The following is a 54464-nucleotide window of genomic DNA, read 5'->3' on the forward strand; positions in this document are numbered from 1 at the left end:
TATAGTTTGTCTCTATTTTTTTTAAAGTCCGAATGACATGAAGTAGGCAACTACTACTGCCAAGGGACCTGTAATCACACGTGAAAACAGAATCGCCGGTACCCCAGTTGAAATTGTTTCAGGGTCCGCCTCTCCTAAGGTCATCCCAACTGGAGCAAAATCACAGCCTACCTGAGAATTAATGGCAAATAATGCAGGCAGCGCATAATGTGCTGGGATGGTTCCGTTTGCAATTTCTGTTCCGATCAATAGACCGATAACCGAAGCAATAACCGCTCCCGGCGCTAATAATGGAGACAAGAAAGGCAAACTAGTGATCAAGCCTAACACAACCAGTCCAATCAGACTGCCCGCCAACGGAGACAAGACCTTCGCGATCAAATCGCCGATTCCGGTATAATTTATTATTCCGATCAATGTAGCAACAAATGCCATAAACGGGAGAATGTTCGTCATCACTGTTTCAATCGTTTCTCTTCCCGCTTGGTACATAATATTAATGAAGTTACCGGCTGCCCGACCAATTTTATCGATAAAGCCGATGAAGCCTCGTTTTCCATTTGGTGCAGGATCTGGTTTGGTGCTCTCGGTTGGTTTTTCTTCTACTATTGAAGCCTTAGGTTCTGGTTGGATTTCCTCTGCCGCGATCTCATCGGCAGCCTTGCCTGTGACCAATTCAAGATCGTTGATCGTTGTTCCTGAAACAAAGATGTCCTCTGTCATAAATTTGGATAACGGTCCAGAAGGTGCCTGAAGCTTTACATTGACCGTCGGAATATTCATTCGCGGATAGGTGCCGCAGCGAGCGGTCCCGCCGCAATCGATTACAGCAGCCAGTGTTTCTTCCTTTTCAACCGGATTTTTGAACGCATCCACAGCTTTCGTTCCCGTTAATTCAGCAATTTTCTCAGCCACCGGATGAATGCCGCCGCCGGTCACACTGATGACATATTGCTTTTTATGATCTGGAACAAGTGTTAATGGGCCGCCCCATCCGCCTTTTCCTTTATGAACAATCACTTTTTTACTCATTTTTTTCCCTCCGCCTTCACTCTAAGCATTCACTGCTTTTTTCTTGTCTCGACTGGATAAAACAGCTGCAATTCGTTCGGTGATAACTCCGCGAATAAGAATCACGACAAAACCGGCCATTAGATATCTCAGCGCCAGCTCGCTTTGGTTCCCGACCTTAGCAAAGCCTTGGGCAACACCTAAATAAACAAAAAGTTCTGCAGCATTCGCATGAGGAAACAGACCAACAATTGGGTGAACCATCGATACGGTTGCATCGTAATAAGCAGCTTTATGCTCCTCCTTTAAAAATCGGCCGAATGTGTAACACATTGGGTTTGTTAGGAAAAAACAAGCTAAAAACGGAATCAGTGTATAGCGTAAAACGAAAAACTTCGTGCACATTTGCATGAACCCAAACACTCTTTCCTCGCCAATGATTTTAATCAAAGCGTTTACAAAAAGAATCAATGTGATCAGCAATGGAATGATCCCTGTTAGAAAGCCGACAAAGGTCTCAGCCCCTGCTTGAAACATCCCAATAAAACCGTCTGATAATTTAACTAAAAAATCCATAACCTTCCTCCTCTTGTAGAATTTGCTACGCGCGCGCGATTCCATACCATATGACACAACTCGTGTCACTTGGTATGTTCGAGTTCATAATAGCAGGTGACACAATTTATGTCAATTGGGATTTTTAACTTTTTTTTTTAGGGTTTTTAGTATAAGATGAAGAAGAGTCTTTTACAGCATTCTTCAATAGGAGGTTTTGACATGAATAAATCTGAAGAGAGAAACCTGATCAAGGTGGCTACTCTCTATTACAAAGAAGGATTGACCCAAGTACAAATATCCAAAAAACTCGGGGTTTCCAGATCCCTGATCTCGAAATGGCTGGTTGCCGCGAGAAACCAAGGCTTCATTGAATTTTTCTTTAATAGTGAAGAGGTCTACTCAGTTGAGCTAGAGAACAAGCTTGAGGAAAAATTTGGTCTTAAATCAGCGACAGTCATTGATACGAATAATCTCTCCACCTCAGAAATTGAGAAGGTCTTGGGGCAAACTGCCGCTTTGGCAATCAAAGGAAAAATTGAAAATGTCCAATCAATCGGACTCTCTTGGGGGAAATCGATCAAAGCATTGGTCACCCAGTTTCCGTTTGAATCGTATTCTGACAAGGTCTTTATTCCTCTTATTGGCGGGATGGGAATAAATAATTTTGATATTCACTCCAATCAGCTTTGCTACGAGTTCGCAAGAAAGACGAGAAGCTCATCAAAATATTTATATACCCCTGCACTAGTCAGCAACCCTACCATACGTGCTGAGTTTGAAAACAATGAATACATTCGTGAGATTCTTGAGGAGGCAAAGCAGGTGGATCTGGCAATTGTCAGTATCTCCTCCCCTTATCACATTAATACCATGCAGGAAATTGGGTACCTTTCAGAGTCTGACATCAAGGAATTGCATGATCTGCAGGTCGTTGGCGATATGAACTCCCGATTTTTCGATAAAAACGGCGTCGAGGTCGATCATGTCACAAATACGAATGTTATCGGCATCGGAATTGAAGACCTTAAGAAAATTCCGCAGGTCGTGGCTTTGGCGTATCACGAGGATAAGTGGTCAGGTGTCTATTATTCCTGCAAAAATCAGCTGATCACTGACCTGATCACCACGGATGTCATTGCGAAACAAATCCTAAAAGCCGAATTATAAGTCAGCTGCAAAAAAAATGGACCGATCACGTTCTTTTGTGATCGGTCCATTTCTCTTTTTTAAAAAGTTTTCAATCATTTAAAAGTTTTTTAGGTGTCTTTAACATTCTAAGGGCATTTAAAATCACTACGATCGTGCTGCCTTCATGGAGAATGACACCGATGGTAATATCCATCTTCCCTAAAAAGTTCAAGGTAACCAAGAATAGGACGACAAACATGGAGAATGCGATGTTCTGCCACGTCACCTTATCCATCTTTTTGCTGAGCTTGTGGGCATAGACTAATTTGGACAAATCATTTTTCATCAATACCAAATCAGCCACATCCATCGCCACGTCTGTTCCATCTCCCATCGCTATACCGACATCAGCGGTAACCAGCGCAGGTGCATCATTGATTCCGTCTCCCAGCATCCCTGTTGATCCGTATTTCCTTTGCTGTTCTTGAACGATCGCGGCCTTGTCCTCCGGCATCACGTTTGCTGCAACCTCATCGACACCAATCTGTTTCCCTACTGCCTCGCCAGTAAGCTTCCCATCTCCGGTGATCATCGTCGTATGAAGCCCGGCTTCTTTGAAATAGCGGATGGCATCTTTTGCGTAGCAATTGGGCACATCCATTAAAGCAATCAAGCCGATAACCGTTTCATTTTTCCCAATAAATACAACGGTCTTTCCTTCCGAAGAAAGCTGTCTTTCCTTTTCTTTATAAACAAACGAGACCTTTTCAAACGAGGTCGGTTTGCCAATGCGATAATGCTCGCCCTGATAGATCGTTGACAAACCGCGGCCGACTTCATTTTCCACCTCCAACTCGAGTTCGTTTTTAACGGTGAATTTATTGATGATCGCCGCAGCTAATGGATGATTCGTTTGCTTCTCCATCGCCACAATCAGATCAATCAACGCGTCTTGATCCAGCGCCTGCTCGAAAGAATAATCTGTGACTTGCGGTTTGCCGTTTGTCAATGTACCCGTTTTATCAAAGGAGATTGCCTTTAAGCCCTGTAATGTTGATAAATAGGCGCCGCCCTTCACCAATACTCCCTTTTTAGACAAATTAGAGATCGTCGCCAATGTCGTCGGTACCGCACTGGCCGCTAACGCACAGGGCGAAACAGAAATTAAGTACACCATACTGCGATACAGACTCAATTCCCAGCTCCAGCCGAAAATATAAGGACCTGCCAAAAGAACAAAGGGAAACAGCACCAAGACAACCGTGACATATTTAGGTTCTACTCGTTGAATCAACGTCGCTGTCTTCGTCAAGCTCTTCTGCGACTGATTGACCAGCTGCAGGATTTTGGAAAAGACCGTCTCTGAGCTGTCCTTTGTGACCTCCATCGTGAAGGTTCCCGCACCATTGATTGTGCTGCCGTAAACTTCATCACCGACCGTTTTTTCTTTCGGAATACTCTCTCCATTGATAGAAGATTCATCGATCGCAGTCGTTCCTGTTCGGACAATCCCATCTGTGGGTACTTGATCGCCATTCAAAACCTGCAGAATATCGCCGATCTTTACCTTTTCAACAGGAACAACCTCTGTGCTGCCATCAGAAGAAAGCACTCTGGCTTCCGTTGGGTTCATGTTTAGCAAATTCGTTATTTCTCGTTTGCTCTTGCCATCAACATAGGCCTCCAAAAAATGAGCCGCTGCAAAAATGACAATCAGCATCGCCGCCTCTTCATAATTCCCAATCGCGATCGCGCCAGCCGCCGCCAACGCCATCAAAAAGTGGACATTCGGTTGAAATTTTCTGGCACTGATGGAATCCTTGAAGGTATCCCCTAAGCCCTCAAGAATGATATGATAGCCCGCGGTAACAACCGCGATAATAAAGGCCGCATTTGAATAAAGCTCATTGCTCCCTTCTAAAATATAGCCGCCAATAAAAGCCGCAATACCAACAAAAAACATAAAAATCGTAAAACCTCCGCCATGACTGTGATCATGATCGTGACTATGATGATCGTGGTCGTGGTTGTGCCCTGTCTCGTGATCGTGGATGTTCACGTTCGCTTTTTCCATAGTTAACTCCTCTTTTCGCATGACAATATTTACATATGTGCATGTGATCATATGTTTTATTTAATTATATATGAATGGTCGTTCATTTGTCAAGAGGATAATTCACTTTTTCGCTCGGGGAGTCTAGCAGGAAAAATCAAATCAAAAAAACCAAGATCTCGCAGATAGCAGACCTTGGTTTCAATTAACACTTATCTCTCTATATATTGAAGAGTATTTTTTAATCCATTTCGACTTTCACACAGAGGATTTCCTATTTTCTTTTGAAAATGATTTATTGGGTGAAAAGCCGTAACCATAATTAAAGACCAGCATCGTCAAAACGTATAACACAAAAGGAATCACAAAAGTTGCCACGATGATCCCGGTTGACGCACTCCCCACCTGCTCCTGATTCGCTACATAGCCAGTGTAGGATAGAATAAAGCCAGGGATCGCACCTCCTACTGCCATTGCAAATTTCATAATGAGAGAGTTTAGTGATGCGATTAATGCGGCTGGTTCAAAGCCCAATTTTTTTCGTATGATATCGACATTATCTGCTGAAATACTGTATTGCAGCGTGTTCGTAAAGCCTAATCCAGACTGTACCAGCACATAGCCGATCAAAAAGACCAGTCGCGAACTCTTAAAGCCGATCAAAAGCAGCATTGCCCCGCTGATTAGTACCAGTGCAGCCGTGTATAGCTTTATCTTGCCAATTTTTTTAGACAAACTTGGTACGATCACACCCGCTCCTAATGCGCCGAATAATCCCAAAAAGCTAGCCAAGCTGAGCAATCGAGTATCCTTAATAATGTAGCTTAAATAATACAGCAGCGAACCATTAAAAATATTGGTAGCCGCAGTGATAAACAGCATACTGATAAAAAGTGTCGCTACTTCTCTGACCTTCAGAATCTTTACCGCGTCTTTAATTGAGTAATTCTTCTTCTCTTTAGTGTGATCGATCTCCTCGATCACACGCTCCTTAAGCGTCAAAGTCCCAATGATCGTAAAAAAAGCGACTACAATCACTGTTCCGATAATCAGCAGCAGATAGCCAGAGACTTGATTACTGTAGCTGGCAAGAATCAAAGGCGCAGCGATGTTTAATAACGTTGGCCCAACAGTGTAGGAAACCCCTTTTATCGAAGACAAAACATTTCGCTCAGATTCGCGACCCGTTAATACAGGGATTAAGCTGTTCAACGGAATGTCCATCAGATCAAAGGTGATTCCCAAAAGAATGTATGAGACACTGATCGCCAGAATCTTCTGGCCTGAAAACATCAGTGGCGAAAACCAAACTAGCAGATAATTGATACAGCAGATGATCGTCCCTAAAACTAAGATCGGCTTGTATTTTCCAAATCTTGTTTTGGGAAAACGGTCGATCAAGAAGCCCAGCAACGGATCGCTTACTCCATCTAACAGCCGAGAAATTAAAAACAACGTACCAACTACTGCGGGACTAATTCCAACAACATCTGTATAAAAGATCAACAGATAGGTATTCAATAACGTCATGATCGGAATGTTTCCAAGATTCGTTAAAGCAAAACCAATTTTTTCAATCAACCTAATCTTTGTATTTTCCAATGCTCCGCCCTCCTTATGCCGCTTTTCAGGCTAGCTTAAATTTTCTGCCAGCTCATTTGCTAATTCAAAAGTGTATTCTTGGTTTGCTGCTAACTCGAACGCTTCCCCATTCAGTTTAAGGGTACCGCCCTCTTTTGTTGAACGAACAATCAGCTGATCCTTATTCTTTTTGAGTGTGACAGAACCATTTTTAACCGGGAAGGTGCTTTCCAGTTCGGAGAAGCACGCCAATTGCGGTTCAATTAGAAACGTGGCATAGCCAGGAGAAGTTGGGCTGATACCGGCGAAATATCTTCCAATCAAATAAATCGGACTAGCACCCCAAGCATGACATAGGCTTTTGCCAAAAGGATCGCCATACATCTCATACACATCATTGCCGGTCTCTTCAGGAATGTATTCCTCCCAGAAAGTCACCGCGTTTTGTTCGACCATGCCGCCCCAGTAATCACAAATGATTTGATAAACGGTCTGGGTCTGTCCTAATTTACACAATGCATCTTGCTCATAATATTTGAAGTATGGTGTTGTGATTTGAGTAATCTCATCATTCAATAGTACATTCTTCAGAATTTTGTCTGCTTTCGTTTCGTCGACAAAATCGAACAGCACAGCAAAAATGTTGGCGTGTCTGGTTACATGTCTGTTGCCTGATTGATAAGAATCAATGAAGGCGCCCTTTTCCTCATCCCAGAAATAAGTCATCAGATTTTTTTCCAGTACAGTATATTTTTGGCTATATTCAGCAGTATTTTCCCCTACGATCGATCCGCAAACGATCATCGCGTTATAAGCCTTAAGTAATAAGACCTGCTCAGCCGCTAAGGTACCATCTTTGTCCATTTCAGACCAGTCAATAAAGATCCAGTCCTTTTCTCTTCCATAAATAAAGCCAAGCTCATCTGTTTGAGCCATCAAATAATCCATCAAGCTCTTCATTTTCGGATAGATTTGTTTCAAAAATTCAACATTGCCAGACATCATATAATGATTTTCTACTGCGATGATCCATAAGATAGAGTAATCAACGATCGTATTCATGTGCTGCTTGATCTCATTTTGACCTCGAAGTGCCAACATAGTTCTCGTATTGATATCCTCATCAAAGAACAAATACTGATTGATGAAATAGCTTTGATACGCATCTCCTGACCAAATCCAGCGATCTCGCTTGATTCCATCAAGGAAGAACAGCCCGCTGCACAAGGTGAAGGTCTCAACAGAGATATCCCAAATTTTGTTCATCAGCGCATTATCCGAATGGAATGAGGCTTGATTCTCCAATGGGATAAACTCATGGATCGCATCGATTTCCACCTGCTCTGGTGTGAGTTCAGGAATGAATAAATAGCGAAACGCACGTTTTCTAGGAACTGTATCCGCCACCGCATTTTCCTCTTTGTAATAGCACATTTCAATGTCCAGCGCTTCCGCATCCGATTCCCCGTAGCAAATCGTCACAGGCTTAGCCGTATTCAATTTCTTGATGGCGATCGTTCCAAAAATCGCGCGCCCATAATCAATCAATACGCCACCCTGACATTCCGCTACTGACACAGCCTGAACCGTCTCGGTCGCGAAGTAAACCTTGTTAGGATCACGATCCTGCGTTAAATATAAAGCACTCCAACCTGCTGGCAGCTCCTCGATAAAATTACTTGCTGCCCAGCCGATATCACTTTTAATGACTTCGCCTTCAATATACATTGCCGGCAGTCCCTCTGTGTTACCGACGAATACGCGAACCTTATTTTTACCTGACGCACAATGAATTTTCTCGCCAAAGGGATATTTTTTTCCATTTACTTCAGCGTATCCAATACCAACTGCGTGAACAACAAAGCTGGTCTCATCCGCCAGATCATAATACCGTTTGAATTTAACATTTTTATGACAGTCATCCATGTTCCAATAAGCCGGCCAATCATAGCTGCGTTCTTCTCTTGAAAAATTCTGCAGCAAGCCCTGTCTTATCTCAAAATCGCCTGGATACCAAAGCCATCTTGTTTGATCTTCTTTTATCATCGATTTCCCCACCTATACATTATCCGTATTGAGCTCGTTGTCATCGACTGGCTCATACTGTGTTGTTTTATTTTTCTTTTGCAGCCGCATCATGATGATTCCGGCAAAGGTCGCACACAAAACAATTCCGGCAAACCCGTACATAGAAGTTTGAATTTTTCCGGGAGCCACTAAAAAGGGTGTAACAAAGGCGAACAATCCGCAGCATACCCGAGAAAAGCCGTTGATGAATCCTTGAATGGATGCTCGCACTTCCGCTGGGAACGATTCCTGCGTCCAAACCTTATAGATCGCTTCTCCCGCCATCGGATTCCCAAAATTGTAAAAGCCAATCGTGATCGCCAGCATAATAAATCCTGTTCCGCCACCAATGATGGCCATGCCCAGCATTGCCATAAATTGAACAAAGGCACCGACAAAGAACGCTTTGTTTCGATATTTTCCACCTGAAACTGACGCAAATAAAATCGTTGTTACTAGTGAAACAATATTCAGCACGATTCCCAAACCAGTCGCTTGAGACTGAGACGCCCCTGCATTTGTAAGGGCATAGGTTTGAAATTGCCCCCATGTATTGGCCAGCAGGTTCCAGCAAACATAGAAAATGAGAATCGCTAGGAAATAGCCTAAGAATTTGTTTTTATTTTCTCCAAACAGTACGGACTTAATGGAGACCTCTTGTTTTCCAACCGTTTCTGCCTTGATTTGCTGCTGACGCTTGACGCCTTCTTCATGAAAATGCTTGAATTTTTTAGAAAGAGTGCGCCAAATCCAAGTAAACAAAGAGAATGTAAGCAAAATGGCAAATACGATCCGCGCACCTAAGACGCCGCTGACTCCAGATAGCAAAAAGGAACAAATATACGAAATGAAAATCCCTACCTGCCAAAAAATCTGAGTTGACGATACCAGCTCCGCTGATGTTTTTTCATCGGGTGCGTCGTGGGAGACAACCGTCAGGCTGATCGGCAAATCCGCTCCAGAAGCAACGCCCATCACTAATACTCCGGCCAATAACATCCCAAAGCTTCCTGAAAAGACACAAATAGCAGAACCAATGGCATAAAATAAATTAATCCAGTTAAATGATTTGAATAAGCCGAACAAGCTGGTGATTTTCCCAGCAAATAATGAACCAAAGGCAATAGCGAATGTTAAGCCCCCTGAAATAAAACCAACCTGCGCCGTTGTCAGGTCCAATCCTCTTTGCCACACCGGAATTGTCGCGGAAAGTCCAACGATACATCCTGATCCCAGCATTGATCCAATCCCGGCAGCCGTTGCCAATGGGCTATATTCCTTGACCAAAGACTTCTTTTTAGTATTACTCTCCATTTTTTTAAAACTCCTTTCTTCTTGCAACCATATATTAACCGCTTTCATATCCTTGCTTCAATTTCAAATACTAAGAAGGTTTATAGCCAATTTACAGGTCATATGCTATTTTAGTAATAAAGAAATCACGGTCGATATAAAATGAGCGGAAAAGGAGGAGAGAAAAAAATGAAGGAATTGCTAAAGCAGCTGCATGCAGTCACTGCCCTTGAGGATTTACAAAAGAAGACCGGAAAAAATATTAATACGATGAATCTGAATTACAACAGCTCGATTGTTCCTGAGATTCCTAAGGTCGATTTTTTTAAGTATGGAAATATCTCTCTGAACAAGCATTCAAGATTTTCGTATACTCCCGCCCATACTCACAGTTTTATCGAAATAAACTATGTGCTAAACGGCAGCTGTACCCAGCGGTTAAACGGTGAAAAGTTTCAATTGGAAAAGGAGCAATTGGTTATTTTGGATCAGAAAGTGATTCAACAAATCGATTACGTGGATTCAGAGGACATCATTATCAATATCCTGTTAGAGAATGAGTCGATTCAAAATCGTATATTGCCCAACCTTTCTCCTTCCAGCAATTTAATAACAGATTTTTTCTTTCAAGCCGCGAATGGACAGCACGAGCATGGCAACTATATTATTTTAGACACAGCAGGAAATCCGCTCGCTAATAAAATGATAGAATCGTTACTATTAGCCGCTTTCAATCGCAGAAATTCAGAAAAGGAACTGCTCATAAATCTACTGTATTGTGCGTTAATGGTAGAAATCTCTCATTTACCCGTAATAAGCACAAACAAAAAAATAACTACGAATGACCCGCTTATTCAAATCCTTAAATATATTAACGACAACTACACAGACGTTTCACTAAAATCACTAGGACAGACATTCGGCTACAATAAAAACTACCTAAGCAATCTGCTCAAGGACAAAACCGGCAGCAGCTTTCAAGAATTGATCGATCAAAAGCGGTTATCCGAAGCGAAACGACTCATGAGTGAGACCGACGAAAGCTTGAGTACGATTGCGATGAAAATCGGCTATAAAAGTGTCCCCTCCATATTCAAGCTTTTCCAAAAGGAAACCGGTCAAACACCGAATTTCTTCAGACATAATAAAACGGAATGATTCGAAAGTTTTTTGGAAAAATACTTTACAAAATGAAAGTCAAACGCCCCTATTACCTTCCATTATGAAAGTAATAAGAGCGTTTGCCTTTTTTATTTCTATTCACCTGTTCAATCCTGTATTATCCTAATGAAGAAATTGCCTGCTTCGCCCAATCGGAATCCTTCAGTATCGCACGCCCCACTCCGATCATATCCGCCTTTTCCTCCCGTAAAAGCCGTTCCGCGACAACGCCATCCACAATCCCGCCAGTTAATAAAACCGGAATTCTGACATTATGTTTAATTGACTCCGTTAAATCACTGAAATATCCCTGTTCCTTGGTATAGGGATTCGTATAGAAGCTAAAGCCGCCAGAAATATCCAGCAAACAAACACCGGCTTCTTCGAATTTCTTCGCTGCTGCCACACTGTCCTCAATCGTCGTTCCACCCGCCAAATGATCGCTCGCTCCTAAGCGTATAGCAACCGGATAATCCTCTCCTACAATTTCGCGAATCGCTTGCAGGATATCTAAATGCAGCCGGATTCTTCCATCGATCGAATGTCCATGATAGCGATCTTCCCGCCTATTGGTTAGCGGAGAATAAAACTGGTTCAGTAAATAACCGTGAGCGGAGTGAAGCTCCACGCCATCAAATCCAGCCCTCTTTGCTCTCAAGGCTGCCGCCGCAAAATCAGCGATGAGCTTCTGGATATCCTCTTCTGTCATCTCAGTAGGGATCGTTTTACTTCTGGCGGTTTCAGGCAGCTCGACTGCGCTGGCACTTAGCGGCTCATAACCAGTGATTTCCTTTTTTGCTAAGCCTCCTGCATGAGCAAGCTGGGCAAAAGTCTTTGAGCCATTTTGATGAATCGTCTCAACCAATTTCTCCAAGCCGGCAATATCGCTGTCCTTAGCAATTGATACTTGCCCTTTACTAGCCTTGCCTGCGGGGCTGACATAACTATGCTCGGTAATAATCAGACCAATGTGACCGCCCCGCGATTTTTCAGCATAATACTCACAAAGCTCACGTGTAACCTCGCCATTTTCTTGGGACTTCGCCGTAGCCATCGGCGGCATAACTAATCGATTCACAATCTCTAAACGTCCAATCTGGATCGGCGAATTCAATAAGCTCATGGCAAACCCTCCTTCGTTTTCTTTATGCTCTCAGTTTATCAGGTTGGCAATGATTTGATAAGGCGGTTCATTTGCTTTGATTGCTAATGATGAAATAAAAAAATGGGCATATATTTCTTTTGCGATATTTTTATTTTATATGTACATGGACAAAGACCCCCTAATTCCACCACTTTTGATGGAGCTAGGGGCTTAGGCAGCTAATCCTTTGTCAGCTCTCTCATAAAAAATACAGTATCGACGTCCATTAAATGATAGTCCTTCGGCATTTCAGTCTTAGCAATCAATTCAAAGCCGTTCTTTTTATAGAATTTTTGTGCTGCTTTTAACACATCCACCGTTCCTAGATAGATTCGCTCATAGCCTTGATCCTCACAATACGAGATCAACGTGTTCAGCAGTTTCTTTCCCACCTGCTTTTCACCGCGGAACTCTTTTGCTGCGAACATTTTTTTGATGGCGCCGCAATGATTTTCCAGCTTCACTAACGCGATACTTCCAACCACGTGGCCATTGGAAAGCGCGACCCAGAAATTCCCGCCGGTATCGATATACTCCTCTTTGATTCTCAAAAGATCCGGCTGATCCTCAATGCTGATATCAATGTTAAATTCCTCTCTTTGGATGGGGAGGATCAAATCAACGACCTCTTGGGTATATTTTTCTTCAAATGGGACAATCGTTACTTCTGCCAATTTTATCGACTCCTTTAACTAGTTTTTCTGTTCCTCTGGAGCAACCTTACCTAATATTCGTTCAATCGTCTTCATAGCAGTGACCAACTCCTGATAATTCTGGGTATCCAAGGGTTCCAGCAATTCCAAAACCTTTTTATCTGATTCGGCCTCGACGTATTTGTTCAATTCCAGCCCTTTTTCCGTCAGAAAAAGCTGCAAACTCCGGCTGTCCTCGGGATTTTTCTCCTTAAAAATATAGTCATTTCGCTCCAGCTTGCTTAATATCCGGCTCAGGTAGCTCTTTTTAATATTTAAACGTTTTGTCAATTCGTTTGCCGTAATACTCGGATGGCGACCAATCTCACCCAATATCCGCATCTCGCTCATGGAATAATCCAAATCAAAAACCGTTTGATCAAAAACTCCTAGAATTCTTGTGTAATATCGGTTAAAGCTTCTAATATCACGGGTATCCACCAGCTATCACATCCTTTCGCTAAATAGTTTACTTTATCAACTAAGTTGAGTATAAAATATTTAGTTTACTTTATCAACTATTTTGATCGATGAAAATACGCTTTTTCTTAAAAATTACAGGGATAAAAGAAAAAAGACTTGTAGAAAGTACGAGAATGATTTATCCTATCCAAGAATCATGCAACATTAGGAGGAGATCATGGTGATATATTCATCTTGTATCGTACGCTCAAAGAACAATCCAGTTACCTATTAAACGATTAGTTCTTTGACGGAAATAAATTTTCCTCAAAGAAAAGAAACGAGGAAAATAATGAATACAGACAAATTTGTTTTACAACCCTATGAATATTGGTATTGCAAACAGCAGATCAGTGAACTTGTGAGTGCGTACCATTCCGTAAATGACAAGCAGGTCATCTTGACTTTGCAAACATTGATCCAAGGAAAGACCGAAGAATTATTCAAGCGCGACCCTTCCTTGGCAGCTTATTGGGATCAGTTTCTCGATACCGGGCTGACTAGAGATAAATTTGAAAAGCTGTTTGAGGAAATGAAACGCTTCACCATTCCAATGGATTCCCCTTCAACAAAACAAATCGAAAAAAGCTTTCGAAAAGTTAAGAAGATGCAATTTCCTGAGCTTGCGACATTGGACTTTCACGAGCTGAGCTACTTAGGCTGGAACGACAGCGGAACGAACCGTAAGTACCTGATTCGAAAAATCGACGGACGTTTCACGGGTGTTTATGGAAGCTTCAGCACGGATGTGCAAAAGGGCCACTGTGCCATCTGCAATCAAATCAGCACTGTCGCCTTCTTTTTAGCAACCACCAAATCAGCTGGAGACGGAACCTATACAAAAAAAGGGAATTACATTTGTACAGACAGCAACCAATGCAACCGTCAGCTGACCCAACTGGATACGTTGGAACGATTTTGGGAAACTGTGACAAAATAGTCAGGCAGGCAAACCCTTCATCGTATAAAACGGCATAATAAAAAAGAGGATCAAGCAATCATCACCTGCTTGATCCTCTTCTGTGTTTTTATTATTACATGATTGTTCCCATTGCAACATGTTGATCTTCATCTGTCGTCACTGCTGCTGCCACGGCCGCCTCTAAACCTTTGGCGATCGTTTCGACGGATAAGCTTGGTGTCCCTACCGGCAAGTCCAAAACTTGTTCCGGCAAATATGGCACATGGATAAATCCGCCTTTGATGTTTTTCTTTTGCTTATCTGCTAAATAGAGCAAGCGGTACATGATATCGTTGCAGACAAAAGTCCCTGCTGTATAAGAAACACTTGACGGAATCCCAGCTTTTTTCACGTTGCTTACCATCGCTTTGACAGGAATCGTCGCAAAGTAAGCTGTTTCGCCGTCCTCATGAATCACTTGGTTTAATGGCTGCTGCTGTTCATTATCTGGAATACGCGCCTCCATCAAATTGATCGCAACCTTTTCGATCGAGATATCTGATCGGCCGCCTGCTTGTCCCACACATATAACGATATCCGGCTGCTGCTCTTCTATCGCCTTTGCTAGAACCTCTTCGTCCTTTTTAAAAACCGTTGGGATTTCTAATTTATGAATTTCTGCGCCTTCAATCGTATCTGGCAAACGTTTCACTGCTTCATAAGCAGGATTGATCGCTGCTCCGCCAAAGGGGTCAAAACCGGTAATCAATACTTTCATACTCGTCACCTTTCCTTTACTATACTTACTTTACTCGTTTATTTAAATAAAATCATGTAACAGATTTGGAAAACTAAAAAGATTACTGCCAGTACGGCCTGATTCTTGATTACGCCAAAGCGATCCTTCATCTCTAACATGGCAACTGGCACGATATTGAAGTTTGCCGCCATCGGTGTACACAAGGTTCCGCAATAGCCGCACGTTAACGCCACCATACCGATTAATACCGGATCAGCCCCGTATGCTAATACGAAAGGCGCACCGATCCCAACCGTCATTACCGTGATCGCCGCAAAGGCATTTCCCATAATCATAGTAAACAGCATCATACCGATGGCAAAAACAATGATTCCTAAATTCACATTGCCCTTCGGAATAACCTTCGCCACAAGCTCAGAGATAACTTCGCCGACTCCAGCCGCTGTAAAGATCGCTCCCAAGCTGGCCAACAGCATTGGCAGCATGCTTAGCGGGCCTACTGTTGACAGCATCCGTTCAGCATCATCCAAGAATACCTTCGGCTTGTTTGAATTTGAATAAACCATCAAAATAACGATCGCCACTAACACACCAACTCCGACACCAACCAAGGCACCTAGCTGTGTGAACACGGCAAAGATAATCGCAAAAATTCCCATTGATAAGGCCGGAATAAAAATCTTCATACCGATCTTATCCGCCATTTTCTTAGTAACTGTTTCTGTCGGCGCACTTTCCTTGCCTTTGCTGACCTTTTTAAAGATTGGCGGCAAGGTCATAAGGATAACTATTCCACCATTGACCATTGGCGGAATCCATCGGCCAAACATCATTACGACCCCTAAGGCACACCAAAAGATCGCTGTTCCGATCGGTGTCGCATTGGCTTTATCGCGAGCGTTTTTGATCCCGGTATAAATAGCTACCGCGCCCATAATAATATAAATGATTTCAAGTAATTTCTCAGATAATAATACGTCCTGACTTAGAAAAAATGACATGTGCTTCCCTCCCTATTTATTGTTGCCGTAGTATTTTTTGTATAATTTTCGGTCTTTTAAGAAGTAATAAACAATCGCAACGATGACCGCAAATAATGCCACCGGAATTTCAACCTTGGATAATTCAAGCAAGCTTGTTTCATACCCTAGATCCTTCAATGTCGCTTGAACAAGCAATGCGCCCGGCCCCCCAACAAATAATACTTGGAAGAAGAACCATGCAATGTTTTCCATCCCTGAAGACATTCCCTTTAATTCTTCAACATACTCCTCTTCTGGCTCCTTGCCCTTGGCTTCGATTGAACCGATCACCATTGGCATGATAATTGGACGAACAAAGCCCGCTACACCGCCAAAACTAATGTTGAAGGCCGCAAAGATAGAACGCATCACTCCATACGCCCCAATTACCGCGCCTGCCGAGGCATTTTTGATCTTTCCAATCAGCTTCGCCGCCGATTCCTTCAAGCCGTTTCGCTCCAAAGTACCAGTCACCAGCATGATCAAAATAAAAATCGCCATCGAACGGTTAGAAACAAAGCTCGTTCCTAAGGTCGTCAACAATCCTTCCACTCCTAATCCACCCGTGATCGCCGTAACGACCGCAGCCACTAAAATGATTAGAATCGAATCTAACTTCAAGGCAAAGCCAATAATAACAATCAAAATACCAATTAATTTAGCTAATTCCATATAAATTTTTCCTCCTTATTGTGATGCAATAATCGGTCGAAGCCGAGTATAGCCGATAGTTATTTCTTCTTCTGTGAACACAGCTGAAGTCTGATAAAGTGCGGTTGCCGCTAATAGCAAATCAATAGTAGCCAAATCATGAACCACATGCGCTTCAGCACACAATCGCAAATAATCCCCCTGCGCCGTCTCATCAGCAACCTCACTTGTGTAGGCTACAGATGTCAGCCAAGGAAAACGAATTGATGGATACCGGTGCTGCGGGTCTGCCGCAAAACCGATCCAATAGTTGATCATTTCTTTATAGTATTCTGCCGGAAACAGCTTCGGCAGCCATTGATGCGCATAGACCTCAAATTGTGCCGCCCATTCCTCATTCCAGCGCTTCATTTCTGGAACGGCGCCGATCGCATCCGCGATCACGTCTTCAATCCGTTTATTCAACGCGATATTGGAGCGATAGTTCTCATCCGTCGGTACCCAAAAATACCCATACAGTAAGGAACGCGGCAGCCAGAAGCCTTTGTAGGATGGAGAGGTGTAGCCGGAAAACGGCTGCTCCCATTCATGTGTTGGCACACCATGGTTATCGACCATCACATCAGGAACACATCGTTCGTATAAGCGAGTCATTCCCAAAGCCTCGGTATGCTGCGTTTCGAGATTGAAATACTCATGGTAGAACTCTTTTCCTACACCATTAAAGCGAGCCACATGCAGCTTCCACTCAGGGGTCGTCTTCTGTAATTCATAATGAATCGCCGCGCCATCCACATTTTCCAAAGGAACGATCACTAGATTTAAGCGATCTGCCATGTCCTCATACTTGGGATTCGTCAGCAATTCCTTCAATAGTAAGAAAGCGCCATTCGTCCCCGAGACCTCGTTGGCGTGATGACGAGCGTTGATGATTTCGGACGGATAATTCGTCAAACGCTTCGTTCTTGAGACATACCCTGAAGCAGCAGCCCGCGGCAGTAATTCAATCGCATATATTTCACGACCCAAATAAGACGTAGCAATCTGATAAACTGCGATCTGCGGTACTCGCTTCAATTGTTGGATGATGGCCAAATATTCTTCATACCCAATCACCTGATCAGGAAATAAATCAATCCGATCGATCGTCAAATCCTGAACGATTTCTGGCTGCTTTGGTCGGCTTTCAGCAATAAACCGCTGATTTTCTACCTGAAAAACTACTTGATCAAACGAACAAAAATTAAACTCCTGTGCGATTAAGCCTTGCTCAAAAAGCTTGGCGTAGGCCTCCACCACCTGAGCCGCAGCTCCCTCAACATGGATTGTCGCGGCAAGCTTCTGCTGCTGATAACTGATTGATTGAAGAGTGCAATGGACATCCTTACGTTCGGCCGGATGAGCCACGACCTGATCCTCTACAATAATTTGAGCCGTCTTTTTCACCTGCTTTAAAAGTGTCGCTTTAAATCTTGGCCTGCCGATTTCTTGCCTGATTATTGGTAAAATCAGACCCGGCTCCTCGAACATCTTGCCGTTAACTTCCATGCCGTAATTTTTGAAATAATCCGCCCCTGCAAAATACAAATCTTCATGCAACGCATCTAAGCTGGATAAAAGATCATTTCGACTTGCAAGTCGTTCATCCGGTTCACTGGCTGCAATTTCTAATTGCAATTGCGCAAAAAATGGTTGCTGCGCTTGCGTTAATTCTCCCTGCTCCTCGATCCAAGCACGACATTCTGGCAGAACCTCATCCTGATAAGCCCTCCAGATTTTTTCAACATCCGTAGCAAAGGTTTCCTCCAGGCAACGGACTCCATTGACCTTTACTTGCACTCGCCCAGTCGGCGGATGAACCTTCCCCATGCCGGGATAGGCGGATAAATACGGCCGTTCAGAATAGCTGGCCAGATAGCTCCACTTCTTTACTTCACGATCGGTTTGAACCGAAACCTCATAGGTCAAATCTTCTGATCCAGAATAGGTGACAAATTCAACCTGATCCGCTGATAAATCAAAAGCCGTCATCAGATTATCTTGAATCGGATACAGCTCCTGCAAATACCGAATCGGCAGGTCATTCCATTTATCAGGATCATGACCGTCCACATTATTATAGGTTGGGGTCGCTCCTGATTCGTCGGTCCACTCAGTCACACCAGCTGGTAAAAAGGGTTTGAAAGCAATTGTAATCTTTTTAATTTTCTGACTTTTTAGTTTAGGCAGGAGGATGTCGTTGATCCATGAATAGCCCTGCTTATGAGCACAAACCAATTCGACTGTGCCTTCAGCCTTTCGAGCCGCCAATTCCGCTTGAATTTTTTGCGTTAGTTCCTCACGCACGAGCGGATTCTCACTCAAAACCCCGGTGATTTCCACCAGATCACCTGCTTTGATTTCCGAATACGCAGAGGATAAAAGCTTCAGAAACTCATCCACTTCCCAGGTTAAATCAAACTCTTGCTGGTAAGCCTCCACCATAGATCGGTGATCAATAAAAGTCGTATCTGGAAAGGCCTGTTCGACTTCTTCCCGGCGTTGATTGAACTCAGGCGATACATAGGCAGTCGCCTTTTCCGAGGAAAGGCTAGCAGTGTACGCTAATTGACCATCTAGATTCTTCATTAAGAAACTGTCGACCAATTTTTGCAGATAGCTAGTCCAGGTTTCAAAAGCGGAGAGCTTCGGAAATTGCTCGCACACTATCGCTGAAAAATCTTCTAACTCTTTTCCAGTACCTTCTATAATAACCAGTTCATCCTCTTGTACCATTTGGCAAGCCGCCGCCTCACGAAACAGAATTGCTGGGCCACCCTCATATTTCTCAGTCAGCAGCCAATCCGTAAGCCCCGTCGTTTCCATTCCCAAACGAAAAGCAACATTGCACGCAGCAACCATGAAGGAACCGCTGCATTTTTCTGGCAGGACCATTTGGACTGTCAAATCATCCGGTAAAAAATCATGATCACGATCCGCCAAGAAAGGCCCCGTACTAAATAGCTTTTCCAAACCCGTTGCTTCACGCCATTCAAAATCGATCACCGCTTCAGAATACTGACTCGCCGCATGATAATCCGCAGGCTGCTCACTTGTCGTCAACGCTTTTTTTAGCTTAGCTGCTAATGCCTCTTTCGTCGGAACCTCCTCGCCTATTTCCGTACTGGCAATTGGAAACGTGGCGTTCTCAGAGGTAAATCCAGCGAACAATGCGGCTTGAATCGTTTCCCGCTGTTCGAAAAAGGACAGCTGTCCATCTACTTTTAGCACTTCCATTCCTCCCTGCTACTATTTTTTGAATAATGTACCAATCTCACGTCCTGCCAAAATATCAAACAGCACATGAGGATTTCGACCATTCGCCAACACCATTGAGATATTTGCCGTCAACGCACCAGTCGCTGTTTTCAGCTTACTGCGAATCCCGCCGCGACTCAGCTCTCCTAAATGAGGATCAGATTCCTCTAATAGGCGCTGATCAATCTCACTCAAATGTCGAATCATTTTTGCTTCCTCATTCACCAAAGGATTCTCCGAATAAAGACCATTTACATCCGTCAGCATGATCAGCAGATCCGCTTCAACCGCCTCAGCAATCAATAAGGACAATTCATCATTGTCTTCAAACTTCGTTCTGTGCGCTCCATCATCTACCGTCACCGCATCATTTTCGTTGATAATCGGTAAAATACGATTGTCTAAAAGCTCATGGATCGTTTGAATGAAGACCTGCCGATCCTCCGAGACCGTCAAATTATTCCGACTTAGCAGCAGCTGACCAATCCTTTGATTCTGCTTTTTGAAGGCGGACTCATATAAGCTCGTAAGCAGGCCCTGCCCCACAGCCGCCGCCGTAAATTTGGAGACCTCGCCTAATTGAATAATCCCTGCTCCGACCGCCCCTGAAGAAACCAAAAGAAGTCTCTTTCCTGATGCCATCAACTCCGACAATACATCCGCCAGCTTCTCGATCGCGGACTCAAGAACACCGCTTTCCGGGGAAACTAGCAGACTAGTCCCAACTTTTATAACAATAATATCCGCTTTTTTTATTTCTTCTCTCATAGATTACACCTTAACTATAAAAAACAGACGACATAACTTAATAAAACCCTATCCGTCAAATGTACTTTCATTATTTTTTGCTAATCATATCACAAAACTATCCGCATGGGAATATTCTATTTTTTTAACCAAAACCCCCTTTTACCTAATATTATTTTATGTTACAAAGAAAAATCGTCTCTTTAGACAAGTAAAAATCTTTTTTTATTTGAAGAATTGTTATCCTAATTGTACTATTTTTTAATTTTAGATTAAATTCAATTTCATTTAATAACTAATGTCATAATTATAAATAACTTTACTACCAGAATGTAGAACCGATTCTGATCGTAAATTCAAAAAAATCCCGCCTACTAACAGCCACGTGCCTGAAGCCGTAAAAAAGACCTAGCCCGCTTCAATGACCGCCGACTGATCTGCCAGCTCATCAAGAAAGTGGGTAGGTCTTTTACTTTAAAGTATGACTCTTTTTAGGTGTTTAAAATTAGGCATTTGTCGTTGGTAAAATGGTTTCCACTTCTGAATGTGGACGTGGAATAACGTGAACAGATAATAACTCACCCACACGTTGCGCTGCTGCTGCACCAGCATCTGTAGCAGCTTTCACTGCTCCAACATCGCCACGAACCAAGACCGTTACGATCCCGCCGCCAACGCGTTCTTTACCGACTAAGGTAACATTTGCCGCCTTCACCATTGCGTCCGCTGCCTCAATAGAGCCAATTAAGCCTTTTGTTTCGATCATTCCTAATGCATCTGATTTCATTTTTGTATTCCTCCTAAATTATTTTCTGATTTTTATTGATGTTCCTGGTACCACGCCAAGAGCATTGGCTTCTTCAGTATCAATGTGACACTCCAAGCCTGAATTCGCAGTCGCGCGAATTACTACATTGTTTAAGCTGCCGCCTCGTTCACCTTCAAAATCAATCGAGACAATTTGCCCATCTGTCACACCAAATCGCTCTGCCTCTTCCGGCAGCATATGGATATGACGTTTGGCAATAATGACGCCCTGCTGGATCTCATAAGAACCGTTTGGACCAATTAATGTGAGTCCAGGGGTATTCCGTAAATCGCCAGATAATCGCAAAGCTCCCTTAATCCCTAGCTTAAAGGTATCACTTTGCAAAATTTCTACCTGCGTCTCCCCTCTGACTGGCCCTAAAATGCGAACTTTTTCAATCACACCTCTGGGTCCGCAAATCGTCAAACATTCCTTACAGGCATATTGACCAGGCTGAGATAAATCCTTTAGTTTGGTTAATTGGTAATCACTGCCAAATAATTTATCTACCGCGGCTTGGCTTAAATGGATATGACGATTAGAAATTCCAACTGGAATCGTCTCGTCTTTGGGGATATCGTTAGGATTTAAATGTGCCATAATCGCATTTAATATCGCTTCATAATCTTCCATTGGTACTCCTTCAATTCGTTATTTTCCTGGGAAATCCTTAGGCGTTCATTTGAGTCAAAACTTTTCTTACTACTTCTGCTAATTCGCTCAGCTCTGCGGCAGAAAAGTTCGGATCGTCCGCATTTTCTGCCTGCGGCTCAGCAGACTGCTCAACCGTTGCAGCGTCCGTTGCTAAAGAAGCCGAGATTGGTCCATCCAGTTCTGGATGAGAAAAACTGGTATCTTCAGTCACTATGCTTGTCACATCCTTCAAGCCGTAAGCGACCTTCTTTATGTTCAGCAAATGCTTCGGACTGACATTTTCAGAAACGGAGCTGCCGCCAAAGGTTCCACAACCTAAGGTAAAGGAAATCGGCAGGCCTGTGCTGATACCTGTACCGCCTTGACTGCCGCCTGTATTCACTAAAATTCGCGAAGCAGGTTTTGCGGCAAATTTTAGGACGATCTCTCGATCATTCGTGTGGATACTCATTGTATGCCCAATTCCATTTTGTAATAAATCTATACTTAGTTGACACGCCTCTTGCCAATCCTTCGTGGTATAAAATGCCAGCACAGTCGTCAGCTTTTCAAATGAAAGAGGACTACCTGCTCCGACACCCTTTTGGCGGCCAATTAGGACGGTGGTTGTCTGCGGCACTGTGAACCCTGCCGCTTCGGCAATTACCTGCGGCGTTCGGCCTACAAATTTAGCATTCATTGCGTGACCGCCGCCTTTGAAAAGCAATCCGCAAACCTTTGTGGTTTCTTCTTCTGACATGAAGTAGCCGCCTTGTGCTTTCAATTCGGCAATCACTTCCGCCTCATTGCTTTCTTCACAGATAATCGATTGCTCTGAAGCGCAAATCGTCCCATTATCAAATGTCTTACTGGCAATTATTTGAGCAACAGCTTTTTTCACATCCGCACTCTTTTCAATGTACGCAGGGGAATTTCCCGCTCCCACACCAATTGCCGGCTTTCCTGAACTGTAAGCCGCTTTTACCATTCCCGGCCCGCCGGTGGCAATAATCAGCTTCACTTCCTCCGCGTGCATCAGCTCATTGGTGGAGGCCATCGTTGGAGTCGAAACACAACTGATCACTCCTTTTGGCGCACCGGCTGCTTCCGCTGCACGGCTCATCATATCAGCCGCCTTTTTTGTACATTCGGCAGCCGCTGGATGCGGTGCAAAGACAATCGCATTTCTGGACTTCAAGGCGATCATCGCTTTGAAAATCACCGTAGAAGTCGGATTCGTTGAAGGAATGATCCCCATCACTAAACCAACTGGTTCCGCCACATCAAACGTTCCCTTGGCCGTGTCTTCGTGAATGATTCCAACCGTCTTCTCATCCTTGATTTCTTCGTACAATAATGCCCCGGCCGCATGATTTTTATAGGCTTTGTCTGCTACTTTCCCAAAGCCAGTTTCATCAACCGCTGCTTTCGCTAAACAAACAGAAAATTTTTCTGCCGCTTCTTTCATGTTTTTCAAAATTTTGTCCACTTGCTCTTGGGTAAACGTCGCAAACTCTTGAGCGGCAACATGACCCGCTCGAGTTAAATCACGTGCTTCTTGAACGGAGCATAAATCTTTGTCAAACTTACTCATTCTTTTTACTCCTTTTTCACATTGAGGTACTTATTTTTTAGCCCTCCATCATTTTTAAATCCTTCTTTGATGATTTTTGGGTCCGTAGCTAATCTATGGATTCAGCTTCACTGCAAAAACAGAAACTAAACGCCCTATTCCTAATAGCGTAGTCAGAAAAATCCTTTTTAACGCTGTTCAAAATGCTTCATCAACGCGGCAACCAGCTGTTCCTTATTGGCCTTGTGGACATCCTTTTTGCTGATGGTGAAGTTCGTTTGCTTTTTAGCCAGCTTACGCAGATCAATTACTTTCATCGCTGCTAAAGCTTCACTGATTTCCGCAGTCTTTCCCGCCTTACGCCAGTTCAAAAAGTCCGCTTCTGTGATTGGCTGTCCAGCTGGAACTTCTGTCGATTCAGCTGCTGTTTCTGTTTGATCCGCAGGTGCTTCGCTTTCTTCATTGATCATTGCCTGTGGTTCCGCTTCTACTTGATCTTCCTCTTCTGATAGTGCCTTTTCTGTATCCAAAGTCGGGCTAATATCGAATGCTTCAACCGATTTCTCTTCAGCGGATGCAAAAATTGCTAAGCCTTCATCCGGACGAGGAATCACGTGGGTCGAAGCTAACAATGCTTCACCAAGCTTGGTCACGGACGAAGACGCTGCATCTACTGCTGTTTTCACAGCTCCGACATCTCCGGTTACCATCACAGTAACCAAGCCGCCCCCAACGATTTCCTTTTGCCGCAGACTGACTTCGGCTGTTTTCAACATGACATCACTGGCCTCAATCGCTGCAATCAAGCCTTTTGTCTCGACTAATCCTAATGCGTTCATTCTCTGCTCCTTCCGCTAGATCTCGTTCATCGCTTACTAGCTACTTACACTAAATCCGACCAATTGGCTGGATACGTTGCGTAAAATAATTTCACTTTATCCGGCGAAGCCCAAGTGACCTTACTGCCTTTTGGTACAAAGACAACATCACCGGGGTGTGCCGTATATTTTACGCCCTCGATCGTCATTTCTAAGGTTCCGCTGATCACGTAATCAATTTCCTCATATGGCAATTCCCATTCAAATTGCGAATGATCGATTTCCAGAAAACCGGCGCTGATGTCTGCTTCCTCTTTGCTGACGAGCTCCTGATAAAACACTTTTGCATTAGGATTTCCCGTATCAAAGGTACGCATATCAACACTGCTTCCCTTCACAAATTTCAAACCGCTCTCGTGCTTATCACATTGAAAAGGAACCGTTTCACCAGCCAGAATCATCTTTAGTAAATCCAACAATGTCTCTTTGCTGAGATTATCTGGCAGTACATCCGCTGATTTCTCCGCTGCACTGCATTCCTTCAACGATACCTGCAGCTCATCGATCAAATCTTCAGCAGCTGGTGTGATAATCGTATCCGAATCTACACAGAGGGATTCACCAGCTTCATGTGCTTTCGTCACATCGTCAGCACAAATTAATTTTTTCATTGTCACTGATCCTCCTAAACAAATTCACAGCTATCATCGATAATACCAATCACCGCAGCATCTACTGGAATCGCATCATCTTCCAGCATTCTTCTAGCCGCACTGCCGCAAGTAACGATCACTCGATCGCCAATCCCCGCACCAATGACATCACAGACAATCATCTGTTCTCCATCGCGAGAACCTCCAATGACTTCTGCGATCATCAGCTTTAGACCATTCAGCTGCTCTGATTTTCGTGTTGCCCAAATATTATCGATCAATCGCGCCGTTACCATTTTCGTTCCTTATCTCTTCGTTTTATTTCTTCGATCGCTGATTCAACGGATGCGGTATCGCCAAAAATCGCCAGCATGATCATATTTTGCGGACAGCTGCCGCGAATATCCTCCACAGTCACCCCAACTGCTTTTTCAGCGACATCCGCCGCACAAACCATTTCGATTAATTTTCCTTGAACCAGCCCTACTGCATCTGGTGTCTCCAAAGCCGTTTTGGCTCCCGATCCTTTGCGGCGGTTCAAGATAGCAAGCGTATCTTCGCCAGGTGATTTAATTATCCGACAATCCATTCTCGTACCCTCCTCCATAATTCAATCTGGCAACAGGATAAAAGAGTAAAGGGCCCGCCTTGAACCTTTTATCCCATCGCCAAATCTGTTTACATGATTTCATCTGTACAGCTTAAGGCAATACCAAGCGGTGTCACAAACATTGGATTCAACGGTTTATAGGTTTTGATCTTCGTCTTCGCTTCAATGATCCCTTCAATTCCAGTCAAACAAGCAGTGCCGCCGACTAGATACAAGCCATCGATTTCAAAGCCGCTAGTTTGCGTCGTGATGATCGTCGCGATTTTTTCTACTACTGGTTTTAAAACACCAATTAGCTCTTGATGGTTTTTCTGATCTCGCTTGTACAGCTCAGCTTCTTGAAAAGAAATTTTATACGCGCCGGCTGTAACCAAGGTCAAATGCGTACCGCCAGTAGCATCATCCACCACTCTTGCAACTTCCCCATCCTTAACGATGGAAATTCCGGTTGTTCCGCCGCCAATATCAACGACTGCCCCATTTTGTATCTGCAGCACCTGATTCGCTGCCGTAGGTTCATCCAAGACATTCGTTAATTCAAAACCCGCCCCCAGCACGACATTTTTTATTGCCCCGCCGTCCAAATCACCTGTCCCAGGAGGGATCGCCGCCGCAGCATATAGCAGCTCCGTTTCCAGCTTTTCCTCTAGCTCAGCTTTCAGTTCTTTGACAATCTGAATGGCACCAATATAATCTACGACCATGCCATCTTTAACAACATCGGCATAACGATAAGCACCTGCTGCAGGCTGATAGTTTTCATCCATGACAGCTAAGACGATACACGCTGTACCAAGGTCGACACCAGTATAGTAAACACCTGTTGAACTCTTTTTTGGTTTCTTAATTACTGCTTCGAACTCCGCGACTAATTGGTCACAGGCGTTCATATCGGTCATCGTCATCACATGCTTATCCTCCAATGTTTAACAAATATTCTTAAAGCTTGCCCAGTAGACAAATTTCCGTCTTGACTAAATCAATCAATTGTTCCAGAGCAAGCTTTTGCTCTGAGGTAACACAGGTTTGTAAAACAGTCGCCTGTATAATCGCCCGTCTCAGCTTCAAGATGACTTTTCCACCTGGACAAAACACTTCTGCTTTAGTGATTTCATCAAGTACTGTTTCTTCACAGTCCTCAACTTCTGGAAATACCAGCTCCGGAAAATCCTCCGTCATAATGACTCTTATAGACTGTGCAAGACAAGCGATTCGTTCGCAACTTGCTGAATGCACGTCATGTGCCTTCACAGCAGCTTCCCAAAGTTCTACTTCTAATAGAAGAAAAAAAGTTTCTCGCCTATTGGCTAAGGTCATTTCTGCACTTGTATCATTCGTTGCTTCGGCTGACAAACTTAGGGTATCGCTTGAAACCAAAGGCACTTGATGGTCATTTAAAAACTGCTTTGCCCCCGGTGTTAAGCGCTCCTCGTCTGTGAGCGTGATAGTTTTCAGCTTTCCTTGGCGGTATTTGAGCTGCAGTTCTTGTTCAGTGATAAAATGCATCAATACCCACCTCGACAAATTCTAGAATAAATATCGACTAAATTCGCTTCTGTTACTTCTCGCGGATTTGTTAACGTGCATTTGTCCTTCAGCGCAGCCGCGGCCATTTCTGGAATTGCTTCAACAAATTCAGCTTCAGCAATTCCCAGATCTGTAACTAATTTTGGGATACCGAATGTTCTTGTCATTTTTTGAATTCCAGCAATGAGTAAGTTGACAGTCGCTCTATCTGTCATGGAGCGAATGCCCAGCAACTTAGCTGCTTCAGCATACTTACATAAAGCCAATGAGTCCTCATTAGTCTCGATTCCGGCATTAAAGCCGATAACATGAGGCAACAATAGTGCATTGGCTTGCCCATGTGGAATATGAAAGCGGCCGCCTAACGCATGGGCTAAACTATGACAGATCCCCAATGAAGCTTCACTGAATGCCATCCCTGCTAAGCAAGAGGCGTTATGGATTTTTTCCCGCAGCTCCCGATTCTCACCCTTTGCGACGACCTTAGGCAAATCCTGCCAGATCATTCGCATCGCTTTTTCCGCACAAGCATCGGTAAAGTCCGTCGCTTCAGTTGATACGTAGGCTTCTAATGTATGGGTCAAGACATCAATTCCAGTATCCGCAGTAACATTACTAGGTACTGTTAAGGTAAAATCAGGATCCAGTATAGCGATATCTGGGATCATCGCATCATCCACCAGCGCGTATTTGCCGTTAACCGATGGATCAGAGATCACAGCAAAAGAGGTCACTTCACTTCCTGTCCCGCTTGTTGTTGGAATACAGACCAATTGCACTGCAATATCCTCAGTTGCTTGCTGATAAATCTGCCTTACTGCTTTTGCAGTGTCTAAAGCAGAACCGCCTCCTAGAGCAATAATCGCGTCCGGCTGGAAAGCCGCTGCGTAAGCCACACCCTTCGTCACCACTTCAATCGTTGGATCCGGTATAATTTCAGAAAATAGTTGATACGGTATGCTGGCTTCAGACAAAAGATTCGTCACTTTTTTTACCATACCGCTGATCAGCATAAAAGGATCACAGATCACTAAAACTCGTTGATAATGACATTCTTTTAAGCAGGCCGTGGCTTGACTGCCAGAATAAATTTTTGTTGCCATTTTAAAACTTCCCACACTCTCTCCTCCTTCCTAAAAATATTGTTCAATCTGACTTAAATCTTCCTTGGCCAAATCAAGAGTCCAGTCGATTTTTTCCAGACCGCAGGCCAAGAGCTGCTCTCTGGCTTGCTGCAAGGCCTCCTGCGTATAGGTTTTCTCAAACGTTACAATGCCATAAATCGGAATCCGAAAAGCTTTGGCAAAGTTTGGCGGGTAACTGCGATGCCGAGCTGTCACAGGCTGCAAAAAAAATCCGCAGCTTGCCGACTGCTGCAAAGCAATCACATGCTTATGCATCCAAGGACTTTCCAAATAGCTGTCAGGAACGATAATGGTTCGCTTATGGTAAACGATACTAGCAACTTTTTTAAAAGGGGCCGCTGTTGTTCCCTCCAGATAATTCGCCAGCTTCATTTTGCCGCTATTCCTTGGTCCCACCAAAAGCACCCTCATGTTCTCGTCACATCCACCACAGTAAATCTCAAGACTTCTTTAAAGACTCGCAGGACCTCGTTCAAACTCGTTTCGACGCTTTCTACGTCACCAGTGATCACAACAGATCCTGTAAATCGATCCAAAAATCCAATCTCAACATCAGCCACTTTTGCGGCCGTATCGGCCGCAATCATAGCTGTTTCAAAAGGGGACAGCGTCAAAATGCCTATGGCTCCAGCTTCATCCAACCCTAAAGAGTGATAGACACTTGCGATAGGTGCTGCGATTACATGAGCCAGCGTAATCTGTTTTCCGGGTACCGATTCTTCGATTACCCGTTGTGCTATCAAATCTGACATGACTGCTTCCTCCCTAATGTCGAACGACGCGTACTGGAAAATCATACCCGGCGATCCAGCCTTCGATTCGATCTAAATCCTCCTCAGCCAGGCTCGGATCTCCTTCAACTGGATACTCCATACCTAATTGACCGTATTTATTGACCCCCAATTTGTGATAAGGCAATAAATCGATCCCTTTAAAATTCGGCATGTCTTTATACGGCAACAAGAAATCCACGATCTCTTTAATTTCTTCATGACTATCATTGATCATCTTCAGCATCGGCATCCTGATCTGAACCTTATATCCGCGAACCAGTAATTCTTTCAAGTTTTCTAAGATTTTCTCATTACTGATTCCCGTTAGTTCATTATGTCGAACTGGATCCATATGCTTCATGTCATATAAGAAAAGATCTGTGTAATCGGCTATTTCCATCAGCTTCTTCATATTGCTGTGCCCGCAAGTCTCAATAGCTGTATTGATGCCATCCGCCTTACAGGCCTTCAAAAGGGCAAGTGCCGCTTCAGGCTGTGCGGTACACTCGCCTCCGCTAAATGTCACCCCGCCGCCAGACATTTCATAAAAGGCATCATCCTCATGAATGACCTCCATCAATTCTGAAATAGTCTTGATTGTCCCAGTGATGTTCAAGGCCTGCTTCGGACAGGCCTCCACACATTTCTGACAACCATTACAGGAGATATCACGCCGAACCTGATGTTTGCCATTTTCATCCACGTAATGAATCCCTAAAGGACACGCTTCTACACATGCCCCGCAATCATTACAGACACTTTCCTTATACATGACTTCAAACTTACGCTTGATTCCTTCTGGATTGGCACACCATTGGCAGCGCAATGGACAGCCTTTGAAAAAGACGATAGTTCTGATCCCAGGACCGTCATACAGGCTGTATTTTTGTACATTGAAAACCATTGCTTGCCGCTCTATCCGTTCCTCTATCACATCAACCATCCATTCCAAGCTCCAGCTTATATTCTAAAATTTCGTCAACATTGTCCGTGAAATGATTTCATCCTGCACGTCTTTACATAATTCCACGAAGAATGCACTATACCCTGCAACTCGGACGATCAGGTCGCGATATTGTTCAGGATGCTTTTGCGCTTCAACCAATGTATTGTTATCTAAATAGTTAAATTGCATTTCTCCATTACCCAAATGACAAGCTGTTTTCAGCAGCGTAATCAGACTTTCCTCACCTTCTGGTGTATCAAGCAAACCAGACATAATCTTAAAGTTATGGACCATTCCGATATTCATGCTGTCATTAGACATTTTGGAAATCGATTTAATAATCGCAGTCGGGCCTTTAAAGTCCGCCCCTTGTGTTGGACTAATTCCGTCAGACAATGGCGTCCAAGCTTTCCGGCCGTTCGCAGAAGCTCCGGTCATTTGACCAAACGGAGTATTGTTTGAAATAGACAACGTTCCGTGACTTAATACGGAATACAATGTTTTATATTTACGGTGCTCCGCTTCGGTAAAGTTGATTAAGTCAGCCGCAATTAAATCGGCATAATCATCATCATTCCCATATTTCGGTGCATTCAGACAATCAGTTCTCATACGATCATAATTAACAAAATCGGCTTTTAGTCCCTCATTTAGTTCCTGCAACGAGTATTTCTTCTCATCAAAAACGAGCTTCTTGATCGCCGCCATCGAATCCGCATAAGTTGCCAAACCTGACCAAACCACCCCTGGTCCAAAGTTATACATCGCACCGCCGGAGGACACATCTTTTCCATTTTCCATACAGCCTTCATACATGATTGACATCAATGGTTTTGGAGCAAGATCACGATGAACACGTTGTGAAATCACCGTAGCGACATCCGTCCATTTGGTGATATATTTTATTTCTTCTTTCACAGCCTCTTCGAATTCTTCATATGTCGCAAAACGAGACAAGTCTCCCATATCTGGACAAACCTGTTTGCCATACCACAACGGCACACCCTTATTCATCACAAGCTCAATACAGATCGGCCATTGGGTATAGGCTGTTGACGTCCATTGATATAGACGGCCAGATTTTTGCGGCTCAACACAGCCCATCAAGCAGTAATCTCTCGCGTCCTCAATGGATACTCCTTTAGCCAACATCATTTTGATATGTGTATCGTCAAAGTGACATGCCGGGAAGCCCATCCCTGCACGAACAACATCAACAATTTTTTTCAGATATTCCCGAGGTGAATGGGTGTGAATTCGACAAGCGAGTGATGGCTGATAAACCTTCACATGACGCACAGCATCCATCAATAAGTAAGTCAATTCGTTCGTTGCATCACGTCCTTGACGAGTAACCCCGCCGACACACATATTGACAAATGGTTGATAACCTGCGAAAAATTTCGAACCGCCTTCGCTGGTGATCCACATCATTTCTGACATTTTGATCAGCATACAGCCAGCTAATTCAAAGGCTTGGAATTCGTTCATGCGGCCTTCTTCCAAATCAGCTTTAAAGTATGGATACATGTATTGATCGACCCGTCCAATCGACATACCTGTTTGATTTTCTTCTACAACCAGCAAGGATTCGATGGTCCAGACTGCTTGAATGGCTTCCCAGAAATTCTCTGGTTTGTGAGCTGGAACTCTGCGGTTCACTTCCGAGATTTTTAATAGCTCAGCCTTCCGTTTAGGGTTTGTTTCCTTCGCAGCAAGCTCTGCGGCATAGTCTGCCATCCGGCGCGCATAGATCATAACCCCTTCAGTTGTATCGATGATTGACTTATAGAAATAGATTTTTTCGATATCATCTGGATTTTCATAATCTAACTCCTCCAAATGCGCTTTCGCTTCATTTTGGATGTCGATCATGCCTTTTTTCATTAAAATAACATCATAACCAGGGTTCGAATCGCCACCACCATTTAATGCATGGTAGGAACAATCGGATACAAATGATTCGCCGGATAATTCCCATACACCTGCTTCGCGGTACTGATCTTCACAATACTCATCAACAGATTTGCCTTTCCAGAATGGGAAAAGCTCTTCGCGCATGATTTTTTTGTCTTCATCCGAAATGTAGAACGGATCTTGCGCACGGCTGCCGATCGTATCAATTTCATCTTCCATCCAACGCCATGCAATATCAGGAGAAAAAGCTCCAGCCCGAGGTTTGCCGTTTGGCGCACCCACGATTAATTCATGGTCTTGAATAACTAATGGTGCTGTTTCACAGCAATAACGGAAGCATTTAGCTCGTAAGACAATTTTTGGCATACCGGGATTCTCTTTGGCAATCTTAGTGATCGCTCGAGCACGATAAGTCGTGATTGACGGTACTTGCTCCAAATAATTATCTTTAAGCGCTTGCAAACGTTTCGTGATCCCATCTGGAATCGCAGTACCTTCGTCAGATGCCAAGATTTCTATCGCAACATCATCTTTTTTTACTTCGTCTGATACGGTAGCGAACATTTTCATCAAGGCTTGTCTTTCTTCTGAGCTTAATTCTTTTGTCGCCTCAGCCAATTTCGCTGAAAATTCTTTGATGTCCATCTATTTCCCCCACTTTACTATTCAATGATTTTCTTTAAGATTTTTTCCAAAAGTGCTTGCTGATCGATCGTGATCGGCTCTACTTTTTCTCCTGCAAGACAGATTTCTTTAGTCGTACTGTAGCCGATTTGCCGAACATAAGTGAAATCCTTCGCGGTAATGTTTTTCGCCACATATCCTCGACCCGTTGTCATGCCGCCTAATATCATGGACACCGGCAAAGTCGAATCAAGCCCGATTCCGGCAAAGCCTGCTCCTGTATTGACCAGCATACGTCCAATCGGCTTTTTGAGACCAAACTCGCGAATGATCGCCGAATTTTTCGAATGAATCGCCAAGGTATGACCGTTCCGCTTCTCCTTCAGCAACTGAATGCATTTATCACAGGCATGAATCCAGTCCGATTCCAGATAATAGGTCATTACCGGACAAGGCAGCGCATTCGTAAATGGATTCTCTTCAAAAATGTAAGGCTGTTCCGATACTAAAACACGCGTTCCTTCAGCAACTGGAAATCCAGAAATCTTCGCCAATGTTTTCGCATCTTTACCGATCACTGTCGGATTCACTTCGTTATCTAGAAATAATTTACTCAAAAGCTGCTTTTCTTCGCCAGAGCTCATAAAATGTGCCCCGGCACGAATCATCTTTTCTTTGACTTCGCTGGCGATCACACTTTCCGCGATCACAAATTGCTCCGCCGCTGGCAGCAAGCCGTTGTCAAAGCCGCGGCTAGTGATGATTTCATCTACCGCGTGGTCAATATCTGCCGTTCGTTCAATAAAGACTGGCGTCGAACCGATGGCGCCATAAATGGTCGGTTTGGAGCAGTCAAAATAGGACGAATGTCCGATATTCACTACTAAGGCGACCGCCGCCTGTTCGGTTAGCACACTGATTCCTTCAATCGCCGTATTTTCCATAAAGCAAAAGCTGGACTTTGGAAAGCCGGCGTTACTTTGTTGGAAAACATCATAAAGCTTCGCAACGACTGCTTCTGTTCGTGCCTGCGGGATTAAAATAATCGTATTTCCACCCTTCAATGCACTGATTGTGGCAAAAAAAGCATTCAACAGAATATTTTCTCCCGGTAGAATAGCGGCAATCACTCCTAACGGCACACCGATTTCCTTCAATTCGCAAGTATCCTCTAAAACACCAAGGACCGGTTCATGCAACGATTCAGCAAATTGATCTAAGAAAATATGCCACAAAGATAATTTATCCTTTTCATTTCCCTTGCCTGTAGCGACAACCTCAAAGGCAACGAGCTCAGGCAAGCTCTCTTTCACCTCTGTGATAAGCTTTTTCAGCATACGATCAATGGTTTGCTGATCATAATCCTTTAACAAAAACTGAGCATCACGAGCGGATTCAGTTAAGATGCGGGCTTCTTGGATCGATTTCAAATCTTTATCCACAAACTGCATGTTCCCTACTCCTTTTTCATATTGATGGATTTATTTTTCTAAATTCAGAAAAAATAAATCCGATTTTCAAGCCGTATATCATCCAACATCCTTTTTTTGTTTCCATTTTCGATAAACTTGAAAAAGCTGGACTGAAACCCTTATGCTGGAAGTAATTGCTCCAATGAATAGCGATCGATGATTTTCCCTAAATCAATGTGCGGGCTCGGAATAACTACCGAGCTATAAACCTCCGCACCCATTTCTTCTACAGCTGCGACCCCTGACTCAACCGCTGTTTTGCACGCAGCGACATCGCCTCTGACAATGACTGAAATATAGCCGGAAGCCACATTTTCATAGCCGACTAGATCAACATCAGCTGCTTTACACATCGCATCGGCTGCTTCTAAAACAAACACCAAACCGAATGTCTCGATCGCTCCGATTGCTTCATATCTTTCCATTTTTTCACTCCTTATTCGTATGAATGTATTCATTTTTCATAAACCGAAAAATGAGTCCTATTCTCATGCCGTATATCATCCAACTAGTTCTTATTCAGTATTTTCCATTTCTGTTTTATCAGTTTCTTCTCAAGATAAACTGCGAAAGAGTTGGACTGCAATCCTAACTCGTATAAATGTATTCATTTTTCTCAAACCAAAAAATGAGTCCTATTCTCATGCCGTATATCATCCTATTTGCTTACTTATTGGTCAATATCATGAACTGAAACGATATCTCCTACAGCGTGAATTGGTCTTGGCATCACATTTTGTGCCGTTAATGTGCCGATTTCTGCTGCAGCTTTGGCACCTGCTGAAACAGAGGCTTCTACCGCAGCGACATCGCCTTTGATCATGATCGTAACCAAAGTAGAACCGATATTTTCATAAGAAATCAATTCTACATTCGCCGCCTTCAGCATTTCATCACAGGCCCTCAATGCTGGAACCAATCCGACTGTTTCGACTAATCCTAGTGCTTCTTCACCTTTATACCTCACCTGTAAGCCTCCTTACCCTTTACGATATGCGGCATCGACATACTTAGAGACTGTTTGCTCGCCATCTTCTGTAATTTGATAACGCATCACTAATTCATTTTCACTATCTAAATCGTAGCTAGTCATCTCTACTAAGCCATTCGCCTCAAGAGCTAACAGATGATCTAGATACATTTTTTTATTAAACTGACCTTCGTTTCCATAGTCCTTTTTCAATGCGGACATGACACTTTTTACATCCACTTCTTCTCCATCGGACATATAGTTCAAAACAGCCATTCGACTTGGTAGAACCATCTTAAGCATCTCCTTTTCTGAATAAGTCTAAAGGATTCATTGTTACGATAATGGCGCCTAAAACAATGACGACAGATCCAATGACGATCGTAGTAGTAAATGATTGTCCCAAGAACATAACGCTGAACAACACCCCCCAGAAGGCATAGGTTACATTCAATGACATCCCGATCGCACAGCCGACCATCGAATTGGCTTTATACCAGCACACGAAGGATGCTGCGGCACTTAAGCCTGCCAATGCCAACCATAAAATCGGGATACCAGCAGCTAACGTCCCGCCTAACAACTTAAGTGCGCCAATAAGTGGAACGATCAGAACTAAAACAGCTAGTCCAGAAATCAATTCTCGTAAATTAACCGCCACATCTGTATCGATCATGGCACCGCCGAAGCTTGAGAACACGCCCTCAAGTCCCCAGCAAACTGCGGCAATTAACGCACAAATAATTCCTAGTGTGAAGTTTGGTGCGCCCTCTGGTTTTACAAAATTAATAATGATAGCTCCCATCACACATAACACCATTCCGAAAACTACCCGTTTAGTTGGTTTTTGTTTTAAGAAAATCCACGCGAATAAAGAACCAAATAAGCTGCAAGTCGCTGAAATCGGAATCGCATAAGCACCTGCTAGCGCAAGTCCGATCAAATAAGCACCGTTAGCAACTGGTCCGCCCAGCAAAAAGCCTACAACAAGCATTTGACCCGGTTTGGTTTTCAATGTTCTCGTCAACTCTTTTAAACGACCCTGTTTTGCGTTATAGAATAATAGCCAAATCCCGGCGAATAAATCGTTCAAGCCAGAAGCCACAAAGGGAGCCGCCAAAATACCCGCAGCGCTGGCCAATGGATTGTAACCACTTGCCACCACAACTAACGTGGAATATATTCCGTAGGTTAACCCAGAAAATAACCCATTTCCGAGCCCAGCAATCTGAAACTTTTTACCGACCGCTTTCATTTTTGCCTCCGCAGTCGCGGATGTTTGCATTACACTTTTTTCACCGTCCATCTGAATTCTCCTTAATCATTTGTTGTCGCTGGAAGAATAGTCTCAACTTCACCATGTGGTCGAGGAATTACGTGAACAGACAATAATTCACCCACTCTTTGTGCGGCTGTTGCTCCTGCATCCGTTGCAGCTTTGACAGCACCTACATCGCCACGCACCATAACGGTGACAATACCACCGCCTACAAGCTCCTTTCCAATCAAGGAAACATTAGCAGCCTTGACCATTGCATCCGCCGCTTCGATTGAGCCCACCAGCCCTTTTGTCTCTACCATTCCCAAAGCATCGTACTTCATTTGTGTTCCTCCCGTTTGCAGTTCGCACTCAAACCGCTTTTATTTTTTGCATCTTCACTTTAGGTCGTTCCCTTACGGTATAAGTCAATAAAATAATTTAAAAAAATTGTGCGCTGATACACAATCTTTATTTTTGATACAGATGCTATTCTCAATTAACTGTATCAATCGAGAACGGTATATCGTCGTTCGCCTAACAAAATTGATTTATTCCCGAATTTATACTAATTGTTTACTTACAATCATTTTTTACCCAACGAAAAACGGCTTATTTATAAATTAGTACAGGATTTAGAAAAATTAATTTCGTTTTTATCGCCAAAATTATTTTTCCGCCATTTCCGCTAAAATTTTTCAGCAAATCTTAGCAAATGAAAACGATAGAAAATTATCATCCTTACGAACAATCCCGTTTTATCAACGTTTTTAGACAAATTATTGCTCTTTATCGAAACCTTGCCCTTAGAGACAATGCTGCGAGTTATTTTATTTTTTCAGAAAATCACCACACATTTTTTCAAATTTTACCGTAAAAAATAGCCCAGCAGCACGAGGCTGCTAGGCTATTAAAACTACATTTTCGTTGCAGGTACCATAATTTCTGTCACAAACTTATTCGGATCTTGAGTGGACCAATAATCAATGACATAGCGCTCATAACAGTTTGGACCGATTTTATAGTTGTGCTCCGCGGCCCATTCTTCTAAAAGTTGATATTTTTTAGAAATATTCTTATGGTCCCCTAAATGGTACAGACAAGCAAACATCTGTCCACCGTAATCTTGCCTTGGTATTAAATATTTACTATTTCGAACAGGCTTTTGTACGACCGTCGCATGTTTGATAATGCCCTCTGCCTTTGCCTTATAGTCAGAAAAACTTAGAATAACCGGTCCAGTGATCTCACTTTCAAAATGCTCTAAATAATTGGTCCACTCAATATTTATAATTGATGCCTTGTAATCGTATTCAAAATTTTGTTCTAAAAAGTAATAACTATCGCGATCAATATACTTCAGACTGATGTTGTTCACATTATTTTCCATGGCCATCGTACCTTCGTTTAACAACCCTACCCAATCAGATACCGACTCATGGCAATTTTGAATGCGCTCCTCTTCCCTTTTCAGCTCATCAAGCTTACTCAAAAAGTTCCGTTGATGAAAAAAGTAATCCGTCGTGTCAGAAATTCCAGTCATTTCTTGCAGGCGAAAACCCATTTGCTTGTAGTACTTCAGAATCGGAATCATCATTACGGTATCTTCGCTATAATATCGATAGCCATTCTTTGGGCTGACATGATCAGGTATAAGCAATCCTAATTCCTCGTAGAAGCGCAACGTCTTTCTTGAAACGTGACAAATCTCTGCCGCTTCGCCAATACTGTGCATCATTTTCTTCACTCCCATCCTCGTTGTCATTATCTAACCACCCTTTACATAATTTCTCTAAAAATTATGGGTCGTTCTGTTATAGTTGTCAAGTAAAATTCTGATCTGCACTATAACAGAAGAGCGAAATTTGTGAATAAATGCATTTACGTCAAGCTTTCTATCGCCAAATAATTATTTTAATTTTAAAAAAAATTTTTGAATCAAATTTAGGATTTTCACCTAAGTTTTTTATTGAATCCTTATTTTTTAAAGCGAACTAAAATAACGTTTTAATTATTTTTTCAAGTAGCTGAACAGACTTACTTAGGGCAGCTAACTTCATACTCGATCTTTCCTGTTAACAGTATGCCTCCAGCTAAAAACATACTATTACCATATACTTCAACAATAGACCTAAAGTACATTGAATCAACTCCCCCTCTTCCCCATCAAATTCTTTAAAAGACTTTTAATAGCACATTGGTTTATAAAATAACTATAAACACTACCTTCATATTTGGGTTTCCAGAAAAATTCACCCATCTTTTCGAGTGAAATATACTGCCTCCATTATTTCGTTTTCACTTAAAAATTTCTTTACCTTTTGATCCTTCATTTTGAGTTTTTGGATGGAAAAAACTGTAATCATGTTTTCATAGTCCTTAAAACATAAAAATGTCATAGTGAAAATCAGTTATTTTTGGCTTCCAATACCAAACCAAAAAAAGAGATTTTCACTATGACTTGTTCTTACCGTGAAGATCAATATCGTTCAATTTTTCCTAATTAAATAAATCAAAAGGCTTAATAATTATACCGTCATATATCAGACCTGTTTCTCTTCCATACGCTTTGAACCAACAAGAATACGATGGCGACAACGTACCCTACCATTGCAAAAACAGATGACTGAATACCAAACACACCGCCGGTCAAAAGGATATTTTTGTCTTGCATCACGTATTGAATAGGCGAGATTGGATTCTCAACGTTACTCATCATAAAGATTCCGCTGCTTACAATCAGGTTCCAGCAAAAATGATACAAGAAGCTGCACCAAATCGTGCCAGAAAAATATGCTCCCATTGAAAAAAGTACACCAGTTAACGTGCCCGCCACAATGACCAGCAAACATTCCTTTAAGGATAAACGTCCGTTTAATACATGTAAAATTGCAAATAGCAGCGAAGGAACCAGAAAAGCAATTCGAAGGGACCATTCTCTTTCGATAACACGCATGATTACTCCACGAAAAATCATTTCCTCTGTTAAGCTCGCCAATAATCCCGCACCCAACACTCCTGGTACAAGAACCGTAGCAAGCTGATCCATGGGCTGATTTACTAGAGTGAATGACCCTCTGGTGAATAGGATCGTAGCTGCGACTACTCCCAGGGGTAATAATAGCGCTAAGATGAACCACTTTGCTTTGAAATGAATTCGATCAATCCGAAATTCAGCCAAAGGCTCATTGTACGCAAGTTTTATTAAGACACGAATAGCAATAAACGTAAGTAATAGATCGCTTGCTATAAATAAAATCATACTCCCCTGAAATGGCAAAGACAGCTTTAACCACTGGGCAGCGACTGGACGGGTGACAAAGGAAATAACTAAGCACAACAAACAAACGACAATACTTTTTATTTTGGATTTCATGATTATTCCTCCAATTAATGATTCTTTATTTACTCTCAGCATAATGCTGAATGCTTAATTCAAGAATCGATAAACATTAACTGAAGATTAAAAATCCATCAATCATCTACTTCGGGAGTTTGATCAGAAAGCCCTTTGTATAGTCCGAAATATTTTCAACTAGCTGAATCGTTCCGTTATGCTTTTCAATAATCTGCTTCGTAATTGCCAAGCCCAGCCCAGTTCCCGTTTTGCTTCTTGAAGAATCTTCTTGAACAAAGGGATCAAATATTACTGGAATAAACTCTTTTGCCAATTTTTTACCACTATCTGCGATCAACAGCTCTAGCTGATCATCGACACGCAGCTGAATCAATATCTTAGTTCCCGCTGGATTATGTGAAAGAGCGTTGACCAGAATATTATGCAACGCTCGACCAAATTCCAATGGATCGATCACTGCTTTTACAGGAGTATTCGATACATCAATCTGCAACTCCATCTTTTTTTCCTCAAACGCAGCATAATGTGACGCAACAATTTCTCTGATCAACCGGCTGAAATCACTGCTTTTTAAATGAAGCGGATAATCTGTCCCCTCCAACCGTGCATATTGCAGCATCAACTCTAACATTTGATTGCTTTGATCGGCTTTGTCATAGATCGTTTCCAGCATCTGTCTTTCTTTTTGAGGATCTATATTTTTTTCCTCAAGCAACAGCTTCGCATAGCCTAATACCGAAGTGCTCGGTGTTTTTAAATCGTGAGCGATCGTAGCAAATAACTGTGTCTTCTCCTGATTATAAGCAACATTCTCAAGCTGAATTCGTTTTGTAAGAATACGGATGAAAATGTATAGAATAAGAACAAAGATAACTACTTTAACAGCTGTTACACCAAAAAAACCTGAAATCATCAAAGATTTGCTCTCCGAAAAGGCATTCGTGTAGCGAATAAACAGACTATCAATGACCGTATTCAGCAGTACCAATGGAATGGTTACTCCTAGAAATAGTTTAATTAGAAATGACCGTAAATTTTGCATACTATTTCTCCATTCGATAGCCCAGACCACGAATCGTATGAATTCGTGATTCTCCGACCTTATTTCTGAGCTTGCTGATGCACACACGGATCGTATTATCATCGACAGCGTCAGCATTTTTCCAGCCAGTTTCATAAATTTGCTCCTTAGAAAACACCTGCCCTGGGCTGTTCATAAAAAGAAACAGCACCTTAAACTCAACAGAAGTCAACTCGATCTCCTCCATCTCACGGATAAGGATGCATCGATCTAAGTCCAATTCTAAATCAGCCACCTTCAAGCTGCCCTTCATTTTCCGATCATTGCCCAAGTCATATAGTCGACGGAGATTGGCCCGAACTCTTGCAACGACTTCAAGTGCATCAAAGGGCTTGCTAATGTAATCATCCGCGCCTAGATCCAACCCGAAAATTTTATCTGTTGCCTCCGTTTTAGCAGAAAGAATCATGATAGGCACATTACTTTTTTCTCGAATCGCTTTTGTTAATTGAAACCCATCTATCTTTGGCATCATGATATCTAATATAACTAAATCAATCTCTTCTGTTTCAAAGATTCTCAATGCTTCTTGACCATCATGAGCGTCAAATATTGTCATCTGATCTTTTTCCAAATAAAACTTTAACAGCTCTACGATTTCTTTTTCATCGTCAGCGATCAATAGTTTAGGCATCTCTATTCCCCCTCAGTGAAAAATTCGCTTACCTTTATTATATTCTACTGCCCATACTAATGGACACGTTTATTTCATCATCCAAGGCAGCAACTACTATTGATCACTGCAATAAACTAAAAAACCAGAGTTCTAAGTATAGAGAAACTCTGGTTTATTGCAGATTTTTTTCAGGTTGATTCTATTAAAATATTTCCAATATCACTAATTAGCGAGTAACAGACTTGATAGACAGAATGGAAATTCCTCCGATTGCGGAGAAAATGAACGACACAATAAAAATAGCAGAAAAGCTGAATTGTGAAATAACAAAAGCCGCCAATACCGGTGCGATTGCCTGAGTAATCGTGTTACCCAGATTATACACGCCAAGGAAAAAGGCAATTCGATTCTTGTCAGGTATCACCTCTAGATTCAGTAAGTTATCTAAAGAATTCCAAATGCCCATCCCTAACCCTGCTGCGAAACCATAGATGATGATTCCAACATCATTTTGCAGAAAGAACATGCTTAAAGCGCCGATTCCTAAAGAGATTGTAGACAGACCAACGGGCAGCTTCAACACTTTATATTTGTCAGCTAAAGGGCCTGCAATGAATCCCATCGCGATTCCAAATATCAGCATGATCGTATTGATCAATTGGATAGATTGCTGCGTCCCAACTGTGCCTTTGTGAAGAAAGTCCGTCATAATAAATAACAGATATCCAGTAATTGAGAAATTTCCTACTCCTTGAAATAATTTTCCAATTAGGGCTAAATAATAATCCCTGCTGATCGACCAGCTAGGAAAAATTGCTAAGGATTCTTTTAACGTCTTTTTCTCCTTCTTAGCAGATTCCTCAAGCACTTCGTCCAAATTTGACGGTTCTCTAACAATGATCGCAGCAAGCAATGTGCCGATAAACGTAATAATTCCAAAAATGATGAAGCCGAGTCTAAATTGGCCTAAAAACATAGCCGCAAAGATCGTAAAGCCGTTGTTTCCTAACGCCATTCCTAATCCGCCATATGCACCTGAAGCAGTTCCTTTACCGTCCTCCGGTGCGAGATCCAGCCAAGCAACCATTGGCGCAACAATGAAATTCAACGCGATTTGTCCCAGCATCCAGCTGATTAGAAGAAAGGGGATACTATTTGCCATAGAAGCTAAGATCATTGAGATCATAAACGCTGTCGCACCACCGACTAGCCAAGGCGTTCGTTTACCAAAACGAGAGCGCGTACGGTCAGAAAGATAACCTGCAACCATATTAGATACAGCCGCAAAAACCATTCCGCATGTAGAAAACAATGCAACAAGCTGAATTTTATTCTCTGCATCAATTTGTTGGATCAATGCTGGTAAAAAAAGACTTGCCGCAGCGATATATGGTCCTAACCAAGATGCGGGTCCAATAATCAGACCAGGTACGAGGCGTTTTAATGAAACAGTATTTGTCATTTTTTTATTCTCCTTTGTTTCCTTCTTTGTTCTTCACCGTGTAATAATCAAAGTCCGCGTAGGAATCTCTTTGATGTGCATCAACAGAGCCGATAAAATTGAATAATGCGGTGAATCCGCCGATTTCTCCTGGTTCCCCATTCACCCCTTCATCAGAGAGATAGGCAACATCGATTTTTTCAGCAAATCGTTCCCATTGACCATCCTTCAGATAAAGCAGATCTGCTAAGCCATTGTCATAAACCAATTTCAACTCTACTGAGCCCTCTTCAATCGATAATTGATGATAAGGATACTCGATTCTTTGTCCAAGCTTTGCTTGTAAAATCGTTAACACGGTCGTTTCTTTTTCCTCCGAATAAGTTAAATGAAGATATAGCCAATTATTCGAATCATAATAAAGGCCCATTCCCGCAGTTTCTGAATAATGATCTGGATGAAATTCTACTTTTGTCTGAACCTCATAGTTGAATGACGTAGCGCGTGTCGCCATGATTGCTGGGTTTATCTGTGAAAAGAAGGAATTTTCTCCATAGATACGCAGATGCCCCTCTCTTTCCTTGGTATTTACCCAACGATTTTCTTGCTCACGATATGGCGTCATAAATCGTAAATCATAGTCTCCAGAAAAATCATCATTGACATCATGAGAAAGAGGGATTAATTCTCCACTGTTCACCATGGCCTCTATTTCCATCTTCGCTAAATTCGACCCGTCTGCCATTTCTAGCCAGCCCTCCTCAGTCCAATGCATTTTCTGAATAGAAGTTTCTCGCCCCAGCGGATTTAGCAAGGTTCCTTCAAGTGGACGCGACATCAAATGTGGGATATACCACTCGCCAGTTGTCGTCTCAACTAATGAGCCATGTCCAGCCTTTTGCATGACCGATTCAGGATTGTACATTTCAAAGTGTCCCGCATCAGGATCACCCAATGAAAAAAGATGTCTAGGTGCAGATGTGATAATTGGTTCACCTGACGGATGCGGCTCATAAGGACCAAAAACAGTTTTCGACCGTCCAATCTCTACCCCATGCCCATAACCTGTCCCGCCAGCAGCGATCAATAAATAGTAGTAGCCATTACGTTTATAAATTTGCGGTGCTTCCGCACAACCTCTTGTCGTAAAGCCATGATTGATCCGATGCCAATCACCAAGAATACCGCCATTCTCTAAGTCCGCCTCCGCAATAACAATATGTCCAGGCGCTTGATATCCCTCTCGCGTTTCCCACTCTAAAATTGCCAAGTAGTGCTTTCCATCCTCATCATGGAAAATCGCTGGATCAAATCCGATTGCTGTTAGAAAGATTGGCTCAGACCACGGTCCAGTGATATCATCCGCCCACATAGCATAGGAATCAGAATTGAACTCGCGTCCAGCCATATTTACCATATGCGAATAGGCTAACCAGTATCTTTTAGTCGTTTCATCATAAGATAAATGCGGTGCCCAAATGCCTGCAGGTGTATTCGTCCCTCTTAGATTGACCTCACCCTTTTTCAGTACATAATCAATCAACTCCCAGTTTGCTAAATCTGTTGATTGAAAAATTTGGATCGCAGGATTCCAATGAAACGTAGAAGTTGCGATATAATACATTTCTCCTACTCGAATAATTGATGGATCCGGTGCCATGCCGGGAATAATTGGATTTTGAATAGTTGCCATTTAGATGTTCCTTTCTCTTTAGCTATGAGCTAAGTCGTCGTAAATCTCTTTTGTTGCGCCATATAGTTTTTTATCGCTGAATGTCTTCTTTACTTGGTTCGAAGGGACCCCTTTCAGAATAAAGTGATAAGTAATTATGACGACGCTTTCAACTCTACTTATGCTAGCTGCTAAATATTCGAATGACATAAGGCTTTCATTGAAATCGTTTTCCTTATCATGCATTTATAATAAAAGATTCAAAACGATAGTTATATATCAAAAATCGGGTAACTTTTACCATTTTCCGTAAGAAAAAAGACCAGTGCACAACTGGTCTTGTGAGAAATCCCTATTTAATTAATCTTAGAATTTTTATGATTTAACTGCCTATACTCATTCGGTGAAGCATTACACCATGTTTTGAATTGTCTAGAAAAATGAGAAAGATTTTGATAGCCGACCACCTCTGCGATCTCGCTAATAGAAAGATTCGGCTGATGCAGTAAAAATTTGGACTCATTATAACGAAGCTGATCCAAATATTTTTTAGGACTGACACCATAAACCTTTTTCAATACCTTCAGCATGGTACTTTCACTGATGTTCAGATTCGCTGCTACATAATTCATTGATAAAAGATACCGATTTTCTTCTGTCGGATACTTCGTAAACTTCCGAAAATTCTGTTGAATGGTATCCGCAATTGCTTTAGCTAAAACCAAAGATGAATTATCCGATGATTCCATCTTGATTTTTTCGTAATTCGCATAATCAAGCAGAGCAATAACTAGTTCAATCAACAGCTTCTCCACGATTAATTTCTCTTTCAGACTAAAAGATTCATTGTCCAGCAACTCTACATAGGTGTGTAAGATACGCGCAATATCACCATATGCCTCATTCTCTTTTCTGAGAAGAATCGGACAATACATAAGCAATGTTTGTTGGATACTCGGATCATCAATATCAAAGTGCGCGCAAAAATATTTCAAGCCTTCATTAGAAGCACAAGAATTTTCATGTGAGGTTCCTGGCGGGATCAAGACTATACTTTCTGCAGAAAAGTCATACGCCCGACCACTAAACGAAGTATGCTGAACACCTTCTAGAATGATCATCACTTCAAAGGAGAAATGTGTCTCACGTTCAGCAATCCAAGGATATTCGACTCGTTGCTTATGTCCGCCAAATAATTTTATATTCGTGTTGATCTCCGGTAACGTCACAATTTTATTGAGCCATTCAGGATTCTCATTCATCCATCTTTCCTCCAAGCCATCATTTGCTACACATATCATATCATTGTTATCTATTTCACTAAACCTGTATTGTTATTAAAATAACCTTTCGGGGATAAACTAAACTGTTAAAAGAGTCTTAATATACAATACTTATCTAGTTGATAGTTTGATTTTTTACGAAACTCAAACATTCATTGTACGAACCAATGACTTCATCCTTCATGTATTCAAATGTTGAATCTTGCCACAATGTTTCATCATAAATTTCTAATCCATAAAATGTTTCAGTTATGTCTTTCCACTCATCCTCTTTGCCAGATTGTTTGTGTATAAAAGTAATCACTTGATAAGATCCATTTTTTGCTTGAGAAATAAGATGATAATAACCTACATATGATCTTTTATTTTGACTTGACATATTCAGCATATAGGCAGGATCAAAAACAAACAAAACCAAATCCGTATTCTTATAGGTTTCTCGTTTATATCCTATTTCCTGTTTTTTAGTAGGTAAATTGAATTGATTCCAATATTTTGGTTTTTGTATTACTGCTTGAATAGTAGTTAAATTTGTTGAGCGAGTATCAATTGTGAGTTTTGAAAATTGCTCATTATCATTCGGAAGAGTCTTAATTGTTCGAACCTCCTTTACAGTCATTTCATCATCCTCATACCTTCCTAAATAGAAGTTTTGTGGTTCTCCACTTGCTTTTTGCTTTTTAAGCTTGAAGGCAATATAGGGGTTTAAGGCCCATCCTTCATCATTTTTGACAATTTTGTTCATTTGAGTCCCGCTCAATTTTAGATTTACATTATTCATCGAGTTGTTGTAATTGCTTCCGACGAAGAAGACTACTACAGTAAATAGTACGGAAACAAGTGAAGTAGGATTCTTAATTAATTCTATGAACCACTTTCTCAATCCTTGAAAAAATGTTAAGTTTTGATCAGCTTTGTTTTTTTGTACAATTTCTTCTAGAAGAGTGATTATTCGTTCATAAAATCCATTTTGCATCATTTTCATATTCTGCTTTTTTTCTTTTTCAATATTTTGTTTTTTTTCCATAATACTTCTCAAAACTCCATTTTATTTTTATGGTTTACACGCAATTCGAGGCTGCACACCCATTTCACGACAATCATTCACAAAACTAGATAGCAACCAAATAATTTGTACTGTTCGCTTGTTAGGTCCTCTATCAAATTGATCAACTAGATCCTTTTTGGAAATAAAATCGACAACAAGCCAAACTCTTTTTGTCGAACTCGATGCATAGGCAGTCGTCCTTAACATTTCAATTGCATTTGAAATGTCTCCACCTACAGAAGTAGTCAGTCTGTTTATCTTTGTTTTTCCATAAAAATTTCCCCAAATATTTCTTTTATTATTCAGGTCCATCTTTTCTACATTGACAATACTTCCTAAATTTTTTAATGCCTGACTAACCACCACATGAAATGCTGAAGCTGATAATTTCCTTGTATGATCACTTTTGGCATGATAGAAACTTACCGTTTCATTTTCTGTTACGGAAATATAATCTGCTACCTCATGCCCCAAATCATCACAAATCAAGTAGTCCTCATTACTAAATGTATTCTCGATAAAAGAAAACAGTGAGTTATCTTCAAATTTTACGCTATTCATATCTACCTTTCCTTTTTCACTTGTTGTATTCATTAAATCTGCATACGGATGGAAAATTGAAAGAAAAGATTGAGTAGCTCTTTCCATTTGATGATCATAGAAAAGTTCATTTTCTGTATACGCATATTCGATATCAGAAAAATTAATTAACATTTGCCCAGACTCATTAATGATATCTAAGAAACTAATAGTCTCATCTTCAAAATGAAACTTTAGCTTACGCAATTTTTCCGAAATTATTTTTAAGCTTTTTTTATTCTTCTTCACGTAAACATCGTTAATGTGAGGATTATTTACTTTATAATAATTTGCACGAGAGGATTCATGCGATAAATCGAATGATTGGCAATCATCCTTCATAAAGATTCTGCTAATCTTTTCTTTATCTATTTCTAAAATGCTTTTCTCATCATTTGTGTAAGTTACACTGTCACACCCATGAAAACATTCAATCAAACCAGAAAAATCAACCAGAACTGTGGCTGGATCTAAATCCTTTAATTTACTTTTATCCACTGGATGTGCGAAGCTTTGCATATAGTTATCACTAGGCAAATAACTTTTCAATTTATCTACTATACTGATTGCCCAGATACAGAATTCTGTGAACATTACTTTTTTTCCTGGTTCGGCAACTTTAGATGTCGTCAAACTCACAGTATAATTAATTCCATCTTCATTTTTAATTTTGTATGATCCAACTAGCTGTTTACTTGCACTTAAAGGAGAAAAAGAGTCAGCCAAATTATTTGCCTCCACAGTACGTTTTCTGATTGATGAATTATACGATGATATATTCGTATTTTTCATCGAAAACCGTTTAAAAACAGTTCCATCTGTTATTAAAAATCCTGATAGATTCTCATATTCGACGCGTTCAACTATGCTTTCCAAGGCTCTCTGTAATCCAGTAATATATTTTGAATTTATAATTAGATACCCGTTATATTCAATCATCAGTAAATATCCATAACTATTCTCTTTAAGGGGACTGTTTACTAAAAAGGTTGGTTCTTTTTGTAGTTCAAATACAAAAAAAGAATACCTGATCTCTTTTTCACCAATTTTTTTCTTTTCCCCTTTAACGTTATGCCTGAAATTACCTGTTTTATTTTGTGAAACCTCCCCTGCAATCTGACTTATTTGCCTTTTTGAAAGCAGCTTATCCACTTTAAAAAAATAAGAACTGCTATCTAACTTTAAATATCTTTCCATGTCTATTTAATCTCTCCTATATACTAAATATACTAATATCAATACTTTATTCTATGCACCTCGCCGCATAACGAAAGTTATTTTAATTCCACTATTAAACAAAGCTGATTCATAGCTGATAATCTATTGAGATTGTCCATCCGTCATAAACTGCCCTGCTTGCTTCGCGTATATTCTTACTTGCTTCTTTTTCTGCCGCTAGTGCTTTACTGAATATATCAGCCATGTTTTCCGGAAAATCGCAGGCGACTATTTTTTCAACCCACTGCGTTTTATCATTCATCGGCAAACACTTAAATTCATTGATCCTCCAGACATAAGTTTCTAACGCTTGGAACAATGATCGTTCTATTTCACGTAGCTGTTGTTCGCCAATCTCAATCACACTTATCAACTCCTGCAATTCGGAGTGACTTTCACATTGACCCAGCTGTTGGAAATAAATCGCCTTCGTTTCTTCAGCACTGTATTCTAATGACTCGATCAAGCCTTTAATTTCTTTTTTCAGTGCACCTTCAGATGAAAACATCCTCAATCCTATATTCTTTTCCATTTTTCTCACCACATTCTTTTAAAAAATGAACGATTCGTATAAGAGTTTCTTTTTGTCATACTGACGTGTAATTCCTTTTTAGACTATTCCCGCAACTCCTGTTTCTCCTTGCTATCGGACCTTCCAACCTGTACTAAACACATTACTGCTACTCCAATAAATCCTCCAAGTAGGAACAGTCCCAGACCAATTACTACATTCATTTTCTTTCCTCCATTTTCCAAAACTCCAGCTTGTTGCAGCTCCTTCGTACCTCTTTCAACACAGCCTATTTTTCATATTTTTTCAACGACTCCTTAATAATGCATTCACACAATTCACTAAATCGAAGCCCCATGGCCCCGGCAGCCTGTGAATATGAACTGTTCAAGGTCATACTTGGCAAAGAATTGATTTCAGTCGCAAAAATACGATTGTTTTTATCCACTAAAAAATCTGTTCTCGAACAAACTGACAACCCTAATATCCTATGAAGTTTCACTGCTAAAACGTTGAGCTGGTCTGCTAACTTATAATCTATTTTTGCAGGAACAATCCCTTCCGTTCGCCCCTTTTGATATTTATTTTGATAATCATAAAAACCTGTTTTAGGGATCATTTCAATTATTGGCAGGACTTGATTTCCAAGTATTCCTACAGAAAAATCTCTTCCTTCTATTTTATCTTCTATTATTATTCTAGGGTGATTCGAGTAATGAATCGCCTCTTTTACCGCAATTTTCAAATTCTGCTCCGTTTCAACTACAGATATCCCAAGACTGGAGCCGCCATCTATCGGCTTTACCACCGCTGGCAACAATATTCGCCTTTTCCCATTCGTAATTTTTAACAGCCTCTGTCGCCGTTTTATCAGCTATCTTGTCATTTATTTCTGCTGGTATATCATCTAGTACATCTTGTACCAATTCTTCTTCATCATGAGATTTTAAAATAGATTCGTTCTCCGTTATTCCAAACGATCCCAGCAAACTTGAGAAGTCATCACTAATAACAATCTCACTTTCAACCATAGGCATGATTCTTAGGTCAGGATTATCCTTGATCAAATCAGGTAATGTTTTTACATTTCTATTTTGAATTTCGATTTGCTTTTTCATTTACCTTCCCCTCCAACAACTCCGGTTTCACATCCCTAATAGTCGACTCATGAAATGGTGGATAAGCAAGATTATGATCTGTAATCAAATCATACTTTCTCTCTCCACACTCACAATTACCACAGTAGACAATTCTTACTGTATGTTGCTCAATTAATTCTTTTAGTTTCATTGCAAAAATTTCCTCATTACTACCGTTCGCGTTTGAAACTGCCAACATACTCTTGCTACAATGAAATAGTCTAGTTAATAGACATAGGGCTAGGTAACTAACTGACAAATTAGCTTCCCCACTAGCCTTTAGACTGCCGTTTTAAAATGCGGCAGTCTTTTTCCGTCATAGCTTCTATTACCGGATCTTTTGAACATATTCTTCAATCTCTTTTCTCTTTTTCCCCAGCTTTGTCGTGCTTTCAATGTAGGCAAATTTTCTTGACCTTACTTCCTGTAGTTCTTTTTTAAACTCCCCTTTCGTCAACATTACTTCTTCCTACAGCGTTGTTCTGAGCGAGTGGTTTTGCTATAATGCTAGTAATTTCTTGGTTCGACTATTGCCGATAAGGTGAAGCGATTACATAGGTTTATTTCGGAGGATAAAACATGAATTCAACAGTTACTTTCTACGTTACTCGACATGGGGAAACATTACTTAACCGATTAAATAAAGCACAAGGTTGGGCAGATTCTCCACTAACTGAAAGAGGAATCCAAACAGCCACACAATTAGGACTGCAACTGAAAAATATCCAATTTTCGGCTGCATTTTCAAGTGATACATCCAGAGCTTTACAAACTGCAAAAACCATATTAACTGCACAGGGGCAAAATGAACTGCAAGTTATTACTGATTCAAGGCTCCGTGAGTGGTGTTTGGGCTGCTGGGAAGCAGAAAATAATGATAAGTTCATTTCCAGTATGATGAATGAATTACAGATACAAAATGATTTTTCAGAACTTAATTTTCGTCTGCCAGAAGTTCATGAGGTTATTTATAAATCCGACATAACAGGGATGGTTGAACCGTTTCATATGATTACGGATAGATTGGAAAGTTTTCTCAAAGATACAGCTGATAATTTTATTCACTTGAATAATCCAAACGTCCTGATCGTTACTCATGCTTTTACTATTAAAACATTGCAGTATTTGTTTTCAAAAGAAATGTTGCGAACAAAACCTAAAATCAAAAATGTCGATATTATTTGTATTAAATGGGATGGTAAAAGTTTTTCTATCCTTACATGATAAGCATAGTACGCCTTTACGGCTCAGGGCGATAATGCGAATTAAGAAAGGTTCTGGAAATATGGCGCAAGATATTTACAACAGCCAATATGGAAATATGAAATCTATCGAATCGGATTTTATTGTAACATCATAATGTTTAGCAGCTTTTTCAACTGTTGCTGACAGATACTTTTCTACAATTGAATGAGTTAATGTAGATTTTCTTTTTTTGTAACCTGTTTTCATATATAATTCATTTAAACTATTAATAAGGAGTTGAAATTATGGATCCTTCTTCATTTTTTCCGATTATTTCAGGAATGTTAGGAGGTGCAGCCTCTGCAGGTCTATTCAAAGGTCCAATTCAAACTGTTGAAGACTGGTGGTACATTAATTTCGGTCACACATCGAGTGAAAAGGCCGAGATGCTTCGCGCTAAACAGAACGCTAATATTGACGCATATAAAACTTCTCTACTAGAAGAAGCATCAAAAATTGATCCTGCTAATTTAAAAGAACCTGAACTAAAAATATTGGGTCCTGCCCTTGAAGCATCGAAATATTACATTGAGGACGAACCTTTGAGAATCATGTTCGCAAAATTAATTGCATCCTCTATGGATTCATCTAAAGAAGACATCGTCCATTCGTCGTATGTTGAAATTATCAAACAGCTGACTCCCTTGGATGCAGAAAATCTGCTATCTATTCATACAACAGAAAACGAAGCCCTTATTTGTTCACTTAAAAAGAACTATAGCACTGGCGGATATGATGTGGTATTCTCCAACCTATTCTTAGGAAACGAGAAGTCGATTCCTCAAAGTCGTATTAGCCCCTCTTTAGATAACCTCTCAAGATTAGGTTTATGTGAAATAACCTACCAAGAACTAAAAATTAAAGAGGGTATTTACGACATTTTTAAAGAAACGGAAGAGTATCATCTTCTTGATCAAGAAATAAAGAGACTAAACAATGAATACGATGAAATCCGTAGAGTTGCCGTCGAATTCCCCTCATCGAATATCGATGCCGATAGGGTACCAGTTTTATCCGGACCTGAAATCCAAAAAGGACTAATTAGAATTACTCCTTTTGGTAAAAACTTTTGCGCTATTTGTCTTTAGACAGGTAGCTTTTTATTCGCTTAGTTTCTTCTTCAAAAGACCTATCCATCCATTTCTCAATCATCCTCATTTGAAATTTCATCATAAGAAATGAAACGATTCCTGATGAAATAATCGATAAAATAATTAGTTTGATCATTTGATTTCCTCTCCTCAATGGCGTGGATCACGGAACTAAATTCCAATGAAAATCTTCACTACCTCGTCAATATCATTTCCATAAACTTCATATTCAAAATCAGAATTTAATACTTCAAAAACCGCTGCGGTTTTGTAAGACAGTTCATGTTGTTCTCGTTGCGTCCACATCATTTCTATATCTTTTAGTAAACCTAGCTGATTATCGTTTAATTTCACTTTTTCTATAGTCGTACTTGATGGAGCGATTTGATGTAGCTTCTCCATTTTTTTAATTTCTGAATCAATACTTAATGATTCGAAACCTGCACCTTTTAAGGCGTAAAGATAACTTCCATGCTTATAAACTTTATGTTTGATTGTCTTCATTCGCCGTCCTCCCGTAGTAAAGATTTCTCTCAGAAACGTTGCATCTGTGTCAGGCATATCCAATTTTTGGAAGCTTAAAGTGTATTGAACCGTAATGCCACCGTTATTCCGTTTCCAAAACTCAGCCATCGATTGAAAGTTCTGCATGATTACATATTTCTCTCCGTCTAATCGCCCTATTTGAAAATCACATGTATTGTTTGTATTCATAAAACCTCCTTGATAAACTTCGATTAAGGAAATCATCTCATTTCTTTGATTTTCTTGAAGCGTGATCTCCATCTCAATTTTACTGATACTCTTTTCAAGAGATGAAGATCAAGGGTTTTCATCTAAACTGACATCTGACAAATCACCATAAACCCAGAGATTAAGCTCTAATCTTGATTTATTAAGGTTCCATTTTAAATAAAGGATTTGATCCTCTAAGTCTTGATAATCTTTCAGCCATTGGAATCTCACAATCGCCACCCCTTATATGTTATAATTTTACTTAGCTAGGTCATCTCTTTTGAGGTGGCTTTTTTGGTTGTTTTGCTAAATTGTCAGAATATTCCCGATATTCTTAAAAAGAACCAAGCTTTTGGTAAAAACCCTTTTAGTACCTTGTCATCTGTTACAATTGAATTGTAAGAAATTTAGCGGGAGGGGCTAACATGAAAAAATTTATTCTTTCATTCTTTTTCGGATTAATTTTCTGTTTGTCTTTGGGAACTGTTGACGCGTCTGCTGTTGAAACTAAAAGTACACCTTTGACTTTACCTTCCAATTCAAGTTTGTTATCAGTAACTTCCAATGAAGTCGATGCCCTACCTCTGAATTCATCGGAAAATGCCTTATTCGAAGATTATCCATTTAAAAGAGTTTCTTGGTTTCCTTTAGGGAATACCGGAAAACGAGATGATAGTGAATCCGCTGAGTTTTATTATAAGTTTAAAACAGATGAAAATGGAGATATTCGTTTTAAATTAGATATAACATCACTTCCACTACAAGAGTCTTCTCACAGTGCATATATACGAAGTGAGTTCTCATATTACATTCCTCACTTTGATCCGGAAGATGATTATTACAAATATACTAGTGAAGATTTTATAGATAAAACTAGTCGCATAGGATTCCGCAATAGAGATATTGGTTATACTGAAAATGCTGTTCCAAATGCCGAAGGGTGGGTTCGCTTAAAAATTACTAATATAAGTAATAGTGCAACTCAGGGTTTGCATCTTTTCAAATTGGGTGTAGTTATTTCTCATGATGATAGTGGGGAAATAACTTGGGATGAACTGAAAACCTACTACAATCAATGATTTGCTAAATCCATAGAAATATGTGGGGCACAAACACAGTTTTTTATAGATACTACTGTAAAAGTAGCACATAGTTTGGGATACGAAATTTATATCTTGAATTTACACTTTAA

55 protein-coding genes are annotated in these 54464 nt (G+C 41.2%); 6 read left to right on the forward strand and 49 right to left on the reverse strand.

Going from position 1 to position 54464, the window contains the following annotated elements; genetic code table 11:
• Positions 1-21 precede the first annotated feature (21 nt).
• Together srlE and srlA are read right to left on the reverse strand one after the other, a co-directional pair.
• A complete protein-coding gene (gene srlE / locus JZO85_RS06420) occupies positions 22-1032 on the reverse strand; it encodes a PTS glucitol/sorbitol transporter subunit IIB (RefSeq protein ID WP_207107679.1) in 1011 nt (336 codons plus the stop codon).
• 21 nt (positions 1033-1053) lie between these two features.
• Entirely contained in the window at positions 1054-1587 is a 534-nt protein-coding gene (gene srlA / locus JZO85_RS06425; RefSeq protein WP_207107680.1) for a PTS glucitol/sorbitol transporter subunit IIC, read from the reverse strand.
• A gap of 201 nt (positions 1588-1788) precedes the next feature.
• Here srlA and JZO85_RS06430 point away from each other — a divergent pair, with 201 nt between their 5' ends.
• Positions 1789-2736, forward strand: a complete 948-nt coding sequence (locus JZO85_RS06430) for a sugar-binding transcriptional regulator (RefSeq protein ID WP_207107681.1) — start codon at positions 1789-1791, stop codon at positions 2734-2736.
• A gap of 70 nt (positions 2737-2806) precedes the next feature.
• Here the strand turns inward: JZO85_RS06430 and JZO85_RS06435 are convergent, their stop codons facing one another.
• From JZO85_RS06435 to JZO85_RS06450, 4 genes are all read right to left on the reverse strand, one after another.
• Entirely contained in the window at positions 2807-4771 is a 1965-nt protein-coding gene (locus tag JZO85_RS06435; RefSeq protein ID WP_207107682.1) for a heavy metal translocating P-type ATPase, read from the reverse strand.
• Between the two features lie 237 nt (positions 4772-5008).
• Positions 5009-6352 carry an MFS transporter gene (locus JZO85_RS06440; RefSeq protein WP_207107683.1) on the reverse strand — a complete coding sequence of 448 codons (1344 nt, stop codon included), beginning with the start codon at positions 6350-6352 and terminating at the stop codon, positions 5009-5011.
• Between the two features lie 30 nt (positions 6353-6382).
• Positions 6383-8377, reverse strand: coding sequence for an alpha-L-rhamnosidase-related protein (locus tag JZO85_RS06445; RefSeq protein ID WP_207107684.1), 1995 nt, complete (start codon positions 8375-8377; stop codon positions 6383-6385).
• A 12-nt stretch (positions 8378-8389) separates the two neighbouring features.
• Entirely contained in the window at positions 8390-9712 is a 1323-nt protein-coding gene (locus JZO85_RS06450) for an MFS transporter (RefSeq protein ID WP_207107685.1), read from the reverse strand.
• Between the two features lie 168 nt (positions 9713-9880).
• Between JZO85_RS06450 and JZO85_RS06455 the strand changes: the two genes are divergently transcribed.
• Positions 9881-10849 (forward strand): AraC family transcriptional regulator, encoded by a 969-nt coding sequence (locus JZO85_RS06455; protein ID WP_207107686.1) that lies wholly within the window; start codon positions 9881-9883, stop codon positions 10847-10849.
• 121 nt (positions 10850-10970) lie between these two features.
• Here JZO85_RS06455 and JZO85_RS06460 read toward each other — a convergent pair whose 3' ends face one another.
• The 3 genes from JZO85_RS06460 to JZO85_RS06470 all read right to left on the reverse strand — a co-directional run bounded on the left by JZO85_RS06460 (position 10971) and on the right by JZO85_RS06470 (position 13129).
• Positions 10971-11975 carry an NADH:flavin oxidoreductase gene (locus JZO85_RS06460; RefSeq protein ID WP_207107687.1) on the reverse strand — a complete coding sequence of 335 codons (1005 nt, stop codon included), beginning with the start codon at positions 11973-11975 and terminating at the stop codon, positions 10971-10973.
• 200 nt (positions 11976-12175) lie between these two features.
• Positions 12176-12670, reverse strand: a complete 495-nt coding sequence (locus tag JZO85_RS06465; protein WP_207107688.1) for a GNAT family N-acetyltransferase — start codon at positions 12668-12670, stop codon at positions 12176-12178.
• A gap of 18 nt (positions 12671-12688) precedes the next feature.
• The gene (locus JZO85_RS06470) at positions 12689-13129 is read right to left on the reverse strand and encodes a MarR family transcriptional regulator (protein WP_207107689.1); all 441 of its coding nucleotides are present in this window, start codon (positions 13127-13129) and stop codon (positions 12689-12691) included.
• Positions 13130-13442: 313 nt separating this feature from the next.
• On the opposite strand from JZO85_RS06470, the gene JZO85_RS06475 reads away from it, so the two are divergent.
• On the forward strand, positions 13443-14090 hold the full coding sequence (locus tag JZO85_RS06475) for a FusB/FusC family EF-G-binding protein (protein ID WP_207107690.1): 648 nt from the start codon (positions 13443-13445) through the stop codon (positions 14088-14090).
• A 94-nt stretch (positions 14091-14184) separates the two neighbouring features.
• Here JZO85_RS06475 and pcp read toward each other — a convergent pair whose 3' ends face one another.
• The 39 genes from pcp to JZO85_RS06670 all read right to left on the reverse strand — a co-directional run bounded on the left by pcp (position 14185) and on the right by JZO85_RS06670 (position 50352).
• Positions 14185-14829: a pyroglutamyl-peptidase I gene (pcp, locus tag JZO85_RS06480; protein ID WP_207107691.1), complete on the reverse strand. Its 645-nt coding sequence runs from the start codon at positions 14827-14829 to the stop codon at positions 14185-14187.
• Positions 14830-14867: 38 nt separating this feature from the next.
• Complete coding sequence (locus tag JZO85_RS06485; protein WP_207107692.1) at positions 14868-15812, reverse strand: DUF979 domain-containing protein; 945 nt, start codon at positions 15810-15812, stop codon at positions 14868-14870.
• Positions 15813-15824: 12 nt separating this feature from the next.
• On the reverse strand, positions 15825-16505 hold the full coding sequence (locus tag JZO85_RS06490; protein WP_207107693.1) for a 5-oxoproline transporter, DUF969 family subunit: 681 nt from the start codon (positions 16503-16505) through the stop codon (positions 15825-15827).
• Positions 16506-16520: 15 nt separating this feature from the next.
• Entirely contained in the window at positions 16521-19754 is a 3234-nt protein-coding gene (locus JZO85_RS06495; protein WP_207107694.1) for a M14 family zinc carboxypeptidase, read from the reverse strand.
• 18 nt (positions 19755-19772) lie between these two features.
• Positions 19773-20549: a glutamate 5-kinase gene (proB, locus tag JZO85_RS06500; protein ID WP_207107695.1), complete on the reverse strand. Its 777-nt coding sequence runs from the start codon at positions 20547-20549 to the stop codon at positions 19773-19775.
• A 484-nt stretch (positions 20550-21033) separates the two neighbouring features.
• Positions 21034-21315: a BMC domain-containing protein gene (locus JZO85_RS06505; RefSeq protein WP_207107696.1), complete on the reverse strand. Its 282-nt coding sequence runs from the start codon at positions 21313-21315 to the stop codon at positions 21034-21036.
• Between the two features lie 18 nt (positions 21316-21333).
• Positions 21334-21969, reverse strand: coding sequence for a phosphate propanoyltransferase (locus JZO85_RS06510; protein WP_207107697.1), 636 nt, complete (start codon positions 21967-21969; stop codon positions 21334-21336).
• Between the two features lie 37 nt (positions 21970-22006).
• Complete coding sequence (locus JZO85_RS06515; RefSeq protein WP_207107698.1) at positions 22007-23563, reverse strand: acetaldehyde dehydrogenase (acetylating); 1557 nt, start codon at positions 23561-23563, stop codon at positions 22007-22009.
• Positions 23564-23730: 167 nt separating this feature from the next.
• The gene (locus JZO85_RS23300) at positions 23731-24381 is read right to left on the reverse strand and encodes a BMC domain-containing protein (RefSeq protein ID WP_207107699.1); all 651 of its coding nucleotides are present in this window, start codon (positions 24379-24381) and stop codon (positions 23731-23733) included.
• 44 nt (positions 24382-24425) lie between these two features.
• Positions 24426-25031 (reverse strand): cupin domain-containing protein, encoded by a 606-nt coding sequence (locus JZO85_RS06525; protein WP_207107700.1) that lies wholly within the window; start codon positions 25029-25031, stop codon positions 24426-24428.
• A 14-nt stretch (positions 25032-25045) separates the two neighbouring features.
• Positions 25046-25309, reverse strand: a complete 264-nt coding sequence (locus tag JZO85_RS06530; RefSeq protein WP_207107701.1) for a EutN/CcmL family microcompartment protein — start codon at positions 25307-25309, stop codon at positions 25046-25048.
• Positions 25303-25602, reverse strand: coding sequence for a BMC domain-containing protein (locus JZO85_RS06535; protein WP_207107702.1), 300 nt, complete (start codon positions 25600-25602; stop codon positions 25303-25305). Before JZO85_RS06535 ends, JZO85_RS06530 begins: the two co-directional genes overlap by 7 nt.
• Before the next feature lie 89 nt (positions 25603-25691).
• Positions 25692-26528, reverse strand: coding sequence for an ethanolamine utilization protein EutJ (gene eutJ, locus JZO85_RS06540; protein ID WP_207107731.1), 837 nt, complete (start codon positions 26526-26528; stop codon positions 25692-25694).
• Between the two features lie 34 nt (positions 26529-26562).
• Positions 26563-27129, reverse strand: a complete 567-nt coding sequence (locus tag JZO85_RS06545) for a hypothetical protein (RefSeq protein WP_207107703.1) — start codon at positions 27127-27129, stop codon at positions 26563-26565.
• Complete coding sequence (locus JZO85_RS06550; protein WP_207107704.1) at positions 27129-28268, reverse strand: iron-containing alcohol dehydrogenase; 1140 nt, start codon at positions 28266-28268, stop codon at positions 27129-27131. The genes JZO85_RS06545 and JZO85_RS06550 overlap by 1 nt, the downstream gene beginning before the upstream one ends.
• Positions 28269-28283: 15 nt before the next feature.
• Positions 28284-28691: a EutP/PduV family microcompartment system protein gene (locus JZO85_RS06555; RefSeq protein WP_347401787.1), complete on the reverse strand. Its 408-nt coding sequence runs from the start codon at positions 28689-28691 to the stop codon at positions 28284-28286.
• 11 nt (positions 28692-28702) lie between these two features.
• Positions 28703-29047 carry a BMC domain-containing protein gene (locus tag JZO85_RS06560; RefSeq protein ID WP_207107706.1) on the reverse strand — a complete coding sequence of 115 codons (345 nt, stop codon included), beginning with the start codon at positions 29045-29047 and terminating at the stop codon, positions 28703-28705.
• A gap of 13 nt (positions 29048-29060) precedes the next feature.
• Positions 29061-30011 (reverse strand): choline TMA-lyase-activating enzyme, encoded by a 951-nt coding sequence (gene cutD / locus JZO85_RS06565; protein ID WP_207107707.1) that lies wholly within the window; start codon positions 30009-30011, stop codon positions 29061-29063.
• Positions 30012-30035: 24 nt separating this feature from the next.
• Entirely contained in the window at positions 30036-32576 is a 2541-nt protein-coding gene (cutC, locus tag JZO85_RS06570) for a choline trimethylamine-lyase (RefSeq protein ID WP_207107708.1), read from the reverse strand.
• A 17-nt stretch (positions 32577-32593) separates the two neighbouring features.
• Positions 32594-34006 (reverse strand): aldehyde dehydrogenase family protein, encoded by a 1413-nt coding sequence (locus JZO85_RS06575; RefSeq protein ID WP_207107709.1) that lies wholly within the window; start codon positions 34004-34006, stop codon positions 32594-32596.
• 140 nt (positions 34007-34146) lie between these two features.
• Positions 34147-34452 (reverse strand): BMC domain-containing protein, encoded by a 306-nt coding sequence (locus JZO85_RS06580; RefSeq protein WP_207107710.1) that lies wholly within the window; start codon positions 34450-34452, stop codon positions 34147-34149.
• A 245-nt stretch (positions 34453-34697) separates the two neighbouring features.
• Positions 34698-34994 carry a BMC domain-containing protein gene (locus JZO85_RS06585; RefSeq protein ID WP_207107711.1) on the reverse strand — a complete coding sequence of 99 codons (297 nt, stop codon included), beginning with the start codon at positions 34992-34994 and terminating at the stop codon, positions 34698-34700.
• Positions 34995-35006: 12 nt separating this feature from the next.
• Positions 35007-35291 carry a hypothetical protein gene (locus JZO85_RS06590; RefSeq protein WP_207107712.1) on the reverse strand — a complete coding sequence of 95 codons (285 nt, stop codon included), beginning with the start codon at positions 35289-35291 and terminating at the stop codon, positions 35007-35009.
• A gap of 1 nt (position 35292) precedes the next feature.
• Positions 35293-36303, reverse strand: coding sequence for a DMT family transporter (locus tag JZO85_RS06595; protein ID WP_207107713.1), 1011 nt, complete (start codon positions 36301-36303; stop codon positions 35293-35295).
• Positions 36304-36314: 11 nt separating this feature from the next.
• Positions 36315-36599: an ethanolamine utilization microcompartment protein EutM gene (gene eutM / locus JZO85_RS06600; protein ID WP_207107714.1), complete on the reverse strand. Its 285-nt coding sequence runs from the start codon at positions 36597-36599 to the stop codon at positions 36315-36317.
• 572 nt (positions 36600-37171) lie between these two features.
• Complete coding sequence (locus JZO85_RS06605; protein ID WP_207107715.1) at positions 37172-38020, reverse strand: MerR family transcriptional regulator; 849 nt, start codon at positions 38018-38020, stop codon at positions 37172-37174.
• A gap of 771 nt (positions 38021-38791) precedes the next feature.
• Positions 38792-39631, reverse strand: coding sequence for a CPBP family intramembrane glutamic endopeptidase (locus JZO85_RS06610; protein ID WP_207107716.1), 840 nt, complete (start codon positions 39629-39631; stop codon positions 38792-38794).
• 106 nt (positions 39632-39737) lie between these two features.
• The gene (locus JZO85_RS06615; RefSeq protein WP_207107717.1) at positions 39738-40655 is read right to left on the reverse strand and encodes a sensor histidine kinase; all 918 of its coding nucleotides are present in this window, start codon (positions 40653-40655) and stop codon (positions 39738-39740) included.
• Between the two features lies 1 nt (position 40656).
• Positions 40657-41328: a response regulator transcription factor gene (locus JZO85_RS06620; protein WP_207107718.1), complete on the reverse strand. Its 672-nt coding sequence runs from the start codon at positions 41326-41328 to the stop codon at positions 40657-40659.
• A 208-nt stretch (positions 41329-41536) separates the two neighbouring features.
• Positions 41537-42772, reverse strand: coding sequence for an MFS transporter (locus JZO85_RS06625; RefSeq protein WP_207107719.1), 1236 nt, complete (start codon positions 42770-42772; stop codon positions 41537-41539).
• Between the two features lie 4 nt (positions 42773-42776).
• Positions 42777-44444, reverse strand: a complete 1668-nt coding sequence (locus tag JZO85_RS06630; protein WP_207107720.1) for a glycoside hydrolase family 43 protein — start codon at positions 44442-44444, stop codon at positions 42777-42779.
• 335 nt (positions 44445-44779) lie between these two features.
• A complete protein-coding gene (locus JZO85_RS06635; protein ID WP_207107721.1) occupies positions 44780-45685 on the reverse strand; it encodes an AraC family transcriptional regulator in 906 nt (301 codons plus the stop codon).
• 136 nt (positions 45686-45821) lie between these two features.
• On the reverse strand, positions 45822-46733 hold the full coding sequence (locus JZO85_RS06640) for a hypothetical protein (RefSeq protein ID WP_207107722.1): 912 nt from the start codon (positions 46731-46733) through the stop codon (positions 45822-45824).
• 27 nt (positions 46734-46760) lie between these two features.
• Positions 46761-48530 carry a hypothetical protein gene (locus JZO85_RS06645; RefSeq protein ID WP_207107723.1) on the reverse strand — a complete coding sequence of 590 codons (1770 nt, stop codon included), beginning with the start codon at positions 48528-48530 and terminating at the stop codon, positions 46761-46763.
• A 109-nt stretch (positions 48531-48639) separates the two neighbouring features.
• Positions 48640-49083: a hypothetical protein gene (locus tag JZO85_RS06650; RefSeq protein ID WP_207107724.1), complete on the reverse strand. Its 444-nt coding sequence runs from the start codon at positions 49081-49083 to the stop codon at positions 48640-48642.
• Positions 49084-49166: 83 nt separating this feature from the next.
• Positions 49167-49286 carry a DUF3789 domain-containing protein gene (locus tag JZO85_RS06655; RefSeq protein WP_207107725.1) on the reverse strand — a complete coding sequence of 40 codons (120 nt, stop codon included), beginning with the start codon at positions 49284-49286 and terminating at the stop codon, positions 49167-49169.
• 65 nt (positions 49287-49351) lie between these two features.
• Entirely contained in the window at positions 49352-49870 is a 519-nt protein-coding gene (locus tag JZO85_RS06660; protein ID WP_347401788.1) for a D-alanine--D-alanine ligase family protein, read from the reverse strand.
• Positions 49821-50180, reverse strand: a complete 360-nt coding sequence (locus JZO85_RS06665) for a hypothetical protein (protein ID WP_207107726.1) — start codon at positions 50178-50180, stop codon at positions 49821-49823. Before JZO85_RS06665 ends, JZO85_RS06660 begins: the two co-directional genes overlap by 50 nt.
• Positions 50152-50352, reverse strand: coding sequence for a hypothetical protein (locus JZO85_RS06670; RefSeq protein ID WP_207107727.1), 201 nt, complete (start codon positions 50350-50352; stop codon positions 50152-50154). The genes JZO85_RS06665 and JZO85_RS06670 overlap by 29 nt, the downstream gene beginning before the upstream one ends.
• 428 nt (positions 50353-50780) lie before the next feature.
• Here JZO85_RS06670 and JZO85_RS06675 point away from each other — a divergent pair, with 428 nt between their 5' ends.
• Both JZO85_RS06675 and JZO85_RS06680 read left to right on the forward strand, forming a co-directional pair.
• Positions 50781-51425 (forward strand): histidine phosphatase family protein, encoded by a 645-nt coding sequence (locus JZO85_RS06675; protein WP_207107728.1) that lies wholly within the window; start codon positions 50781-50783, stop codon positions 51423-51425.
• A gap of 266 nt (positions 51426-51691) precedes the next feature.
• Positions 51692-52534 (forward strand): DUF4393 domain-containing protein, encoded by an 843-nt coding sequence (locus tag JZO85_RS06680; RefSeq protein ID WP_207107729.1) that lies wholly within the window; start codon positions 51692-51694, stop codon positions 52532-52534.
• Positions 52535-52708: 174 nt separating this feature from the next.
• Here JZO85_RS06680 and JZO85_RS23105 read toward each other — a convergent pair whose 3' ends face one another.
• Positions 52709-53251, reverse strand: a complete 543-nt coding sequence (locus JZO85_RS23105) for a hypothetical protein (protein WP_242550247.1) — start codon at positions 53249-53251, stop codon at positions 52709-52711.
• 446 nt (positions 53252-53697) lie between these two features.
• Here JZO85_RS23105 and JZO85_RS06690 point away from each other — a divergent pair, with 446 nt between their 5' ends.
• On the forward strand, positions 53698-54351 hold the full coding sequence (locus JZO85_RS06690) for a hypothetical protein (protein WP_207107730.1): 654 nt from the start codon (positions 53698-53700) through the stop codon (positions 54349-54351).
• Positions 54352-54464 lie beyond the last annotated feature (113 nt).

Source organism: Candidatus Enterococcus murrayae, assembly GCF_017315985.1.
GTDB classification, from domain to species: domain Bacteria; phylum Bacillota; class Bacilli; order Lactobacillales; family Enterococcaceae; genus Enterococcus_A; species Enterococcus_A murrayae.

Coding starts and splice junctions, on each gene's coding strand:
- JZO85_RS06445 (WP_207107684.1), bottom strand. CDS start 8,377: ATGATAAAAGAAGATCAAACAAGATGGCTTTGGTATCCAGGCGATTTT.
- JZO85_RS06535 (WP_207107702.1), bottom strand. CDS start 25,602: ATGGATTGTCGGATAATTAAATCACCTGGCGAAGATACGCTTGCTATC.
- JZO85_RS06680 (WP_207107729.1), top strand. CDS start 51,692: ATGGATCCTTCTTCATTTTTTCCGATTATTTCAGGAATGTTAGGAGGT.
- JZO85_RS06625 (WP_207107719.1), bottom strand. CDS start 42,772: ATGACAAATACTGTTTCATTAAAACGCCTCGTACCTGGTCTGATTATT.
- JZO85_RS06690 (WP_207107730.1), top strand. CDS start 53,698: ATGAAAAAATTTATTCTTTCATTCTTTTTCGGATTAATTTTCTGTTTG.
- JZO85_RS23300 (WP_207107699.1), bottom strand. CDS start 24,381: ATGAACGCATTAGGATTAGTCGAGACAAAAGGCTTGATTGCAGCGATT.
- eutM (WP_207107714.1), bottom strand. CDS start 36,599: ATGAAGTACGATGCTTTGGGAATGGTAGAGACAAAAGGGCTGGTGGGC.
- JZO85_RS06575 (WP_207107709.1), bottom strand. CDS start 34,006: ATGCAGTTTGTGGATAAAGATTTGAAATCGATCCAAGAAGCCCGCATC.
- JZO85_RS06515 (WP_207107698.1), bottom strand. CDS start 23,563: ATGAGTAAGTTTGACAAAGATTTATGCTCCGTTCAAGAAGCACGTGAT.
- JZO85_RS06620 (WP_207107718.1), bottom strand. CDS start 41,328: ATGCCTAAACTATTGATCGCTGACGATGAAAAAGAAATCGTAGAGCTG.
- JZO85_RS06525 (WP_207107700.1), bottom strand. CDS start 25,031: ATGAAAAAATTAATTTGTGCTGACGATGTGACGAAAGCACATGAAGCT.
- JZO85_RS06530 (WP_207107701.1), bottom strand. CDS start 25,309: ATGGTAACGGCGCGATTGATCGATAATATTTGGGCAACACGAAAATCA.
- eutJ (WP_207107731.1), bottom strand. CDS start 26,528: ATGACGATGACCGATATGAACGCCTGTGACCAATTAGTCGCGGAGTTC.
- JZO85_RS06485 (WP_207107692.1), bottom strand. CDS start 15,812: ATGTCATTTTTTCTAAGTCAGGACGTATTATTATCTGAGAAATTACTT.
- JZO85_RS06505 (WP_207107696.1), bottom strand. CDS start 21,315: ATGAAATCAGATGCATTAGGAATGATCGAAACAAAAGGCTTAATTGGC.
- JZO85_RS06455 (WP_207107686.1), top strand. CDS start 9,881: ATGAAGGAATTGCTAAAGCAGCTGCATGCAGTCACTGCCCTTGAGGAT.
- JZO85_RS06560 (WP_207107706.1), bottom strand. CDS start 29,047: ATGTCAGATTTGATAGCACAACGGGTAATCGAAGAATCGGTACCCGGA.
- proB (WP_207107695.1), bottom strand. CDS start 20,549: ATGAGAGAAGAAATAAAAAAAGCGGATATTATTGTTATAAAAGTTGGG.
- JZO85_RS06675 (WP_207107728.1), top strand. CDS start 50,781: ATGAATTCAACAGTTACTTTCTACGTTACTCGACATGGGGAAACATTA.
- JZO85_RS06450 (WP_207107685.1), bottom strand. CDS start 9,712: ATGGAGAGTAATACTAAAAAGAAGTCTTTGGTCAAGGAATATAGCCCA.
- JZO85_RS06430 (WP_207107681.1), top strand. CDS start 1,789: ATGAATAAATCTGAAGAGAGAAACCTGATCAAGGTGGCTACTCTCTAT.
- JZO85_RS06630 (WP_207107720.1), bottom strand. CDS start 44,444: ATGGCAACTATTCAAAATCCAATTATTCCCGGCATGGCACCGGATCCA.
- srlA (WP_207107680.1), bottom strand. CDS start 1,587: ATGGATTTTTTAGTTAAATTATCAGACGGTTTTATTGGGATGTTTCAA.
- JZO85_RS06670 (WP_207107727.1), bottom strand. CDS start 50,352: ATGAAACTAAAAGAATTAATTGAGCAACATACAGTAAGAATTGTCTAC.
- JZO85_RS06475 (WP_207107690.1), top strand. CDS start 13,443: ATGAATACAGACAAATTTGTTTTACAACCCTATGAATATTGGTATTGC.
- JZO85_RS06460 (WP_207107687.1), bottom strand. CDS start 11,975: ATGAGCTTATTGAATTCGCCGATCCAGATTGGACGTTTAGAGATTGTG.
- JZO85_RS06655 (WP_207107725.1), bottom strand. CDS start 49,286: ATGAATGTAGTAATTGGTCTGGGACTGTTCCTACTTGGAGGATTTATT.
- JZO85_RS06490 (WP_207107693.1), bottom strand. CDS start 16,505: ATGGAATTAGCTAAATTAATTGGTATTTTGATTGTTATTATTGGCTTT.
- JZO85_RS06615 (WP_207107717.1), bottom strand. CDS start 40,655: ATGCAAAATTTACGGTCATTTCTAATTAAACTATTTCTAGGAGTAACC.
- JZO85_RS06580 (WP_207107710.1), bottom strand. CDS start 34,452: ATGGAAAGATATGAAGCAATCGGAGCGATCGAGACATTCGGTTTGGTG.
- JZO85_RS06650 (WP_207107724.1), bottom strand. CDS start 49,083: ATGGAAAAGAATATAGGATTGAGGATGTTTTCATCTGAAGGTGCACTG.
- JZO85_RS06645 (WP_207107723.1), bottom strand. CDS start 48,530: ATGGAAAGATATTTAAAGTTAGATAGCAGTTCTTATTTTTTTAAAGTG.
- JZO85_RS06665 (WP_207107726.1), bottom strand. CDS start 50,180: ATGAAAAAGCAAATCGAAATTCAAAATAGAAATGTAAAAACATTACCT.
- JZO85_RS06635 (WP_207107721.1), bottom strand. CDS start 45,685: ATGAATGAGAATCCTGAATGGCTCAATAAAATTGTGACGTTACCGGAG.
- JZO85_RS06605 (WP_207107715.1), bottom strand. CDS start 38,020: ATGACAACGAGGATGGGAGTGAAGAAAATGATGCACAGTATTGGCGAA.
- JZO85_RS06590 (WP_207107712.1), bottom strand. CDS start 35,291: ATGGTTCTACCAAGTCGAATGGCTGTTTTGAACTATATGTCCGATGGA.
- JZO85_RS23105 (WP_242550247.1), bottom strand. CDS start 53,251: ATGAATACAAACAATACATGTGATTTTCAAATAGGGCGATTAGACGGA.
- pcp (WP_207107691.1), bottom strand. CDS start 14,829: ATGAAAGTATTGATTACCGGTTTTGACCCCTTTGGCGGAGCAGCGATC.
- JZO85_RS06545 (WP_207107703.1), bottom strand. CDS start 27,129: ATGCATTTTATCACTGAACAAGAACTGCAGCTCAAATACCGCCAAGGA.
- JZO85_RS06510 (WP_207107697.1), bottom strand. CDS start 21,969: ATGGAAGATTATGAAGCGATATTAAATGCGATTATGGCACATTTAAAT.
- cutD (WP_207107707.1), bottom strand. CDS start 30,011: ATGGTTGATGTGATAGAGGAACGGATAGAGCGGCAAGCAATGGTTTTC.
- cutC (WP_207107708.1), bottom strand. CDS start 32,576: ATGGACATCAAAGAATTTTCAGCGAAATTGGCTGAGGCGACAAAAGAA.
- JZO85_RS06435 (WP_207107682.1), bottom strand. CDS start 4,771: ATGGAAAAAGCGAACGTGAACATCCACGATCACGAGACAGGGCACAAC.
- JZO85_RS06595 (WP_207107713.1), bottom strand. CDS start 36,303: ATGGACGGTGAAAAAAGTGTAATGCAAACATCCGCGACTGCGGAGGCA.
- srlE (WP_207107679.1), bottom strand. CDS start 1,032: ATGAGTAAAAAAGTGATTGTTCATAAAGGAAAAGGCGGATGGGGCGGC.
- JZO85_RS06610 (WP_207107716.1), bottom strand. CDS start 39,631: ATGAAATCCAAAATAAAAAGTATTGTCGTTTGTTTGTTGTGCTTAGTT.
- JZO85_RS06640 (WP_207107722.1), bottom strand. CDS start 46,733: ATGGAAAAAAAACAAAATATTGAAAAAGAAAAAAAGCAGAATATGAAA.